At 65.9% G+C, this 57,671-nt stretch carries 47 protein-coding genes, 1 tRNA gene and 1 riboswitch (2 of these 49 only partly in view); of the genes, 25 read left to right on the forward strand and 23 right to left on the reverse strand.

Features of this window, described 5'->3' with window-relative positions; translation table 11 throughout:
* From gcvP to gltX, 4 genes are all read right to left on the reverse strand, one after another.
* On the reverse strand, positions 1 to 1,031 hold the 5' end (the start) of the coding sequence (gcvP, locus tag LZA78_RS13065; RefSeq protein WP_233677485.1) for an aminomethyl-transferring glycine dehydrogenase. It extends 1,804 nt beyond the left edge of the window; only the first 1,031 of its 2,835 coding nucleotides appear in the window; its start codon is at positions 1,029 to 1,031; its stop codon lies beyond the left edge, outside the window.
* A gap of 1 nt (position 1,032) precedes the next feature.
* Positions 1,033 to 1,392 carry a glycine cleavage system protein GcvH gene (gene gcvH, locus LZA78_RS13070; protein ID WP_233677376.1) on the reverse strand — a complete coding sequence of 120 codons (360 nt, stop codon included), beginning with the start codon at positions 1,390 to 1,392 and terminating at the stop codon, positions 1,033 to 1,035.
* Positions 1,393 to 1,403: 11 nt separating this feature from the next.
* Positions 1,404 to 2,501, reverse strand: a complete 1,098-nt coding sequence (gene gcvT / locus LZA78_RS13075; protein ID WP_233677377.1) for a glycine cleavage system aminomethyltransferase GcvT — start codon at positions 2,499 to 2,501, stop codon at positions 1,404 to 1,406.
* 142 nt (positions 2,502 to 2,643) lie between these two features.
* Positions 2,644 to 2,733: riboswitch (glycine riboswitch) on the reverse strand.
* A gap of 172 nt (positions 2,734 to 2,905) precedes the next feature.
* Positions 2,906 to 4,234 (reverse strand): glutamate--tRNA ligase, encoded by a 1,329-nt coding sequence (gene gltX, locus LZA78_RS13080; RefSeq protein ID WP_233677378.1) that lies wholly within the window; start codon positions 4,232 to 4,234, stop codon positions 2,906 to 2,908.
* An 87-nt stretch (positions 4,235 to 4,321) separates the two neighbouring features.
* On the opposite strand from gltX, the gene LZA78_RS13085 reads away from it, so the two are divergent.
* The 3 genes from LZA78_RS13085 to LZA78_RS13095 all read left to right on the forward strand — a co-directional run bounded on the left by LZA78_RS13085 (position 4,322) and on the right by LZA78_RS13095 (position 6,747).
* On the forward strand, positions 4,322 to 4,726 hold the full coding sequence (locus tag LZA78_RS13085) for a metallopeptidase family protein (RefSeq protein ID WP_233677379.1): 405 nt from the start codon (positions 4,322 to 4,324) through the stop codon (positions 4,724 to 4,726).
* Positions 4,727 to 4,786: 60 nt separating this feature from the next.
* Positions 4,787 to 5,716: an MBL fold metallo-hydrolase gene (locus LZA78_RS13090; protein WP_233677380.1), complete on the forward strand. Its 930-nt coding sequence runs from the start codon at positions 4,787 to 4,789 to the stop codon at positions 5,714 to 5,716.
* Positions 5,717 to 5,799: 83 nt separating this feature from the next.
* Complete coding sequence (locus tag LZA78_RS13095) at positions 5,800 to 6,747, forward strand: 1-phosphofructokinase family hexose kinase (protein WP_233677381.1); 948 nt, start codon at positions 5,800 to 5,802, stop codon at positions 6,745 to 6,747.
* Positions 6,748 to 6,751: 4 nt separating this feature from the next.
* On the opposite strand, the gene LZA78_RS13100 is transcribed toward LZA78_RS13095, so the two are convergent.
* Positions 6,752 to 8,410, reverse strand: a complete 1,659-nt coding sequence (locus LZA78_RS13100) for an NAD+ synthase (protein ID WP_233677382.1) — start codon at positions 8,408 to 8,410, stop codon at positions 6,752 to 6,754.
* A 200-nt stretch (positions 8,411 to 8,610) separates the two neighbouring features.
* On the opposite strand from LZA78_RS13100, the gene LZA78_RS13105 reads away from it, so the two are divergent.
* From LZA78_RS13105 to LZA78_RS13140, 8 genes are all read left to right on the forward strand, one after another.
* Positions 8,611 to 10,068: an MORN repeat-containing protein gene (locus tag LZA78_RS13105; protein WP_233677383.1), complete on the forward strand. Its 1,458-nt coding sequence runs from the start codon at positions 8,611 to 8,613 to the stop codon at positions 10,066 to 10,068.
* Between the two features lie 316 nt (positions 10,069 to 10,384).
* Entirely contained in the window at positions 10,385 to 11,944 is a 1,560-nt protein-coding gene (locus LZA78_RS13110) for a 2-isopropylmalate synthase (RefSeq protein ID WP_233677486.1), read from the forward strand.
* Between the two features lie 343 nt (positions 11,945 to 12,287).
* Positions 12,288 to 13,325, forward strand: coding sequence for a rod shape-determining protein (locus LZA78_RS13115; RefSeq protein ID WP_218630805.1), 1,038 nt, complete (start codon positions 12,288 to 12,290; stop codon positions 13,323 to 13,325).
* Between the two features lie 45 nt (positions 13,326 to 13,370).
* Entirely contained in the window at positions 13,371 to 14,264 is an 894-nt protein-coding gene (mreC, locus tag LZA78_RS13120; RefSeq protein ID WP_233677384.1) for a rod shape-determining protein MreC, read from the forward strand.
* Entirely contained in the window at positions 14,257 to 14,796 is a 540-nt protein-coding gene (locus LZA78_RS13125; protein ID WP_233677385.1) for a rod shape-determining protein MreD, read from the forward strand. Before mreC ends, LZA78_RS13125 begins: the two co-directional genes overlap by 8 nt.
* A 10-nt stretch (positions 14,797 to 14,806) precedes the next feature.
* Positions 14,807 to 16,729, forward strand: coding sequence for a penicillin-binding protein 2 (gene mrdA, locus LZA78_RS13130; protein WP_233677386.1), 1,923 nt, complete (start codon positions 14,807 to 14,809; stop codon positions 16,727 to 16,729).
* Between the two features lie 11 nt (positions 16,730 to 16,740).
* Positions 16,741 to 17,880, forward strand: coding sequence for a rod shape-determining protein RodA (gene rodA, locus LZA78_RS13135; RefSeq protein WP_233677387.1), 1,140 nt, complete (start codon positions 16,741 to 16,743; stop codon positions 17,878 to 17,880).
* A 1-nt stretch (position 17,881) separates the two neighbouring features.
* Positions 17,882 to 18,817: a 2-hydroxyacid dehydrogenase gene (locus LZA78_RS13140; protein ID WP_233677388.1), complete on the forward strand. Its 936-nt coding sequence runs from the start codon at positions 17,882 to 17,884 to the stop codon at positions 18,815 to 18,817.
* Here the strand turns inward: LZA78_RS13140 and LZA78_RS13145 are convergent.
* From LZA78_RS13145 to hisS, 12 genes are all read right to left on the reverse strand, one after another.
* Positions 18,814 to 19,740, reverse strand: a complete 927-nt coding sequence (locus LZA78_RS13145; protein ID WP_233677389.1) for a carbohydrate kinase family protein — start codon at positions 19,738 to 19,740, stop codon at positions 18,814 to 18,816. The genes LZA78_RS13140 and LZA78_RS13145 overlap by 4 nt on opposite strands.
* Before the next feature lie 4 nt (positions 19,741 to 19,744).
* On the reverse strand, positions 19,745 to 21,211 hold the full coding sequence (locus LZA78_RS13150; protein WP_233677390.1) for a mannitol dehydrogenase family protein: 1,467 nt from the start codon (positions 21,209 to 21,211) through the stop codon (positions 19,745 to 19,747).
* Between the two features lies 1 nt (position 21,212).
* Positions 21,213 to 21,989, reverse strand: a complete 777-nt coding sequence (locus LZA78_RS13155) for an L-iditol 2-dehydrogenase (RefSeq protein WP_233677391.1) — start codon at positions 21,987 to 21,989, stop codon at positions 21,213 to 21,215.
* Positions 21,986 to 22,987, reverse strand: a complete 1,002-nt coding sequence (locus LZA78_RS13160) for an ABC transporter ATP-binding protein (RefSeq protein WP_233677392.1) — start codon at positions 22,985 to 22,987, stop codon at positions 21,986 to 21,988. The genes LZA78_RS13155 and LZA78_RS13160 overlap by 4 nt, the downstream gene beginning before the upstream one ends.
* A gap of 9 nt (positions 22,988 to 22,996) precedes the next feature.
* Positions 22,997 to 23,827, reverse strand: a complete 831-nt coding sequence (locus tag LZA78_RS13165) for a carbohydrate ABC transporter permease (RefSeq protein WP_233677393.1) — start codon at positions 23,825 to 23,827, stop codon at positions 22,997 to 22,999.
* 3 nt (positions 23,828 to 23,830) lie between these two features.
* On the reverse strand, positions 23,831 to 24,703 hold the full coding sequence (locus LZA78_RS13170; RefSeq protein ID WP_233677394.1) for a carbohydrate ABC transporter permease: 873 nt from the start codon (positions 24,701 to 24,703) through the stop codon (positions 23,831 to 23,833).
* Positions 24,704 to 24,774: 71 nt separating this feature from the next.
* The gene (locus LZA78_RS13175; protein WP_233677395.1) at positions 24,775 to 26,088 is read right to left on the reverse strand and encodes an ABC transporter substrate-binding protein; all 1,314 of its coding nucleotides are present in this window, start codon (positions 26,086 to 26,088) and stop codon (positions 24,775 to 24,777) included.
* Positions 26,089 to 26,183: 95 nt separating this feature from the next.
* Positions 26,184 to 27,140, reverse strand: a complete 957-nt coding sequence (locus LZA78_RS13180; protein ID WP_233677396.1) for a sugar-binding transcriptional regulator — start codon at positions 27,138 to 27,140, stop codon at positions 26,184 to 26,186.
* Entirely contained in the window at positions 27,127 to 27,816 is a 690-nt protein-coding gene (locus tag LZA78_RS13185; RefSeq protein WP_233677397.1) for an HAD family hydrolase, read from the reverse strand. Before LZA78_RS13185 ends, LZA78_RS13180 begins: the two co-directional genes overlap by 14 nt.
* Before the next feature lie 7 nt (positions 27,817 to 27,823).
* Entirely contained in the window at positions 27,824 to 28,528 is a 705-nt protein-coding gene (hisG, locus tag LZA78_RS13190; protein WP_233677398.1) for an ATP phosphoribosyltransferase, read from the reverse strand.
* Positions 28,525 to 29,595, reverse strand: coding sequence for an ATP phosphoribosyltransferase regulatory subunit (locus tag LZA78_RS13195; RefSeq protein WP_233677399.1), 1,071 nt, complete (start codon positions 29,593 to 29,595; stop codon positions 28,525 to 28,527). Before LZA78_RS13195 ends, hisG begins: the two co-directional genes overlap by 4 nt.
* A complete protein-coding gene (gene hisS / locus LZA78_RS13200; protein WP_233677400.1) occupies positions 29,595 to 31,082 on the reverse strand; it encodes a histidine--tRNA ligase in 1,488 nt (495 codons plus the stop codon). Before hisS ends, LZA78_RS13195 begins: the two co-directional genes overlap by 1 nt.
* 96 nt (positions 31,083 to 31,178) lie before the next feature.
* Here hisS and LZA78_RS13205 point away from each other — a divergent pair, with 96 nt between their 5' ends.
* Entirely contained in the window at positions 31,179 to 31,385 is a 207-nt protein-coding gene (locus LZA78_RS13205) for a SlyX family protein (protein ID WP_233677401.1), read from the forward strand.
* 61 nt (positions 31,386 to 31,446) lie between these two features.
* On the forward strand, positions 31,447 to 32,511 hold the full coding sequence (locus LZA78_RS13210) for an AbrB family transcriptional regulator (protein WP_233677402.1): 1,065 nt from the start codon (positions 31,447 to 31,449) through the stop codon (positions 32,509 to 32,511).
* Positions 32,512 to 32,572: 61 nt separating this feature from the next.
* Here the strand turns inward: LZA78_RS13210 and dnaE are convergent, their stop codons facing one another.
* On the reverse strand, positions 32,573 to 36,076 hold the full coding sequence (gene dnaE / locus LZA78_RS13215; protein ID WP_233677403.1) for a DNA polymerase III subunit alpha: 3,504 nt from the start codon (positions 36,074 to 36,076) through the stop codon (positions 32,573 to 32,575).
* 210 nt (positions 36,077 to 36,286) lie between these two features.
* Between dnaE and xdhA the strand changes: the two genes are divergently transcribed.
* The 9 genes from xdhA to LZA78_RS13260 all read left to right on the forward strand — a co-directional run bounded on the left by xdhA (position 36,287) and on the right by LZA78_RS13260 (position 48,736).
* Complete coding sequence (xdhA, locus tag LZA78_RS13220) at positions 36,287 to 37,654, forward strand: xanthine dehydrogenase small subunit (RefSeq protein ID WP_233677404.1); 1,368 nt, start codon at positions 36,287 to 36,289, stop codon at positions 37,652 to 37,654.
* Complete coding sequence (xdhB, locus tag LZA78_RS13225) at positions 37,651 to 39,927, forward strand: xanthine dehydrogenase molybdopterin binding subunit (RefSeq protein WP_233677405.1); 2,277 nt, start codon at positions 37,651 to 37,653, stop codon at positions 39,925 to 39,927. Before xdhA ends, xdhB begins: the two co-directional genes overlap by 4 nt.
* Entirely contained in the window at positions 39,924 to 40,865 is a 942-nt protein-coding gene (xdhC, locus tag LZA78_RS13230) for a xanthine dehydrogenase accessory protein XdhC (RefSeq protein ID WP_233677406.1), read from the forward strand. The genes xdhB and xdhC overlap by 4 nt, the downstream gene beginning before the upstream one ends.
* The gene (locus LZA78_RS13235) at positions 40,862 to 42,382 is read left to right on the forward strand and encodes an ABC transporter ATP-binding protein (RefSeq protein ID WP_233677407.1); all 1,521 of its coding nucleotides are present in this window, start codon (positions 40,862 to 40,864) and stop codon (positions 42,380 to 42,382) included. Before xdhC ends, LZA78_RS13235 begins: the two co-directional genes overlap by 4 nt.
* Positions 42,379 to 43,458 carry an ABC transporter permease gene (locus LZA78_RS13240; RefSeq protein WP_233677408.1) on the forward strand — a complete coding sequence of 360 codons (1,080 nt, stop codon included), beginning with the start codon at positions 42,379 to 42,381 and terminating at the stop codon, positions 43,456 to 43,458. The genes LZA78_RS13235 and LZA78_RS13240 overlap by 4 nt, the downstream gene beginning before the upstream one ends.
* On the forward strand, positions 43,455 to 44,387 hold the full coding sequence (locus LZA78_RS13245; protein ID WP_233677409.1) for an ABC transporter permease: 933 nt from the start codon (positions 43,455 to 43,457) through the stop codon (positions 44,385 to 44,387). Before LZA78_RS13240 ends, LZA78_RS13245 begins: the two co-directional genes overlap by 4 nt.
* Before the next feature lie 46 nt (positions 44,388 to 44,433).
* Positions 44,434 to 45,513 carry a BMP family ABC transporter substrate-binding protein gene (locus LZA78_RS13250; RefSeq protein ID WP_233677410.1) on the forward strand — a complete coding sequence of 360 codons (1,080 nt, stop codon included), beginning with the start codon at positions 44,434 to 44,436 and terminating at the stop codon, positions 45,511 to 45,513.
* 150 nt (positions 45,514 to 45,663) lie between these two features.
* A complete protein-coding gene (locus tag LZA78_RS13255; RefSeq protein WP_233677411.1) occupies positions 45,664 to 47,280 on the forward strand; it encodes an OmpA family protein in 1,617 nt (538 codons plus the stop codon).
* A gap of 172 nt (positions 47,281 to 47,452) precedes the next feature.
* Entirely contained in the window at positions 47,453 to 48,736 is a 1,284-nt protein-coding gene (locus LZA78_RS13260; protein ID WP_233677412.1) for an NAD(P)/FAD-dependent oxidoreductase, read from the forward strand.
* Between the two features lie 275 nt (positions 48,737 to 49,011).
* Here LZA78_RS13260 and LZA78_RS13265 read toward each other — a convergent pair.
* A tRNA-Met gene (locus LZA78_RS13265) sits at positions 49,012 to 49,088 on the reverse strand.
* Between the two features lie 136 nt (positions 49,089 to 49,224).
* Here LZA78_RS13265 and selD point away from each other — a divergent pair.
* Positions 49,225 to 51,390, forward strand: coding sequence for a selenide, water dikinase SelD (gene selD / locus LZA78_RS13270; RefSeq protein WP_233677413.1), 2,166 nt, complete (start codon positions 49,225 to 49,227; stop codon positions 51,388 to 51,390).
* On the opposite strand, the gene mnmH is transcribed toward selD, so the two are convergent.
* The 3 genes from mnmH to LZA78_RS13285 form a co-directional block, all read right to left on the reverse strand.
* Positions 51,380 to 52,426, reverse strand: a complete 1,047-nt coding sequence (mnmH, locus tag LZA78_RS13275; protein ID WP_233677414.1) for a tRNA 2-selenouridine(34) synthase MnmH — start codon at positions 52,424 to 52,426, stop codon at positions 51,380 to 51,382. The two genes, selD and mnmH, sit on opposite strands and share 11 nt — an antisense overlap.
* Positions 52,426 to 53,013, reverse strand: coding sequence for a L,D-transpeptidase (locus LZA78_RS13280; protein ID WP_233677415.1), 588 nt, complete (start codon positions 53,011 to 53,013; stop codon positions 52,426 to 52,428). The genes mnmH and LZA78_RS13280 overlap by 1 nt, the downstream gene beginning before the upstream one ends.
* 101 nt (positions 53,014 to 53,114) lie before the next feature.
* Complete coding sequence (locus tag LZA78_RS13285) at positions 53,115 to 53,324, reverse strand: YgaP family membrane protein (protein ID WP_233677416.1); 210 nt, start codon at positions 53,322 to 53,324, stop codon at positions 53,115 to 53,117.
* A gap of 139 nt (positions 53,325 to 53,463) precedes the next feature.
* Between LZA78_RS13285 and LZA78_RS13290 the strand changes: the two genes are divergently transcribed.
* Complete coding sequence (locus tag LZA78_RS13290) at positions 53,464 to 55,911, forward strand: heavy metal translocating P-type ATPase (protein WP_233677417.1); 2,448 nt, start codon at positions 53,464 to 53,466, stop codon at positions 55,909 to 55,911.
* Between the two features lie 8 nt (positions 55,912 to 55,919).
* Here the strand turns inward: LZA78_RS13290 and glpD are convergent, their stop codons facing one another.
* Positions 55,920 to 57,467, reverse strand: a complete 1,548-nt coding sequence (gene glpD / locus LZA78_RS13295; RefSeq protein ID WP_233677487.1) for a glycerol-3-phosphate dehydrogenase — start codon at positions 57,465 to 57,467, stop codon at positions 55,920 to 55,922.
* Positions 57,468 to 57,652: 185 nt separating this feature from the next.
* Between glpD and LZA78_RS13300 the strand changes: the two genes are divergently transcribed.
* On the forward strand, positions 57,653 to 57,671 hold the 5' end (the start) of the coding sequence (locus tag LZA78_RS13300; protein ID WP_233677418.1) for a lytic transglycosylase domain-containing protein. The gene runs 446 nt beyond the window's last position; 19 of the gene's 465 nt are visible here — the first part of the coding sequence; it begins with the start codon at positions 57,653 to 57,655; the stop codon falls past the right edge of the window.

Below are 57,671 nucleotides of genomic sequence, written 5' to 3' on the forward strand. Positions count from 1 at the left end.
AACGAGGCCATCACCGCCAGCAGCGCCTGCGCAGTGCAGACGTTCGAAGTCGCTTTCTCGCGGCGGATATGTTGCTCGCGCGTTTGCAGGCTGAGGCGGTAGGCCTTGTCGCCATGGCTGTCGATCGACACGCCAACGATGCGCCCCGGCATGGCGCGTTTGAACTCGTCACGACAGGACATGAAGGCAGCGTGCGGGCCGCCATAGCCCATCGGCACACCGAACCGCTGCGCCGAGCCCACGGCGATATCCGCGCCCATCGCGCCCGGCTCTTTCAGCAGGCACAGCGCCAGAAGATCGGTCGCCACCACGGCCAGCGCCTTGGCGGCGTGCAGTTTCTCGATCAGGTCGGAGAAGTCGCGTACATGGCCGTAGGTGCCGGGATACTGGAAGATCGCACCAAAGACCGTCTCGGGCACCAGATCGTCTGGCTGAGCCTTGATGATCTCGATCCCCAGCGGCAGGGCACGGGTCTCGATCACGGCGATGGTCTGGGGATGCAGGTTGAGATCGACAAAGAAGGCGCGCGCCTTCGATTTCGCGCTGCGCTCTGCCATGGCCATGGCCTCGGCCGCGGCGGTGGCCTCATCGAGCAGCGAGGCATTGGCGACCGGCAGGCCGGTCAGATCGGCCACCATGGTCTGGTAGTTCAGAAGCGCCTCAAGCCGACCCTGCGCGATCTCGGGCTGGTAGGGGGTATAGGCGGTGTACCAGGCCGGGTTTTCCAGGATGTTGCGCTGGATCGCGGGCGGGGTGACGGTGCCGTAATAGCCCTGCCCGATCAGCGAGGTCATCACCTTGTTCTTTTCGGCCACCTTGCGCATCCGGGCCAGCAGCGCATGCTCGGTCAGCGGCGCCCAACCAAGGGGGTCGGCCTGGCGGATGCTCTTGGGCACCGTTTCGTCGATCAGGGCGTCGAGGTTCGGCACCCCCACGGCTTTCAGCATCTCGGACATTTCCGCCGGGCTCGGCCCGATATGGCGGCGGTTCGCGAAATCGTAGGTGTTGTATGTCGTGGGGGTGAACATGATCTTACCCGATGAAATCCTTGTATTCGTCTTCCGACATGAAATCGTCGAGCTGGCTCATGTCCTCGACCTTCATCTTGAAGAACCAGGCGGCGCCAAGCGGGTCTTCGTTCACGAGGCCCGGATTGTCTGCCAGCGCCTCGTTGACCTCGACGATTTCGCCATCGACCGGTGCGAGGATGTCCGAGGCGGCCTTGACCGACTCGATCACGCAGATCTCGTCGCCCTTGGCGACCTGGGTTTCAAGCTCGGGCAGTTCCACGAACACCACGTCGCCCAGCTGTTCCGAGGCATGATCTGTGATGCCCACGACGACCAGATCGCCCTCGACACGCAGCCATTCGTGTTCTTCAGTGAATTTCATGGGGAAGCTCCTCAGCGTTTGTAGGAATGGGGATGGAAGGGCATGGGCACGATGCGCGCGGGCAGACGCTTGCCGCGCACCTCGCCGTAAACCACTGTGCCCTCGGAAAGGTCGGTCGGCAGGTAGGCCATGGCCATCGGCGCCTCGATCGAGGGGCCGAAGCCGCCCGAGGTGACCTGGCCGATGGGCGCGCCGCCCTCGGCCTCGGCATAGATCTCAACGCCCTCGCGCATCGGCGCGCGGCCCTCGGGGCGCAGGCCCATGCGCAGGCGCGCGGGCCCTTCAGCCAATTCGCGCAGGATACGCTCGGCGCCGTGGAAGCCGCCCTCGGTGCGGCGGCGCTTCTGGATGGCCCAGTTCAGCCCCGCCTCGATCGGCGTCGTCGAGGTGTCGATGTCATGACCGTAAAGGCACAGCCCGGCTTCCAGCCGCAGGCTATCGCGCGCCCCAAGACCGATGGGCGCAACCTCCTCCATCGCCAGCAGTTCGCGGGCGAATTCCTCGGCCCGGTCGGAGGGCAGCGAGATTTCATAGCCGTCCTCGCCGGTATAGCCCGAGCGCGATATCCACAGTTCGGCGCCGTTCCAGCCATGGGTCTGCACATCCATGAAGCGCATCCCGGCAACGGCGGGCATCAGACGCGCCAGCACGGTTTCGGCCGCCGGACCCTGCAAGGCCAGCAGCGCGCGGTTGCGGATCACACAAACGCCTTCGAGGTAATCCTCAAGGTGGCGAATGTCGGCCTCGGCGCAGGCGGCGTTGACGACAAGGAACAGGTGATCGCCGCGGTTGGACACCATCAGATCATCAAGGATACCGCCCTCGGCATTGGTGAACATCGCATAACGCTGACGCCCCTCGCCCAGCCCGGTCACGTCGACTGGAACCAGCTCCTCAAGCGCCTTGCCCGCGCTGGCGGGCAGGATCACCTGCCCCATGTGGCTGACGTCAAACAGACCTGCCTGCGCGCGGCAATGCAGGTGTTCCTTCAATACGCCCATCGGGTATTGCACGGGCATTTCCCAGCCCGCGAATGGCACCATCTTGGCGCCCAGTTCGATATGCAGATCGTATAGCCCCGTCCGCTTGAGGACCGCATCGTCGGCCATCTCGCCCCCTTGTCAGCCGGATGCCCGGCACCGAATCCCATGACCTTTCGGTCCGCTCGATGCCCCCTCTGTCCCTACCCCATCGGGGCGCCTGAGATCGTTATCCCTTCGGCGGGCGCGCTTGCGCCACTCTCCAGATTCCTGAGTCAGAACGGTCCTTTTGCCTGAGAGTTTACCGGGGCGGTTGCTCCTTCGGCACTGGTCCGGAACCAGATTCTCCCGATCCTGACTGTCCTCGGATAGCCGAGCGCCCGCGCGCCTGACAAGCACAAAATCCAGAATCGACGCTTTTCGGAAAAAAGCGACATTCCCCCGTCGCAAACACGCAAAAAAGGGTGGGACGGGCCCACCCTCTTCTTGGCAGAAATACCTCGGGGGTGCGGGGGCGGTGCCCCCACCCCTGTTCAGCCTTTCGCGCGCACCTTGTGCAGCAGCGGCATCAGGTCGGCCATTTCGGGGCCATGCGCCTGCCCGGTCAGGGCCTTGCGCAACGGCATGAACAGCCCTTTGCCCTTGCGGCCCGTCGCTTCCTTGACGGCGGCAGTCCACTCGCCCCAGGTCGCTTGCGTGTAGGGCGGCTCAGCCAGCAGCGCGAGGGCGGCAGCGATGAACTCGGCATCCTCGGGCTCGATCACCGGTTCGGCGCCGTTCAGGCACAGATCGGCCCAGTGTTCGAGATCCGACAGTTTGTCGATGTTCTTCGAGGCCACGGCCCAGAAGGCGTCGCCCTGCGCGGCGGGAATGCCAAGGCGCGCGATGTCGTCCTTGACCGCCGCGTAGGGCAGTTGCTGGTTGCGCGCGCGGGTCAGCGGGATCAGGTCATTGGCGTCGAACTTGGTGGGCGCCGCGCCGAACTGGCTCAGGTCGAACCCATCGGCGATCTCGTCGATGCTCATCTTCAGTTCGACAGGCTGGCTCGACCCCAGACGCGCCATCATGCTCAGCAGGGCCTCGGGGGCGATGCCCGAAGCGCGCAGATCGCGGATCGACAGCGCGCCGAGGCGCTTCGAGAGCTCCTCGCCCTGCGCGCCGGTCAGCAACGAATGGTGCGCGAAGGCCGGGGCCTTGCCGCCAAGCGCCTCGATGATCTGGATCTGGGTCGCGGTATTGGTGACGTGGTCGGCGCCGCGCACGATATGGGTTACGCCCATCTGGATGTCATCGACCGACGAGGCGAATGTATAAAGCACCTGCCCGCCCGCCTTGATCAGCACCGGGTCCGACACCGAGCCCGCGTCGATCGAGATAGGGCCGAGGATGCCGTCTTCCCACTCGGTCCGCACCTGGTCGAGCATGAAGCGCCAGTAGCCCTCGCGGCCCTCGTCGCGGAAGCGCTCCTTCTGATCCTCGGTCAGCGCCAGCGCGGCGCGGTCGTAGACCGGCGGCTTGTGCATGTTGAGCAGCTTCTTGCGCTTGAGGTCCAGCTCGGTCGGGCTTTCGAAACATTCGTACAGCTTGCCCATCCGGCGCAGGCTTTCCGCCGCCGCCTCGTAGCGGTCAAGGCGCAGCGACTGGCGCTCTTCGCGGTCCCACTGGATACCGAGCCATTCGAGGTCGGCTTTCAGCGCATCCACATATTCCTGCTTCGAGCGCTCCTGGTCGGTGTCGTCGATACGCAGGATGAACGTGCCGCCGGTCTTGCGGGCGATCAGATAGTTCATCAGCGCGGTGCGCAGGTTGCCGACGTGGATATAGCCCGTGGGCGAAGGGGCGAAGCGGGTAACGGTGGTCATGAAGGGTCTCCTGTTCCGCCTGCTCTTTCACAAAGGGCCTCTTTTGTCCATATCAAGCAGGGGCCGGGGGCTACGGAGGGCACTACGATGGACGGTTGGAACGGGCGGCTCGCGCCCACGCTTGCGGAATTCGAGGCGCTGGCCGAAGCTGCGCGCGCAACGCTCCCCGAGGCGTTCCGCGCCCCCGCCGCTGCCGTCGTGCTGCGCGTCGAGGATTTCGCCCCCGAGGATCTGCTCGACGAGATGGAGATCGAGGATGCCTTCGAGCTGACCGGCCTCTACGAGGGCATCCCGATGACCGAGAAATCGGTGATGGACCCCGGCGGGCCGGATGTGATCTGGCTCTTCCGCCGCCCGATCCTGGATGAATGGGCCGCGCGTGGCGACGTGCCGCTGGATGAACTGATCGCCCATGTCTTCATCCACGAACTTGCCCATCATTTCGGCTGGTCTGACGGTGATATCGCCACGATAGACCGCTGGTGGGAGTGATCCCTTGCCCCGCGCGGGCACGGCCCTACCCTCTTGCCCATCAAACAGGGAGGCCTTTTCATGACGATCCGACTGAACAGACGTGCTGCCCTCGCCACGGCCGGCCTGGCTTTTGCAGCCCCGGCCCTTTTGCGCGGGCGACCCGCCGCGGCACAGAGCACGACTGCCCCGCCCGCCGCGATCCCGCCCTACCGGCGGATGCAGCTTGGCAATTTCACCGTGACCACTCTGCTGGTCGGCACCCGCCCGATGGACGAACCCCAGGGCGTATTCGGGATGAACGCCAGCCCCGAGGATTTCGCCGCACTGTCCGAGGCGGCCTTCATCCCCTCCGACAAATCGGTCAATTTCTTCACCCCGACGCTGGTCGAGACCGGCTCGGAAAAGATCCTTTTCGACACCGGGCTTTCGGCCGATGGCATCCGCGCGGCGCTGACAGCGGCAGGGCATGACGCGGCCTCGATCACCACGGTGGTGCTGACCCATATGCATGGCGACCATATCGGCGGCCTCAGCGACGATGCGGGCGCGACCTTCGCCAATGCCGCCTATGTCACCGGCCAGGCCGAGTTCGACCACTGGGCCGCTGCCGGAAACGAGGGGTTCGAGGCCAAGGTGCGCCCGCTGGCCGAAAAGATGCGATTCCTTGGCGATGGCGAGGATGTGACGGGCGGTATTAGCTCGGTTCTGGCCGCGGGACACACGCCGGGCCACATGGCCTATTGGCTGCAAAGCGAGGGGCGGCAGCTGGTGCTGACTGCCGACACCGCCAACCACTACGTCTGGTCGCTGCAAAAGCCCGACTGGGAAGTGCGCTACGATGCCGATAAGGCCGCCGCCGCCGCGACCCGGCGCAGCCTTCTGGGGCGCATCGCGGGCGACAAGGTGCCATTCGTCGGCTACCACATGCCCTTCCCCGGCGTGGGCTACCTTGAGACCAAGGACGACGGCTTCCGCTTCGTGCCAGCCAGCTACCAGTTCGATCTTTAATCCTTCTGCGCTGCGGCGATCCCCTTGGATCGCCGCGCCCAACCTGTCATGATTGCGCTAAACCTACCCGCGCGGGGGCGCCCATGACCTCGATCCTGACCATCACCCTCAATCCCACGGTCGATCTGTCGATCACCGCCGAGCATGTCGAGCCTGACCGCAAGCTGCGCTGCTCGCGCCCCGACGAAGACCCCGGCGGCGGCGGCATCAACGTCAGCCGCGCGATCACTGTTCTGGGCGGGCATTCCACCGCCTTCGTGGCGCTTGGCGGCCCGACGGGCGACAAGGTCATGCACCTTCTGGCCGAGCAGGGCATCGGCCTTTACCCCTTCCCCGCCCCCGCCGAAACGCGCCAGAGCCTGACCGTCACTGATGCATCGACCGGCGAGCAGTATCGCTTTGTCATGCCCGGCCCCACATGGAGCACGGGCGATGTGAAGAAGGCGCTCGACCGGATCGCGCGGGCGGCGCCGGAAAACGGAATCGTGGTGCTTTCGGGCAGCCAGCCGCCGGGCGCACCCGACGATTTCCCCGCACGGCTGTCGTCGCGCATCGCCCGGACCAGGGCGCGCTTCTTTCTCGACACCTCGGGGCGGGCGCTGCACAACCTGCTTTATTCCGGCGCCAAGCCCGCCGACGTTTTGCGCATGGACGATATCGAGGCCGAGGAACTGGCCGGCCGCCAGCTTCCCCATCGCTCCGACAGCGCCGATTTCGCGCAAAGCCTCGTGCTACGCGGGATCGCCAAGGCGGTGATCGTGGCGCGCGGCGGCGATGGCAATGTGCTGGCCACCGCGACCGAGCGATGGGTGGCCGAGGCAGCCCCCGTCCCGGTCGTCTCCAAAGTGGGCGCGGGCGACAGTTTCGTCGGCGCCTTCACCCTTGCGCTGGCGCGAGGGTTGGCTCTGCCCGAGGCGCTGCAATGGGGTGCTGCGGCGGCCTCGGCGGCGGTGATGACCCCCGCAACCGACCTGTGCGAAATGCGCGAGGTGCGGCGCCTGCTGCCCGCCTGCCCCGTCTCGGCGCTCTGAGCGGTCAACTCGGGTCGCGCCAGCGGTTGACCATCGGGTAGCGGCGATCCAGCCAGAAGGCCCGCGTCGTCAGGCGCGGCCCCGGCGCCGACTGGAAACGCTTCCATTCCGAGATATAGAGCAGATGCTCGATGCGCTTGACCGTGGCACGGTCAAAGCCCGCCGCGACGATTTCCTCGACCGACTGATCCTCTTCCACCAGCCGCTCGAGGATCGCGTCGAGCACCTCGTAGGGCGGCAGGCTGTCCTGGTCCTTCTGGTTTTCGCGCAGCTCGGCCGAGGGCGGCTTGGTGATGATCTGCGGCGGCACGACCTCGCCCTCCGGGCCCTTCATCCAGGGGCGGTGATTGGCATTGCGCCAGCGGCAGGTCTCAAACACGCGGGTTTTATAAAGGTCTTTCAGCGGGTTATAGCCGCCAGCCATGTCGCCATAGATAGTGCAGTAGCCCACCGCGACCTCGGATTTATTGCCCGTGGTCAACAGCATTGCGCCGAATTTGTTCGAGATCGCCATCAGCATGACGCCGCGCAGGCGCGACTGGATGTTTTCCTCGGTCACGTCGGGCTTGGTGCCCTCCATCAGATGCGCAAGCGCGCCTTCGACCGAATGGCGGCTTTCCTCGATCGAGACGGTATCGAGCCGACAGCCCAACCGCCGCGCCGCATCCGCCGCATCGTCCAACGACCCCTGCGACGTGAAACGCGAGGGCAGCATGACGCAATGCACATTCTCGGGCCCCATCGCATCGGCCGCGATTGTCGCCACCAGCGCCGAGTCGATCCCGCCCGACAGGCCCAGCACAACCTTCTTGAAGCCCGACTTGGCCAGGTAGTCATGCAGGCCCATGACCATAGCGCGGTAATCCTGCTCCCAATCCTCGGGCTGCGCGTCCTTGCGGCCGGGCAGCGCGCGCCAGCCCTCGGGGCCGCGCTGAAAATCGACATGGTCGATGACCTCGTCGAACGGCGCGAAATGCGCGGCCATCTCGCCATGCGGGTTCAGAACGAAGCTTGATCCGTCGAAAAGCTGGTCATCCTGTCCGCCGACCATGTTGAGGTAAACCAGCGGCAGCCCCGTCTCGACCACCCGCGCCACAGCGACATTCATCCGCAGGTCAAGCTTGCGGCGGCGATAGGGAGAGCCGTTCGGCACCAGCAGGATCTCGGCCCCGGTCTCGGCCAGCGTCTCGGCCACGTCCGGGTGCCAGGCATCTTCGCACACCGGCGTGCCGATGCGCAGCGGCCCGATCCGGTACGGCCCCGAGATCGGCCCCGAATCGAACAGGCGCATCTCGTCGAAGACATCCTCATGCGGCAGGTGATGCTTGAGCAGCCGGGCCACGACCTTGCCCTCCTGCAAGATCCAGTAGGCGTTGTAATGCCCGCTCTCGTCCCAGTAGGGCCCGCCGATGCCAAGCGCGGGGCCATCGGTGATCTTCGCGGCCAAGGCCTCCATCGCCGCCATGGCATCGCGCACGAACACGGGTTTGAGCACCAGATCCTGCGTCTGATAGCCGGTCAGGAACATCTCGGGCAGGGCCACCATCTGCGCCCCGGCGCGCTTGCCCTCTTGCCAGACGGCCAGCGCCTTGTCGGCATTGGCCCCAAACGCGCCCACGGTGGCGTTCAACTGGGCAAGGGTCAGGCGAAATGTCTCGGCCATTGGCGGCTCCTCTTACACGTCTGGCTTGGTTTAGCGCCAAGGCTGACCGGTTGAAAGGCAGGCTGCGTCAAATTTGCCCCGTTCGGCAAGGCTTGGCACCCGCGACGCCCCGCGGAACGCTTGTCTCGGCCCAAAGCTGCCTTTAGGCTGTGCACGCCCGGGCAGAGCAGGCCACGGGCCAAGATTGATAGGGGGCACGTATGGCAGGCAACGGCAGCAGGGTCGGTCAATTCCGGGCATATGGTCTGGCACTGGCACTCTCGGGCCTTGCGGCATCGCTGCCGCTGAGCGTGGCGGCGCAGGACGTCGTTACCAAGCAATATGACGACGGCGGCGTCTATGAGGGCACCTTCAAGGACGGCAAGCAGCACGGCACCGGCAGCTACCGCCTGCCCTCGGGCTATGAATATGACGGCGACTGGGTCATGGGTGAGATCCTGGGCCAGGGCCGCGCGAAATTCCCCAACGGCTCGGTCTATGAGGGCCAGTTCGCCAAGGGCGAGCCGAACGGCAAGGGCAAGATCACCTTCGCCGATGGCGGCACCTATGAGGGCGACTGGGTCGCGGGCCAGATCACCGGCGAGGGCGTGGCGACCTATGCCAACGGCACCACCTACACCGGCACCTTCAAGAACGCGCTGCATGACGGCAAGGGCGTGCTGACCGGCCCTGACGGCTACCGCTACGAGGGCGACTGGGTCGCCGGCGTCAAGCAGGGCAAGGGCAAGATCACCTACCCCGATGGCGCGGTCTATGAGGGCGACATGCTGGCCGGGCTGCGCGCCGGTCAAGGTAAGCTGAGCATGGCCGACGGGCTGACCTATGAGGGCGGCTGGAAAGAGGGCCAGATGGACGGCGCCGGGCGCCTCGTGCAGGGCAATGGCGATGTCTTCGAGGGCTCGATGGCCAGAGGCAAGCGCGAGGGGCCGGGCAAGGTGACCTATGCGAACGGCGATGTTTACGAGGGCGGCTTCGTCGCCGACCGCCGTCAGGGCAAGGGTATCTTCCGCGGCACCGATGGCTATATCTATGACGGCGACTGGTTCGAGGGCCGGATCGAAGGCACTGGCACCGTGACCTACCCCGATGGCTCGGTCTATGCCGGGCAGTTCGTGAACGACCTGCCACAGGGCAAGGGTCTGATCACCTATCCCGATGGCTCGACCTATGAGGGCGACTGGCAGGCGGGCGTGATCGAGGGTACCGGCGTCGCGCGCTATGCCAACGGGCTGGTCTATGAGGGCCAGTTCCTCGCCGCGCGCAACCACGGCATGGGCAAGATGACCTATCCCGACGGCTACACTTACGAAGGCCAGTGGGCCGATGGCCAGCGCCACGGCCAGGGCCGCGCGACCTATTCCGACGGCACGGTTTACGAGGGCAATTTCGAGGCCGGCCAACGCTCGGGCCGAGGCAAGATCACCATGCCGGGCGGCTTCACCTATCAGGGCGGCTGGCGCAGCGGCGAGATCGACGGCGAAGGCGTGGCCACCTATGCCAATGGCGATGTCTATGAAGGCACCTTCGTCATGGGCAAGCGCCAGGGTAAGGGCGTGATGCGCTATGCCTCGGGCGAGGTCGCCTCGGGCACCTGGAACGAGAACGTTCTGACCGAGGAAGCCCCGGCACCGGCCGCTGCGGCGCCCGCAGGGAACTGAGTCCCGCGCATCGCCGCTAGTGCGGATCGCTCCGCGCCACACGATCGGCATTTTTCGCTTTTCAATCGCGCGCGACGCCCTATAGTCCGACCCCATGACACGGATGATGAACATTTCGACCGACCGCACCGGGGCCTTAGCCCCCGGCCTGTCCGTCCGTGGTCTCCTTCTTCTTAGCAGCCTCTGAGCGTGCCTTCGGGCGCGACCGCTCAGGGGTATCCAGCGCCCGAAGTTCCCGAAGCCCAAGCGAGTGCTGGCCTTCGGGGTTCCATGACGCTAAGGAAAATGACGAAGAGACAATCCCATGGCCCAGAATATGACTGACAATTCCCGAGTTCTGATTTTCGACACCACCCTGCGTGACGGCGAACAGTCGCCCGGCGCAACCATGACCCATGACGAGAAGCTGGAAATCGCACAGCTGCTCGACGAGATGGGCGTCGATATCATCGAGGCGGGCTTCCCGATCGCCTCCGAGGGCGACTTCGAGGCGGTCTCGGACATCGCGAAGAATGCCAAGAACTCGGTGATCTGCGGCCTGAGCCGCGCGAACTACAAGGATATCGACCGCTGCTGGGAGGCCGTGCGCCACGCCAAGCGCCCGCGCATCCACACCTTCATCGGCACCTCGCCGCTGCACCGGGGCATCACCAACCTCGGCCAGGACGAGATGATCACCCGCATCCATGAGACCGTCACCCACGCCCGCAACCTGTGCGAGGATGTGCAATGGTCGGCAATGGACGCGATCCGGACCGAGCGCGACTACCTCTGCCGCGTGGTGGAAACCGCGATCAAGGCCGGTGCGACCACGATCAACATCCCCGACACGGTGGGCTATACCCTGCCGCAGGAATCGGCCGACATCATCGCGATGCTGCTGGAGAAAGTGCCGGGCGCCGATCAGGTGATCTTCGCGACGCACTGCCACAACGACCTCGGCATGGCGACGGCGAACGCGCTGGCGGCAGTTTCCGCCGGGGCGCGCCAGATCGAATGCACGATCAACGGTCTGGGCGAGCGCGCGGGCAACACGGCGCTTGAAGAGGTCGTGATGGCGATCAAGGTGCGCAAGGACCTGATGCCCTTCACCACCAAGATCGACACCACGAAGATCATGAACATCTCGCGCCGCGTCAGCCAGGTTTCGGGTTTCCCGGTGCAGTTCAACAAGGCCATCGTCGGCAAGAACGCCTTCTTGCATGAATCGGGCATCCATCAGGACGGCGTGCTGAAGAACGTCGAGACCTTCGAGATCATGAAGCCCGCCGATATCGGCATCACCGAGACGAACATCGCCATGGGCAAGCACTCGGGCCGCGCGGCGCTGCGCTCGAAGTTGCAAGACCTGGGTTTCGAGATGGCCGATAACCAGCTCAACGATGTGTTCGTGCGCTTCAAGGCGCTGGCCGACCGCAAGAAGGAAATCTACGACGACGACCTGATCGCGCTGATGTCGGACTCGGCCGCCAATACCGACACCGACTACCTGCAAGTCAAGTGGCTGCGTGTGGTCTGCGGCTCGGACGGTCAGGAGGCCGAGCTGAAGATGCTGGTCGATGGCGTCGAGAAGTCTGCCAAGTGCCAGGGCGACGGCCCGGTCGATGCGGTCTTCAACTGCGTCAAGGAGATCTACCCGACCACCGCGCGGCTCAAGCTCTATCAGGTCCATGCCGTGACCGAGGGCACCGATGCGCAGGCCACCGTCTCGGTGCGTCTGGAAGAGGAAGGCCGTATCGTGACCGGCTCGGCCGCCGATACCGACACGATCCTGGCTTCGGTCAAGGCCTATGTCGGCGCACTGAACCGCCTGCGCGTGCGCAGCCAGAAGACCGCACCGGATGCCGATGTGAAATCGATCAGCTACAAGCTCTGATCGGGGTTTCGACCCATGGGCGCCGCGCGGAACCCCGCGCGGCGCCTTTTTCATGCGCAAGGGCAGGTTCGAAAATGGAAACTTCCGCCGCGCGACCCGGAAATCGGCCGTCTGGCGCACGATTTCGTGAGATGTTGGAAATAGTCAATTCCCAGGTCCAACGAGACGACCATTTCAGCAGGAAAATTGCAAAACGGAAAACACCCGGCAGCCGATACGCGGAATGCCGCGTGCCCGCCCCGGTGCGACAGGGATTCGGCTTCCGCATTTGCGGCGCTTTGCCTATACGGACTGAAACCCGCTCGGACACGAGTCGGGGCATGATTCTATTGGGATGGATAACATGATGGGTCTGGGCGGGATCTTCTCCTCTGACATGGCAATCGACCTCGGGACGGCGAACACGCTGGTCTATGTGAAGGGCAAGGGGATCATCCTCAACGAGCCCTCGGTGGTGGCCTACCACGTCAAGGACGGCAAGAAGCAGGTTCTGGCCGTGGGCGAAGATGCCAAGCTGATGCTCGGCCGCACCCCCGGTTCGATCGAAGCGATCCGCCCGATGCGCGACGGGGTCATCGCCGACTTCGACAGCGCCGAAGAGATGATCAAGCACTTCATCCGCAAGGTCCACAAACGCTCGACCCTCTCGAAACCCAAGGTCATCGTCTGCGTGCCGCATGGCGCGACCCCGGTCGAAAAGCGCGCGATCCGTCAGTCGGTCCTGTCGGCGGGCGCCCGCCGCGCCGGCCTGATCGCGGAACCGATCGCTGCGGCTATCGGCGCGGGCATGCCGATCACCGATCCCACCGGCTCGATGGTCGTCGATATCGGCGGCGGCACCACCGAAGTTGCGGTGCTCTCGCTGGGTGACATCGTTTACGCGCGCTCGGTCCGCGTTGGTGGCGACCGCATGGACGAGGCGATCATTTCCTACCTGCGCCGCAACCAGAACCTTCTGGTCGGCGAATCCACTGCCGAGCGGATCAAGACCACCATCGGCACCGCACGGATGCCCGATGACGGCCGCGGCGCCAGCCTGATGGTGCGCGGGCGCGACCTGCTCAACGGTGTGCCGAAGGAAGTCGAAATCACCCAGGCGCAGGTCGCCGAGGCCCTTTCGGAACCCGTTCAGCAGATCTGCGACGCGGTGATGCAGGCGCTTGAGACCACCCCCCCGGATCTGGCCGCCGACATCGTCGACCGTGGCGTGATGCTGACCGGCGGCGGCGCGCTTCTTGGCGAGCTGGACCTGAGCCTGCGCGAGCAGACCGGCCTGTCGATCTCGATCGCGGACCAATCGCTGAATTGTGTTGCGCTCGGCACCGGGAAGGCACTGGAATACGAAAAGCAACTTCGGCATGTGATCGACTACGACAGCTGACACCGTCAGCGGACGGGGGGCTTGCCCCCCTAGGCGGAGGCGCGATTGGCACGCAATCGGGACGATCAGGATTACGCAGGCCCCCTGCGCCGCATCGGCATTGCGGCGCTGATCCTTGTGCTGGCCGCGACCTTCCTTGTCTGGCGCATCGACAGTCCGCGGGTTGAACGCTTCCGCGCCAATTTCATCGACCGTTTCGTGCCGACCTTCGACTGGGCCATGGTGCCAGTGACGAATGTACTTGGCATGGTCGAGGGCTTCCGCTCCTACGCGCGCATCTACGAGCAAAACCAGGAGCTGCGCCGCGAGTTGCAGCAGATGAAGTCCTGGAAAGAGGCCGCCGTTCAGCTGGAGCAGCAAAACGCCAAGCTCTTGGCGCAGAACCAGGTGCGGCTCGACCCCAAGCTGACCTCGGTTTCCGGCGTCGTGCTGGCGGATTCGGGCAGCCCGTTCCGGCAATCGGTTCTGCTCAACGTAGGCTCGCGCGACGGGATCGTGGATGGCTGGGCGACGATGGACGGGCTGGGGCTGGTGGGCCGCATCTCGGGCGTCGGGCGCACGACAAGCCGCGTCGTGCTGCTGACCGATTCCTCGTCGCGCATCCCGGTCACGATCCAGCCCTCGGGGCAGCGCTCGATCCTGACGGGTGACAACTCGCCCTTCCCGCCGCTCGACTTCCTTGAGAACCCCGATCAGATCCGCCCCGGCGACCGGGTGATCTCGTCCGGCGATGGGGGCGTTTTCCCGGCCGGCCTTCTGGTTGGGCAGGTGATGCAGGGCCAGGACCGGCGCCTGCGCGTGCGCCTTTCGGCCGATTACGAGCGGCTGGATTTCCTGCGCGTGCTGCGCTCGCACCCGGCCGAGCAGTTGCAGGATGCAGGCCCCCTGATCCCGCCACCGCCCGCGACGATCGAGATGTCGGAGGGCGGCAATGGTTGATCCGCTGACCAGACGCCGGATTGCGCATCGCGCACTCTATATCGGGCTGGTGGCGGCGATCCTGTTCCTGCGTCTGCTGCCGGTCAACCCGATGGCCCACGGCATCCCCGGCCCCGACCTGACGCTCGCACTGACGCTGGCCTGGGTGCTGCGCCGCCCCGATTACGTGCCCGCGCTGCTGATCGTCGCGGCCTTCCTGCTCGAAGACCTGATGTTCTGGCGCCCGGTGGGCCTTTGGGCGCTGATCGTCCTTGTCGGGACCGAATTTCTGCGCGCCCGCGAAGGCGCCACCCGCGACCTGCCTTTCTTGCTGGAAATGGCGCTGGTTGCGGGCGTGATGGTGGCCATGCTGCTTCTCAACCGTATGATCCTTGGTCTGGCGATGGTCGATCAACCCGCCCTTGGCCTTGAACTGCTGCGACTGGTGATGACCCTGATCGCCTATCCTTTCGTCGTCGCGCTGTCGCGGCTTGCCTTCGGGCTGCGACGCGCAGCCCCGGGCGAGATCGACCCGCTCGGGCATCGACTGTGAGGGCGCAGGCATGAGACGCTCGGAAAAACAGACGCAGGAAAGCCGCTCGACGATCACCCGTCGCGGGCTGATGCTGGGTGCCGCGCAGGCGGCGATCGTCGCCACGCTCGGGCTTAGGATGCGCAAGATGCAGCTGGAGCAGGCCGACGAATACCGCCTGCTGGCCGAGGGCAACTCGGTCAAGATTCGCCTTATCCCGCCCGCGCGCGGTCTGATCCATGACCGCAACGGCACCATTATTGCCGGGAACGAGCAGAATTACCGCGTGACGATCACCCGTGAGGATGCGGGCGATGTCGCGCAGCTTCTGGCCGATCTGCGCCGCCTGATCGCGATCACCGACGAAGAGGCCGCCGAGGTTCTGGCCGAGATCAAGCGTCGCCCGCCGCACGCGCCCGTCACCGTCGCCGACCGGCTCAGCTGGGAGGAATTCTCGCGCGTGGCCGTCAATGCCCCCGCCCTGCCCGGCGTGACGCCGGATGTGGGCCTGTCGCGGCTTTATCCGCAGCGGGGCGATTTTGCCCATGTCATCGGCTATGTCGGCCCGGTCTCGGATTATGACCTCAGCCAGATCGCCGACCCGGACCCGCTCTTGCGTATTCCCAAGTTCCAGCTTGGCAAGCTAGGCGTCGAGGCCAAGCTTGAGGACGATCTGCGCGGCCATGCCGGCCAGCGCCGGGTCGAGGTAAACAGCGCCGGCCGCGAGATGCGCGAATTGGACCGCCGCGAGGGCGACCCCGGCGTGAACCTGCAACTGACGCTCGATTACCGGCTGCAAAACTTCGCCCATCAGCGCCTTGGCGAGGAATCCGCCGCCGCCGTGGTGATGGATGTGACCAATGGCGATATCCTGGCGATCACCTCGGCGCCGTCCTTCGACCCCAACCTCTTCGTGCGCGGGATCTCGTCCGCCGATTACCGCACGCTGACCAATGACGATCACCGCCCGCTGGCCGACAAGACGGTACAGGGCCTCTACCCGCCTGGCTCGACCTTCAAGATGGTGACCGCGCTGGCGGCGCTTGAGGGTGGCGTGATCGGCCCCGAGGAAACCGTCTATTGCCCCGGCCATATCGAGATGGGCGGGCGGCGCTTTCACTGCTGGAAGCGCGCGGGCCATGGCCGCGTGAACGTGGTGCAAAGCCTCGAGCAGTCCTGCGACGTCTTCTACTACGAGGTCGCGCAAAAGATCGGTATCGACAAGATCGCCGAGATGGCGCGCAAGCTGGGCCTTGGCACGCGCCACGATCTACCGATGTCGGCGGTGGCCGAGGGGATCGCCCCCACCAAGGCCTGGAAGCAGGAGCGTTACGGCAAGGAATGGCGGATCGGCGACACGATCAACTCGTCGATCGGCCAGGGCTATGTGCTGGCCTCGCCGCTGCAACTGGCGGTGATGACCTGCCGCATCGCGACAGGGCGCGCGGTCAAGCCGCGGCTGATCCTGTCGCGCGACGGGGTCGAGGAACCTCTGGCCGAGGCCCCGCAGCTGGAGGTCAGCCCGGGCTGGCTTGACCAGGTGCGACGCGGCATGAACGCGGTGATCAACGGCTCGCACGGCACGGCGCGGGGCTCGCGCATCGTCGCCGCGGAATGGAAGATGGCGGGCAAGACCGGCACCAGCCAGGTGCGCTCGACCGTGGTAGATAACAAGGAAGTCCCGTGGGAGCAGCGCGACCACGCGCTGTTTGTCTGCTATGCGCCGGTGGACAATCCCAAATACGCAGTCGCGCTGATCGTCGAGCACGGCGGCGGCGGTTCAGCCGCGGCCGCCCCGATCGCGCGCGATATCATGCTGTTTGCCCTGAATAACGGGCTGCCCCCGCTGGCCGCCTACCCGGCCGAGCAGCGCGGCACGATCAAGACCCGGCAGGACGAGATGCAGCTGATCGACCCCGAGACGGTCACCACCAGCGGCAAGAGCCGAGCCTGAGGGGGGATGGGATGAGCTATCTTGAAAGCAATCTCAAGACGGTGCCGACCGGCCTGCGCAAGGTGCTTTACCTGAACTGGCCGTTGATCATCCTGCTCTCGGCTGTGGCTAGCTTCGGGTTCCTGATGCTCTACTCGGTCGCGGGCGGCAATGCCGAGACCTGGGCCGAGCCGCAGATGAAGCGCTTCGCGGCGGGCATGCTCGCGATGCTGATCGTCGGTTTCACCCCGATCTGGTTCTGGCGCAACATCTCGGCGCTGGCTTATCTGTTCGCGCTGCTGTTGCTGGTGGCGGTGGAGTTCTTCGGCGACATCGGCATGGGGGCACAGCGCTGGCTGGTGCTTGGCCCGATCCGCATCCAGCCCTCTGAACTGATGAAAATTGCCCTCGTGATGTTCCTGGCAGCCTATTACGACTGGCTCGACGTCAAGAAGACCTCGCGCCCGCTGTGGGTGCTGATCCCGGTGGCGATCATCCTCGTGCCCACCTTCCTCGTGCTGACCCAGCCCGACCTTGGCACGGCAGTCATGCTGGTTCTGGGCGGCGGGTTTGTCATGTTCGCGGCCGGGGTCAGCCTTTGGTACTTCGGCACGGTCATTGCGCTGGTCGTGGCGCTGATCTTCGGCGTTCTGGAAAGCCGTGGCACCGACTGGCAATTGCTGCACGACTACCAGTTCAAGCGGATCGACACCTTCCTCGATCCTGGCGCCGACCCGCTTGGCGCTGGCTACAACATCACCCAGGCGCAGATCGCGCTTGGCTCAGGCGGCTGGTCGGGGCGCGGCTACATGCAGGGCACCCAGTCACGGCTGAACTTCCTGCCCGAGAAACACACCGACTTTATCTTTACCACGCTGGCGGAAGAGTTCGGCTTCATCGGGGCTTTCTCGCTCTTGATGCTTTACGCGGGGATCATCGCCTTTTGCATCTATGCCGCGCTGATCAACAAGGACCGCTTTTCAAGCCTGCTGACATTGGGCATAGCCGGGACGTTCTTTTTCTTCTTCGCGATCAACATGGGCATGGTGATGGGGCTGATGCCGGTGGTGGGCGTGCCATTACCCCTTGTGTCCTACGGCGGGACGGCGATGATGATCCTTCTGGCGGCCTTCGGGCTGGTGCAGAGCGCGCATATCCATCGCCCGAGGTAAGATGCTGACGATCCTTTACGATGGCGCGGCCAAGATGTGGCCCGTCTATCAACCCGCCCTGAGCGCCGCGCTGGCAGAGGCAGGCATTGCCGCGCGCCTCGTGCTGCCCGGTGAGGCCGCGCCCGAGGCCGTGGATTACATCGTCTATGCGCCAACCGGTCCGGTGCAGGATTTCACGCCCTTCACCCGCACCAAGGCGGTCCTGAGCCTCTGGGCCGGGGTCGAGCGCGTCGTGGGCAACGCCACCCTGACCCAACCGCTTTGCCGCATGGTCGATGAGGGGCTGGAGCGCGGCATGATCGAATGGGTCACCGGCCATGTGCTGCGCGCCCATCTTGGGATGGATAAGCACATCCTCGACCAAAGCGGCACGTGGGTGCAGGTCGCCCCGCCGCTCGCCCCCGAACGTTCCGTCGTAATCCTAGGCCTTGGGGCGCTTGGCGCGGCCTGCGCGCGCACGCTGGCTAGCCTTGGCTTTCGTGTCAGCGGCTGGAGCCGGACGCCGAAAGAACTCGCCGGAGTCGATAGCCTGTCGGGCGCGGAAGGCCTGCGCGCGGCGCTTGCCCGCGCCGAGATCCTTGTCACGATCCTGCCCAACACGCCCGAGACGACCAACCTTCTGAACGCCGAGACGCTGGCGCAGATGCCGCGCGGCGCGGTGATCCTGAACCCAGGCCGGGGCAATGTGATCGACGATGACGCGCTTCTGGCCGCGCTCGACTCCGGGCAGATCGGGCAGGCGACGCTGGACGTGTTCCGCATCGAACCCCTGCCGCCCGAGCACCCCTATTGGGCGCATCCGCGCGTGACCGTCACGCCCCATATTGCCGCAGAAACGCGGCCCTCGTCGGCCGCGCGGGTCATTGTCGAGAATATCCGGCGCGGTGAGGCGGGCGAGCCCTTCCTAAACCGCGTCGATCGCGACCGGGGTTACTAAAGTTCCTCGCGCCAGGGCGGGTTCGCGCCCGCGCGGCTGACGGTGATCCCCGCCACCCGCGCACCAAAGGCCAGCGCGGTGCGCAGCGCCTCGGGTCCAATCCCGCGCACCCCCGCCTTGGTCAGCAGACCGAAGCTTGCGAACCGGTCGAGCACACCGGCGTTGAACGTATCGCCCGCGCCGACCGTATCGACGACGGTGACCTTGTTCGCCGCGATGCTGACCTCGGTCCCATCCGCCGTCCAGGCCGTAGCCCCTTCGCCCCCGCGCGTCACCAGCACCAGCGCCGGGCCACGTGCCTGCAACAGCGCCGCCTTCTCGGCCAGCCCGCCGGGGCCGGGGATCAGCCAGTGCAGATCCTCATCCGAGACCTTCACGATGTCCGCCTTTGCAAACATCCGATCGAGCCGCGCACGGAACGCCCCCTCATCACGAATGAAACCGGGGCGGATGTTCGGGTCGATCATCACCGCGCGGGTCGCTCCCTCGCGTTCAAGCAAGGCCGCATAGGCCTCGGCGCCCGGCTCGCAGGCAAGGCTGATGCCGCCAAAGAAAAGCGCGTCCACCGAGTCCGGCAGGCTTGGCAGATCTTCGGGTGCAATCATACGGCCGGCCGAGTTCTCGTCATAGAACGTATAGCTTGCATGGCCATCGCGCAGCTGCACGAAGGCCAGTGTCGTCAGCCGGTCCGAGGAGATCACCTGCGAGGTATCGACCCCGCTGGCCGCCAGCGCGCCCGCCAGTTGCGCACCGAAAAGATCGGTCGAGAGGCCGGTCAACATGCCGACATCAGCACCCAGACGGCCTAACGCGATGGCGGTGTTGAACACAGCGCCGCCCGAATGGGGTGCAAACGCACTGCCGCCCTCGACGGTCGGCACCGGAATCATGTCGATCAGGGCCTCACCACAGCACAGGATCATCGTCTCACCTTTCCAGATAGGTTCTCAGCGCGGCCTCGAGCCCCTCGGCATGGATCTGTCGCAACCATTTACCGAAAGCCTCCGCAAAACGCGGCTCATCCGCAAGATCGCCGTAAAGCGCGCGGTTCTCCAGCCAAATCTGCGGATTGGTGCGTGCGGCCTCGGCGCGCGGTTGCAGCGTCTCCCAGAACGGGTCATTCGGCGCGACGGCCGAGCCATCCTCGCGCACGCCGGTGCAATAGCGCGCCCAGGCGGCGGAAACCAGCGCCAGCCCCTCGACCGGAATGCCCTTGGCCAGCCCGTCACGCACCGAGGGCAGGATGAAGCCGGGGTGGCGACTTGAGCCGTCGAAAGCCACGCGCCGGGTGGTATCGACGATGGCCGGGTTCGAGAAGCGCCGCGCGATCAACTCGACATAAGCCTCGGGCACCATGCCCGGCACCGGGGCGACATGCGGCACGATTTCCTCGACCTCGACCTTTCGGAACAGCCCCGCGATCAGCGGATGTTCCATGCAGCCCGAGATGGTCTCAACCCCCAGCACCTCGCCCGCGTCCGAGATCACCTGATGTCCGCCGTTCAGAATGCGGATCTTCATCGTCTCAAAATCATGCACCCGGTCCGAGAAGGTCGCGCCGACGCGGTCCCAGTCGGGGCGGCCCGCGCAGAAATCATCCTCGATCACCCATTGGCGGAAGTTCTCATGGGTCACAGGCACCGCGTCCTCGATGCCAAGCTCGCGCACGAGGGCGAGTTCGTTCGGGCCGGTGGCGGGCACGATGCAATCGACCATCGAATTCGGGAAGGTGCAATTGGTGTCGATCCACTCGGCCAGGTCGGGGTCCGACAGGCGGGCCAGCGACACGACCGTCTGGCGCAAGATCTTGCCGTTGCCTTGCAGGTTATCGCAGCTTTGCCCGGTGAAGGGGCCAATGCCACGATCGCGGCGGAGCCGCAGGGCCGCGACCATTGCGCCGAAGGCGGTGCGCGGTGCGGACGGATTGGTCGCGTCGTGCTGAATATCCGGATGCGCCGCGTCGAACCCCTTGGTGACGGGGTCGATGTAATAGCCGCCCTCGGTCACCGTCAGCGCCACGATACGGATCTCGGGATCGGCCATCTGCGCGATCAGCGGGCCGTTGCCCTCCTCGATCGGCAAGTAGTCGATCATCGCGCCCGTCACCTCGGCTGAGCGGCTGTCGGGTGCCAGTTCGATCAGCGTTGTCAGGAAGTCCTGCGCCGCCATCTTCTCGCGCATCTGCGCATCATAGGGGCGCACGCCCGCGCCGACGATCGCCCAGTCATGGTTCAGCCCCATCTCGAACAGGCGGTGCAGATACCAGGCCTGATGCGCGCGGTGAAAATTCCCCAGCCCGATATGGACGATGCCCGGCGTCAATCGGCTGCGGTCGTAGGTCGGGCGGCGGATGCTGGCCGGAAGGGTGTCGAGGGTCGCGTTCGAGAGTTTCATCTCAGCTCATCCAGTTCCCGCCGTCGACATTGTAAGTCTGGGCGACGATGTAATCGGCCTCGGGCGAGGCCAAGAAGATTGCCATGCCGGTGAGATCCTCGGCTGTGCCCATGCGCCCAAAGGGGACGGCATCGCCCACCTCGCGCTTTTTCTGGCCGGGGGCCTTGCCCTCGTATTTGGCGAAGAAGGCATCGACGCCGTCCCAATGCTCGCCATCGACGACACCAGGGGCGATGGCGTTGACGTTGATCCCGTGCTGGATCAGGTTCAGCCCCGCGGATTGCGTGAGGCTGATGACCGCGGCTTTCGAGGCGCAATAGACCGCCACCAGCGCCTCGCCGCGCCGTCCGGCCTGGCTGGCCATGTTGATGATTTTGCCGCCCTGCCCGCGCGCGATCATGTGGCGCGCCACGGCCTGCAGGGTGAAGAGCGTCCCCGCCACGTTGATCGCAAAGACCCGGTCGTAATCGGCGCGGGTGATCTCGTCGATGGGCGCCGCGGTGAAGATCGCGGCGTTGTTGATCAGGATGTCGATCTGGCCAAGCGCCGCGACGGTTGCCGCAATTGCGGCCTCGATACTGTCCTGTCGGCTCACATCCATCTGCACCGCGACCGCCCTCGATCCAAGGCCCGCCGCTGCCGCCTCGGCCCGCGCAAGGTCGATGTCGGCGATGGCCACGCGCGCGCCCTCGGCCAGATAGGCGCGGGCAAAGGCTAACCCAATGCCGCGTGCCGCCCCGGTGATCAGGGCGCATTTGCCCTCCAGCCGCCCGGTCATCGGATCGCCAGCCCCTCTTTGTCAAAGCGGTGGATATTGGCGGCAGTGGGCGTCAGCCAGACGGTATCGCCATGGCGCACGTCCACCTCGCCCGAGGTGCGCACGTTGATCGTGCCGATCCCATCCACATGGACATGCGAGAAGGTGTCCGAGCCAAGATGCTCGCTGACGCCCACGCGCCCCTGCCAGACGCCCGACTCGCGCGACATATCGACATGCTCTGGGCGGATGCCGATGGAATGGGCGTCGTATTTGGCGGCCTCCGCCCCCTCGACGAAGTTCATCTTGGGGCTGCCGATGAAGCCCGCGACAAAGCGGTTGCGCGGCGTGCGATAAAGCTCAAGCGGGCTGCCCACCTGCTCGATGCGTCCGGCATGCAGCACCACGATCTTGTCGGCCATGGTCATGGCCTCGACCTGATCGTGGGTCACGTAGATCATCGTGGTCTTCAGCGTCTGGTGCAGCTCCGAGATCTCAAGGCGCATGTTCACCCGCAGCGCCGCGTCGAGGTTCGACAGCGGCTCGTCGAACAGGAACGCCTTCGGCTCGCGCACAATGGCGCGCCCGATGGCCACCCGCTGACGCTGCCCACCCGAAAGCTGGCCGGGGCGGCGGTCGAGGTATTGCGCTAGGTTCAGCACCGAGGCGGCCTCGTTCACGCGCTTGTCGATCTCGGTCGGGTCCATCCCCGCCATTTTCAGCGGAAAGGCGATGTTCTTGCGCACCGACATATGCGGGTAAAGCGCGTAGGACTGGAACACCATGGCCAGCCCGCGCTTGGCGGGGGGCACATCGGTCGCGTCCTCGCGGTCGATGCGGATCTGCCCAGAGGTGATGTCTTCAAGCCCCGCGATCAGGCGCAGCAGGGTGGATTTCCCGCAGCCCGAAGGGCCAACGAAGACCACGAATTCACCATCGTCGATGGTCAGATCAAGCGGCGGAATGACTTCGACTTCGCCGAATGCCTTCCGAACCTTGTCGAGCGTGATACGTCCCATGTCGGCTCCTTATTTCACCGCGCCAAAAGTCAGGCCGCGGACGAGTTGTTTCTGGCTGAACCAGCCCATGATCAGGATCGGCGCGATCGCCATGGTCGAGGCAGCCGAGAGTTTTGCGTAGAAAAGGCCCTCGGGGCTGGAATAGGAGGCGATGAAGGCGGTGAGCGGTGCGGCCTTTGCAGCCGTGAGGTTCAGCGTCCAGAAAGCCTCGTTCCAGGCGAGAATGATGTTGAGAAGCAGGGTCGAGGCGATCCCCGGAACCGCCATGGGCGTCAGCACATAAAGGATCTCGGCGCGCAGCGTGGCCCCGTCCATCCGCGCGGCTTCCAGGATCTCGCCTGGGATCTCGCGGAAATAGGTGTAGAGCATCCACACGATGATCGGCAGATTGATCAGCGTCAGCACGATGACCAGGCCGATGCGCGTGTCGAGCAGTCCAAAATCGCGGAAGATCAGGTAAAGCGGCACCAGCACGCCCACCGGCGGCAGCATCTTGGTGGACAGCATCCACATCAACACGTCCTTGGTGCGCTTGCCCGGCACGAAGGCCATGGCCCAGGCGGCGGGCACCGCGATCAGCAGGCCAAGCAGCGTGGAGCCGACCGACAGCACGACCGAGTTCCAGAAGTGCCGCAGGTAGTTCGAGCGCTCCTGCACGGTGGAATAGCTCTCCAGCGTCCAGTTCGCGCTGAGTACCTCGAACGGCGTCTTGATCGCGTCGCCCTCGGATTTGAAGCTGAGGATGACGGTCCAGAGGATCGGGAAGAAGATCGCGATCCCCACGGCCCAGGCCGCCACGGTCACAAGCGCCTTGCGGTTTTGAGAAACTTTGCGTGCCATGGCTCAGGACTCCAGGTTCTTGCCGATCATCCGCATCAGGAAGATCGCAACGATATTGGCCAGAATGATCGCAACAACGCCCCCGGCCGAGCCCCCGCCCACGTCAAATTGCAGGAGCGACTGGACATAGATGAGGTAGGTCAGGTTGGTCGAGGCCGTGCCCGGGCCACCGTTCGTGGTCACGAGGATCTCGGCGAAGACCGACAGCAGGAAGATGGTCTGGATCAGGATCACCACGGTGATCGCCCGCGCCAGATGCGGCAGCATGATATAGGTGAAGCGCGACATCGGCCCGGCGCCGTCCATCTCGGCGGCTTCCAGTTGCTCTTGGTCAAGCGATTGCAGCGCGGTCAGCAGGATCAGCGTGGCAAAGGGCAGCCACTGCCAACTGACAATGCCGATGATCGAGGCAAGCGGCGCCTGCGCAAGGAAATCATAGGGTTGCAGTCCAAAGAACTTGGCGATGTGGGCAAACAGGCCGTTCACCGGGTTGAGGAACATGTTCTTCCACACCAGCGCCGAAACCGTGGGCATCACGAAGAAGGGCGCGATCACCAGGATGCGCACGATCCCCTGCCCCCAGAAGGGCTGATCCAGCAGCAGCGCCAGAAGCACGCCGCCCACGATGGTGATGACCAGCACTCCAAGCACCAGTTGCAGCGTGTGCAGAAGCGCCGCGAAGAACGCAGGATCGGTCAGGAAAAAGCGGTAATTGGTGAAGCCCGTGAACTCTTCCATGCCGGGCATCAGCAGGTTGTAGCGCTGGAACGAGAAATACAGCGTCATCGCCAGAGGCACGATCATCCAGCCCAGAAGCAGCAAAACTGCGGGCGAAATCATGAGCCTTGCGGCGGCACGGGAATGTTTCGTGGCCATCTGAGAGGTCTCTGACTGCTAGAATTGAGGGATTGGGCCGGGGCCGAAGCCCCGACCCGTCCGGGAGCGGATTACTTGATGTAACCGGCCTTTTGCATTTCGCGCGTGGTGAAGGCCTGCGCGTTCTCCAGCGCCTGCTCGGCCGTGATCTGCCCGGCGAGGGCGGCCGAGAACTGCTGACCGACGGCGGTGCCGAGGCCCTGGAACTCGGGGATCGCCACGAACTGCACGCCGACATAGGGCACTTCGTCCACGGTCGGATGCGTCGGGTCGGCCGAGTTGATCGACTCGAGCGTCATCTTGGCGAAGGACACCTTCTGATACTCTGGGTTCTCATAGAGCGAGGTGCGGGTGCCCGGGGGAACGTTCGCCCAACCCTCTTTCTCGGCCACAAGCGCCAGATACTCTTTCGAGGTCGCCCATTGCACGAAGGTCTTCGCGGCGTCGGCCTTCTGTGTGCCCGCCGGGATACCCAGCGACCAGGCCCAGAGCCAGTTGCCGCGCTTGCCGAGCCCGTTGTCGGGCGCGAGCGCGAAGCCAACCTGATCGGCCACGGTCGAGTCGGTCGGGTTGGTCACGAAGGAGGCCGCGACGGTCGCGTCGATCCACATGCCGCACTTGCCCGACTGGAACAGCGCGAGGTTCTCGTTGAAGCCGTTCGACGAGGCGCCGGGCGGGCCGTAGCTGTTCATCAGATCGAGGTAGTCGGTCAGCGTGGCCTTCCAGGCGTCGCTGTCGAACTGGGGTTTCCAGTCCATGTCGAACCACTTGGCGCCATAGCTGTTGGACATGGCGGTCAGGAAGGCCATGTTCTCGCCCCAGCCGGCCTTGCCGCGCAGACAGACGCCATAAATCTCGGCATTCTTGTCGGTCATGGCGGCGGCGGCGGCCTTGATGTCGGCCCAGGTGGGGGCGTCGGGCATGCTCAGACCCGCCTTCTCCATCAGGTCCTTGCGATACATCACCATTGAGCTTTCGCCGTAGAAGGGCGCGGCATAGAGCGTGCCATCGACCGTCAGACCGCCCCGGATCGCGGGAAGCAGGTCATCGACGTCATATTCTGCGGGCAGATCGTTCAGGCCCACAAGCCAGCCCTTCGAGCCCCAGATCGGAACCTCGTAGGTGCCGATGGTCATCACGTCGAACTGGCCGCCCTTGGCGGCGACATCCTGCGTCACGCGCTGGCGCAGAACGTTTTCCTCCAGCGTCACCCACTCGACCTTGATGTCGGGATGCGCGGCATAAAAGGCGTCCATCAGACCCTGCATGCGGATCATGTCGCCGTTGTTCACGGTCGCGACGGTAATGGTCGTCTCGGCGAGCGCACCCGACGCGAGGGCGCCAAGCGCACAGGCGCCCATCAGGGCGCGGATCGTCATGTTCATTGTATTCCTCCCATAGGTGTGAGCATTTGCCCACAACACGAACAAATACTCACGTTAGCGCATGACTCTGTCAAGTTGGTTTTTTCGACCGCCTGTTATTTGGTCAAAAGCGCCCGGGCTGTAGGCTCATCGGTGATCAGCGCCGAGAGCATCCCGCCGTTCAGCGCGGCGCGGATCGCGGGTAATTTGGCGCGCCCCGCCGCAACGCAGTGCAGCGGCATATCGCGCACCGGAACGCGCACCCCGACCATGCGCTGGTTGATCGGGTGATCGAGGAATTTCCCTTCGGCGTCAAAGATGTGCCCGCAGATCTCGCCAGCGGCGCCAGCGGCGCTCAACTCGGCATGTTCGGCAGGCGTGAGGAAGCCGTCCACCAGCAGCGGCGCGGTCGCATCCATCTGGCCAATGCCGACGATGGCCATATCCGCAGCCTCCGCCAGCGCGCGCGAGGCCTTCACATGCGGAAGCGAACGATAGAGCGCCAGTTCCTCGGGCGTACGGGCAACGACGGGAATCGCCATCGGGTAATGCGGCGCGTTGGTCTTTTCCGCGAGTCGCATGATCACCTCGTAGAACGAGGCCGAGCCATCCGGCGCCACGTTCCCGATCAACGAGACCAGCCGATGCCGTGCACCATCGATGGCCTGCATATGCTCGACCACCATGCGCAGCGTGCGCCCCGTGCCAAGCGCGATGGTGCGCGGTTCCTCGGCCATGAAGATCCGCTCGAACACTGGCGCTGCGAAGGGGGCAAGGCCGCGCAGCGCGTCGCCCTCGCCCGCGCCGGGCGACACCCAGGCAGCCGACAGCCCGAAACGCGACCGGAGTTGCCGTTCGAGCTCCAGGCATTCGGCGATGGGATGGTCGATGCGCACCCGGATCAGCCCCTCGGCCGAGGCCCGCGCGACAAGCCGCTGCGCGCGCTGGCGCGAGATACCCAATTCCGCCGCGATCTGATCCTGCGTGAGGCCGCCGACGAACGACAGCCAGGCCGCGCGCGCCGCCAGATCCCGTGGCGAGTAATCGCTCTCTGCCCCGTTATTCTGTGCCATCCGCGCGCGCTCCTCCAAACTCCTGATCAGGATGGAAGAAATCCGCAAAGGATGCAAACGTGCGATGCGGCTGCGCCTCGGGGTCGGGGGTCAGGTCAAGGCCGCGCAGATGGCTGCCGCCGGTAAAGCGCCAGACCTGCATCCCGGCGGCAAGGCCCGCGCGCACGCCCACCAGCGAATCCTCGATCACCAGGCAGCGGGCCGGGTCGGCCCCGAATTTCGCCGCCGCGTGCAGGAAGATATCCGGCGCGGGCTTGCCGTTGCGCACCTCGGAGGCGGTCACGCTGCGCCCCGCGAACAGCTCGGCGAAGCCAACGATATCAAGCGATTGCGCAAGGCGCGGCGGGCTGGAGCTGGTGGCGAGGCAATAAGGCATGTTCAGCGCCTCGATCACCTGCCGCACGCCGGGCATCGGTTGAAGGCCCGCGCGGAACCCCGCGATCAGGCGGGCGCGGTAATCGGCCTCGAAGCCCTCGGGCAGGGCCACGCCGAAATCCTTGCGGATCGTGGCCAGCACGACCGGGTAGCTGCGCCCCAGAAAATGCCGTGCGACATAGGGCATGTCGACGCAGATGCCATAGCCTTGCAGCTCGGCGATCAGCATCCGGGCCGAGATGACCTCGCTGTCGATCAGCACGCCGTCGCAGTCGAAGATGACCAGATCGAAGCGGCGCATGGCGGGGTCAGAGCTTTGGCGGCGCAACGCCAAGCTGCGTGGCCAGCGCGGCCAGCGCCGCCTCTTGCCCCTGCCAGTCGGCGGCCCGCGCGGCGAACAGCGTCGCTTGGCTCTGGTGGATCAGCCCGTCCGACAGGATCTTAAGATGGTTGGCGCGCAGCGTCTCACCCGACGAGGTGATGTCGGCGATCGCCTCGGCGGTGAGGTTCTTCACCGTCCCCTCGGTCGCGCCCTGACTATCGACCAGCTGGTAGTCGGCCACGCCCTCGCGGGTCAGAAACTCGCGCACAAGGCGGTGGTATTTCGTGGCGATCCGCAGGCGGAATCCATGCGCGGCGCGGAAGGCGTGTGCGGCGGCGTCTAGATCTTCCAGCGTATCCACATCCGCCCAGCAGGTCGGCACGGCGATGATCAGATCGGCATGGCCGAAGCCCATCGGCGCAAGTTCGGCCACCTGGGTTTCCCAGTCGGCCAGCTTGTCGCGCACAAGGTCGGACCCGGTGACGCCCATATGGATGCGCCCGGCGGCCAGTTCACGCGGGATCTCGCCCGCCGAGAGCAGCACCAGTTCGACCCCCTCGGCGCCGTCCACGGCACCGGCATATTCGCGCTCGGACCCGGTACGGCGCAGCGTGATGCCGCGCTCGGCAAACCACTCGAAAGTCTTTTCCATCAACCGGCCCTTGGAGGGCACGCCCAGCTTGATTGTCATGCGAGCCCCTCCAGATCGGCGACCAGTCCGGGGCGGATCACGCCGCCCACGGCGGGGATCTCGCGCCCCTGCCCCAGCACGCGGGTCAGCGCGTCATAGCGCCCGCCCGAGGCCACCGGGGGCAGCGCGGGATCGGCGGCCGACAGCGTAAAGACGAAGCCGTCATAATATTCCATCGTGGTGCGGCCGTGGCTGGCGTCGAAGGTCAGCGCCGACAGATCCACCCCGCGCTTGTCGAGCGCAGACAGGCGACGTTCGAGCCGCTCGGTCGCCGCCTTAATGGCGGGAAGGTCCAGCGCACGCAGCCGCGCGGGCGCCTCGATGGCCGGGCAACGTAGGGCAAACAGCGCATCGAGCCGCGCCACATCCGCCGTGGCAATTGGTGCGGCCTCGGCATCGCGGGTCAGCCGCGCGATGCGCTCTTCCATCTCGGCAGGTGCGCGCATCCCGATCCAGGGCGCGTCGGCCCGGCCACCGGCCAGAACGGCCGCACGGGTCTCGGGCGCGGACACGAGGCCCGCATAGCGCGCCATCAGCTTGTGAAAGCGCTGCGGGCGCCAGATGTGCCGCGCCAGCGCCGCCTTGCGCTCTGGAATCGTGTCGAGCCCTTCGACCGCCGCGCTGAGGATACCAATGTCGCCAATGGTCGCGTTCAGCCCCAGTGGCGCCAAAGCGCCCGCGATCAGGGCGAAGACCTCGGCATCAGCCGCCTCGGGATCTGCGCGGTCAAAGACCTCGTAGCCGACCTGATTATACTCGGAAACGCGGGAGGCGCCGCGGTGGTCTTGCTTGCGGAACACCTCGCCCAGATAGCAATAGCGCGCGGGTTCGGCGCCATTGGCCATGTGTTCCTGCACGACAGGAACGGTGAAGTCCGGGCGCAGCATGATCTCGCCACGCAGCGGGTCGGCTGTGACGTAGGCGCGCGCGCGAATATCCTCGCCATAAAGGTCCAGAAGCGCATCGGCGGGTTGCAGGATATCGGGCGCGATCTCGACGGCACCTGCCGCGCGGAAGGCGGCCAGGTAGCGCTCGCCGGTGGCGCGGGCTGCGGCTTTGCTGGCCATTACGCCCCCAACATCTTCTTGACGGTGGCGACCATGTCGGCGCGGGCCACCTCGACCTGCGCGGGCTGCTCTTTCCATTCCTCAAGGCTGGCCGAGGCCGCGATCTTGGCCCCGAGCACAAGATCCTTGATCTGCACGACGCCGCGCGTGGCCTCGTCGGTGCCCTGGATGATGGCCACCGGGCTTTCGCGCTTGTCGGCGTATTTGAGTTGGTTGCCGAAGTTCTTCGGGTTGCCCAGATAAACCTCGGCGCGGATACCCGCACGGCGCAACTCGGACGCCATGCCGAGGTAATCGCCCATCCGGTCACGGTCCATCACCGTCACGACAACCGGCCCCTTGGCAACGCCACCAATGCGGCCCTTGGCCCGCAGCGCCGACAGAAGACGGTCAACACCGATCGACACACCCGTCGCCGGCACCGCCTGCCCGGTGAAGCGCTTGACCAGATCGTCATAGCGCCCGCCGCCCGCGACCGAGCCGAACTGCCGCTTGCGGCCCTTCTCATCGAGGATTTCAAAGGTCAGCTCTGCCTCGAAAACCGGGCCGGTGTAATAGCCCAGACCCCGCACGACCGAGGGGTCGATCACGATACGGTCGGGGCCGTAGCCCTGGCTGTCGAGAAGCGAGGCGATCAGTTCCAGCTCATCGACGCCCTCGGCGCCAAGCGCCGATCCTGCCACCAGCTCGCGCAGGCGCGCGACGGTCGCGGCGCCGGTATCGCGCTTGGCCTCCATGAAGCCCATCACAACATCGGCCTGTGCGTCCGACAGGCCCGCGCCCTTGGTGAAGTCGCCCGACTCGTCCATCCGGCCCTTGCCCATCAGCAGGCGCACGCCCGCCTCACCGAACTTGTCGAACTTGTCGATGGCGCGCAGCACGATGCCGCGCTCATGGGCGAATTTCTCGGGGTCGGACGGGTCCAGAACGCCCGCGACCTCCATCACGCCGTTCAGAACCTTGCGGTTGTTGACGCGCACGATGTAGTCGCCGCGCGGAATTCCCACGGCCTCCAGCGCATCGGCAAGCATACCGCAGATCTCGGCATCCGCCGCGACCGAGGGCGCGCCCACCGTATCCGCATCGCATTGGTAGAACTGGCGGAACCGGCCCGGACCGGGCTTTTCGTTGCGCCACACCGGCCCCATCGTATAGCGGCGATAGGGCGCGGGCAGATCGTTGCGGAACTGCGCGGCCACGCGCGCCAGCGGCGCCGTCATGTCGTAGCGCAGTGCCAGCCAGTCGCCGCCCTCGTCCTGCCAGGCAAAGACACCCTCGTTCGGGCGGTCCACATCGGGCAGGAACTTGCCAAGCGCCTCGACCGTCTCGACGGCACTCGTCTCGAGCGGATCGAAGCCATGGGCCCGGTAGACCTCGGCAATCGTGGCGAGCATTTCTGCGCGCTCGGTCACCTCCGCCCCGAAATAATCGCGGAAACCCTTGGGGGTTTCGGCGCGGGGACGGCGGGGGGCTTTGTCCTTGGCCATGGGTCCACTCCGGCTTGCACCTTGTTGCATCTCGCGCGAGGGTGTAGCGGAAGGGCCGCGGCGCGGCAAGCCAAGGATGGCAGGGGGAACAGGGCGATGCAGGACAGGATGGATCGCGCAGAGGAAGAACTCGCGCATCTGGTGCGCACGGTCGAGGAACTCTCGGATATCGTCGCCCGACAGACGCTCGAGATCGAGCGTCTGGGCCGCAAGGTGGGCCTCCTGATGGAGCGCGAGGCCGAGCGCGAATATAGTTCGGGCGGGCAGATCCCGCTGGCCGACCAGAAACCGCCACATTGGTAAGTGCCCTTGTCCTTTCGCGCCCGTGCTGTATGTGTTGGCGCGAACAGGACGCCCGGCGGACATGCGTTTCATCTCTGAACAGATACATCTGCCCACGCTCGGGCTGACGCTGGTCCTCGCGCTGACGGGCGGGCTGATTGGCCAGGCGATCCACCTGCCGCTGCCGATGCTGCTTGGCCCGCTTTTGGCGGTGGCGGCCGCGGCACTTGGGCGCTGGAAGCCGCTCGGCCACCCGGTGCAGTTCCCGATGAAGCTGCGCATGATTTTCATCCCGATCATCGGCGTGGCCATCGGCGGCACCTTCACCCCTGCGATTCTTGAGGAAGCGCGCGGTTGGTGGCCTTCGCTCCTGGCCATAGCGGTGTTCATCCCGGTGGCGCATTTGGTCAGCTTCCGCGCCGTCCGTGCAACCGGAATGGTTGACCCGATCACCGCCTTCTTCGGCACCGCGCCGGGCGGGCTGATCGAGACGGTGCAGATGGGCGAGGAAATGGGCGGCGACGCTGCGATGCTGACCATGCTGCAATTCCTGCGGCTGATCGTGACCATCGTCTGCGTGCCGATCTTCTTCACGGTGATGACCGGCCATGCCGTCGGCTCGGCGGGCGGCGCCACACTGACCCGCACCGCGATGACGCTGGTCGACCTGCCCTGGCTGATCGGCGCGGGGGTCGTGGGCGGGCTGCTTGGCTGGCGCCTCAAACTGCCCGGCGGGATGGTCACCGGCCCGATCCTCGTCTCGGCAATCGTCCACCTGACGGGGCTGGCACAGGGCAGCCCGCCGAACTGGCTGGTGAATGCCACGCAACTCGTGATCGGCGCCTCGCTCGGGGTGCGCTTTGCAGGCATGCCACTTGGCCGCTTCTGGCTTGCGATCCGGCTTGCGGGGCTTTCCACGGCGCTGTCGATCGCGCTGGCAGTCGTCTGCGCCTTTAGCCTCGCGCGCTTCGTCGGCGAACCCCCGGCCGCGGTCTTCCTCGCCTTTGCCCCCGGCGGGCTCACCGAGATGTCACTCATCGCGCTCTCGCTGCAAATGAGCATCGTCTATGTCACCGCCCACCACGCCGCACGCATCCTGCTCGCGGTCGCCGTCGCGCGGCTTCTGGCAGGCAAACTCGCCCGCTGACCCTTCAATGTGGAAAAATATCCCGGGGGGCCGAGGCAAAGCCTCGGCGGGGCAGAGCCCCTTACACCTCTTCGACCATCGCCACGCCGCGAAGCGCGCGGATCGCCCCCTTCACCTGCGGATTGACCGGGAAATCGCGCCCGGCGCTCAGCATGTAGCGGCAGCCACGCTCGGGGTCGAATACGGTGAAACTGATCGGGCCGCGCCCGCGCACCTTGCCCTCGGCCTCGACCCGTTCGAGCAGCGATGCGATCGAGGTCACCGCCTCGGCCGTGTCGAGATGGATCATCAGCCCCGCCCCGCCCGCGTCCGCCGTCACCGTATCAACGGCGCTCGCGGTCTGCGCCAGCATCCGCACGCTTTCGCCCTCGACCTCAACCTTGACGCTCAGCACGACCAGACGTCCGGGCTCAAGCACCCCGCGCGCGGCCTCCAGCGCGTCCGAAAAGAACGTGGCCTCGTAGGGTCCCGACACATCTGACAGCGCGACAAAGGCGAACCGGTTGCCTTTGGCCGATTTCTTTTCGCGGACCGAGGCGACCTCGCCCGCGATCTTGGCAAAGAACGGCCCGTTCAGCGCCTTGGCCTGCACCTCTTCCAGCGTCATGATCTTCTTGCGCTTGAGCGCGGGCATGTAATCCTCAAGCGGATGGCCCGAGAGGTAGAAGCCGATGGCCTTATGCTCCTCGGCCAGACGCTCGCCCGGCAGCCAGTCGTCGGTATCGGCCAGACGCGGCGGCGGCAGATCATCCCCGGCCTCGCCAAACAGCGACACCTGCGCCGAGCCCTTGGCCTCGGCCACCGCCGCAGACCATTGCACGAGGCTGTCGAGACTGCTGAAGACCCGCTTGCGGTTCGGATCGAGCTGATCGAAGGCCCCGGCCCGCGCCAGCATCTCCAAGGGGCGCTTGCCCACCCGCTTCATATCCACCCGGCGGGCGAAATCGCTCAGGTCGCGGAAGGGGCGCTCGCCCCGCGCCTCGACGATCAGCTGCATCGCTTCGACGCCCACGTTCTTGAGCGCACCGAGCGCATAGACCAACTTTTGATCCACCACATCGAAGGTCGCGAGCGAGCGGTTCACGCAGGGCGGCACGATCTCGGCGCCCAACTCCTTCTTCACCTCCTGCGCGTAGATCGCAAGCTTGTCGGTCAGGTGAATATCGCAGTTCATCACCCCGCCCATGAACTCGACGGGGTGGTTCGCCTTCAGCCAGGCGGTGTAATAGGACACCACCGCATAGGCCGCCGCGTGCGATTTGTTGAAGCCATAGTTGGCGAATTTTTCGAGCAGGTCGAAAACTTCGCCGGCCTTCTTCTCATCGACGTTATGGGTCTTCTTGGCGCCCTCGACGAACTTGGGGCGCTCTTTCGCCATTTCCTCAGCGATTTTCTTACCCATCGCGCGGCGCAGCAGGTCGGCGCCGCCCAGCGTATAGCCCGCCATGACCTGCGCGATCTGCATCACCTGTTCCTGATAGACGATGATGCCCTGTGTCTCTGCCAGGATCGGGTCGATGGTGGGGTGCAGTGAGGCCAGCGGCTTCAGCCCGTGCTTGACCTCGCAATAGGTCGGGATGTTCTCCATCGGGCCGGGACGATAGAGCGCCACAAGCGCCACGATATCCTCGATACAGGTGGGCTTCATCTGCCGCAGGGCCGATTTCATGCCCTCGGATTCCACCTGGAACACGGCGACCGTGCGCGCATCGGCATAAAGCCGGTAGGTCTTTTCGTCATCCAGCGGGATGGCGTTGATCAGGTTCTCGGCCCCCTCGGCAGGCTCGTAAAGCCGGTTGCCCGCCGGATCGACATGCAACGGGCGGCCCGATTTGAAGATCAGGTTCATCGCCGACTGAACCACCGTCAGCGTCTTGAGACCGAGGAAGTCGAACTTTACCAGACCCGCCTGCTCGACCCATTTCATGTTGAACTGCGTCGCGGGCATGTCCGAGCGAGGATCTTGATAAAGCGGCACCAGCGCATCAAGCGGCCTGTCCCCGATCACCACGCCCGCCGCGTGGGTCGAAGCGTTGCGCAACAGCCCCTCGACCTGCTGCGCGTAATCCAGAAGCCGTTTCACCACCTCTTCGTTGCGCGCGGCCTCGCGCAGGCGTGGCTCGTCGGCCAGCGCCTTCTCGATGCTGACGGGCTTGACCCCCTCGACCGGGATCATCTTCGAGAGCTTGTCCACCTGCCCGTAGGACATCTGCAAGACGCGCCCCACGTCGCGCACCGCAGCCTTGGAGAGAAGTGCGCCGAAGGTGATGATCTGCCCGACCTTGTCGCGGCCATACCGGTCCTGCACATAGCGGATCACCTCTTCGCGGCGATCCATGCAGAAGTCGATGTCGAAGTCCGGCATCGAGACGCGCTCGGGGTTCAGGAAGCGTTCGAACAGCAGCGAATAGCGCAGTGGGTCAAGGTCGGTGATGGTCAGCGCGTAGGCCACCAGCGAACCCGCGCCCGAACCACGCCCCGGCCCGACCGGAATGTCGTGATCCTTGGCCCATTTGATGAAGTCGGCAACGATCAGGAAGTAGCCGGGAAAACCCATCCCCTCGATGATACCCAGCTCGAACTCCAGCCGCGCCTCGTATTCCGCAACCGGGACGGCATGGGGGATCACCTCAAGACGCGCGCGGAGCCCGTCCCAGGCCTGGCGGCGCAGTTCCTCGACCTCGTCATCGGCGAAACGCGGCAGGATCGGCTTGCGCTTGTAAGCGGCAAAGGCGCAGCGGCGGGCGATTTCTACGGTGTTTTCCAGTGCCTCGGGCAGATCCGCGAAAAGCGCGCACATCTCGGCTTCGGATTTGAAATAGTGCTGCGGGGTCAGGCGGCGGCGCGGCTCGATCTGATCGACATAGGCGCCCTCTGCGATACAGATCAGCGCATCATGTGCCTCGAACATGTCGGCCTTGGGGAAATAGACATCGTTCGTCGCCACCAGCGGCAGCCCGAGATCATAGGCCATCTCGACAAAGGGACGCTCAGTCGCGCGCTCGCCCTCGGTCAGGCGGCCGCCCTCGCCGGGATGGCGCTGCAATTCGACGTAAAGGCGGTTGGGATAGGTTGCGGCAAGCCGCTCCATCAGAAGGCGGGCCTTGCCCGCCTGCCCGGCCTGGATAAGTTTGCCAACCGGCCCCTCGGCCCCGCCCGTCAGGCAGATCAGCCCCTCGGAATGCGCGGCCAGTTCATCGAGCGTCACCTGCGGCAGCTGCCCACCCTTGTCCACGTAAAGGCACGAACTCAGCTTCATCAGGTTCTCGTAGCCCGCCTCGGACTGCGCCAGCAGCACAAGCGGCGCGGGCATACGCGGCTTTTCACCAGGTTGCGCGGGGTCGTATGCGATCGAGACCTGACAGCCCACGATCGGCTGCAAGCCCGCCCCCTGCGCCAGCACCGAAAACTCAAGCGCCGCGAACATCGCATTCGTGTCGGTAACGGCGACCGCGGGCATCTTGGCCGCATCGCACATCTTGATCAGCTTCTTGACGGGCACGGCCCCCTCAAGCAGCGAATATTCGGTGTGAACGCGCAGGTGGATGAATCGAGGAGCGGACATGCCAAACTCATAGCGCGGCAAAAGGTGGTCACGCCAGCCCCATGCGCCCCGCGCCACTGCCCATTAATTGATCATCGGATCAAAATGCGCGCAGCAAGTTGCGCCAAAACACTTGCCAGCACGATTGCCATCGGTTTTGCTGATCCACGCCCTGCTCTACGCCGCATCGAGCGGGGGAACGCGCAATCTGGTAACGCGGCGGATAAACGCATGGATATCTCGTTTCTTCTGAACGGAGAAACCCGGACCGCGCGGATCACGGACCCGACGCAAAGCGTTCTGGACTGGCTGCGGGCGCAAGGCCTGACCGGCACCAAGGAGGGCTGCAACGAGGGTGACTGCGGCGCCTGCACCGTGATCGTGACCGACGATAGCGGTGTGCGCGCGCTCAACGCCTGCCTGATGATGATGCCCCAGCTTGCCGGCAAGGCGCTGCGCACGGTTGAGGGCATTGCCTCGCCCGAAGGCGTTCTGCACCCGGTGCAGAGCGCGATGATCGAACATCACGGCTCGCAATGCGGTTTCTGCACGCCGGGCATCGTGGCCTCACTGGCGGCGGCGCATTGCAACGGGCGCACCGATCATGACGATATTCTGGCGGGCAACCTGTGCCGCTGCACGGGCTATGCGCCGATCATTCGGGCTGCCGTTGCCGCGCAAGACGCGCCCGTCCCCGACTGGATGCACGACACGCCGCCCACTGGCCTGCTGGCCGATCTGCCCGGCGGCTTTCTGCCGCAAAGCGCCGATGACCTCGCCGCGTGGTATCCGGCCAATCCCGATGCCACGCTGATCGCCGGGGCGACCGATGTCGGGCTCTGGGTGACCAAACAGTTGCGCAGCCTGCCCAAGGTCGCCTTCCTCGGCCATTGCACCGATCTGCAAACGATCACCGAGACTGAAACGGGCTACCGCATCGGTGCTGGCGTGACCATCGCCGCCCTGCGGGCTTGGGCTGAGGGGCCGCACCCCGCGCTGGCCTCGCTGCTGCGCCGTTTCGCGTCCGAGCAGGTGCGTCAGGCCGCCACAATCGGCGGCAATATCGCCAACGGCTCGCCCATCGGCGATGGCCCACCCGCGCTGATCGCCATGGGCGCGACGCTGACCCTGCGGCGCGGCGATACGCAGCGCGAGATCGCGCTGGAGGATTTCTTCCTCGACTACCGCAAGCAAGATCGCCTGCCGGGCGAGTTCGTCGAGTCCGTTACCGTGCCCAAGAGCGCCCCGGATCTGGCCTGCTACAAACTCTCGAAACGGTTCGATCAGGATATTTCGGCGGTCTGCGGCTGCTTTAATATCACGCGAAGTGGTTCGACAATTGAAAGCGCGCGCCTGGCCTTCGGTGGCATGGCGGGTATCCCGAAACGCGCGACGGAGTTTGAGGCCGCGCTGCTCGGCCAGCCCTTCACCGAAGAAACGATTCTTGCCGCCCTGCCCGCGCTCGATGCGGATTTCGCACCGCTCAGCGACATGCGCGCCTCCGCCACCTATCGGCGCGAGACCGCCCGCGCCATGGCCCTGCGCTATCTGCGCGACGCCTCGGGCGAGGCAACCTCGGTTCTGGAGGTCTCGGCATGAGCGCCTCGCTGCCCCACGATTCCGCCCGCCTGCATGTCACCGGCCAGGCGCGCTACCTCGATGACATCCCGACGCCCGAGGGCACGCTGCATCTGGCCTTTGGCCTTTCGACCGAGGCCAGCGCCACGATCGACGCGATAGATCTGGACGCGGTGCGGCAAAGCCCCGGCGTGCTGCATGTGCTTCTCGCCGCCGATCTGCCCTTCGCCAACGATGCCTCGCCCGCGCCGCTGCCAGAACCCGTGCTGGCCGAGGGTGAGGTGCATTACATCGGCCAGCCGATCTTTCTGGTCGTCGCCACCTCGCATCGCGCGGCCCGGATCGCGGCGCGCAAGGCGCGCATCAGATATACCCCGCGCCCCGCGATCCTGACCCTCGACGAGGCCCTCGCCGCCGGCAGCCGATTTGAGAATGGCCCCGTCATCTGGGCGCGTGGCGATGCCAAAGCGGCGCTCGCCCAAGCCACCCATATCGCCGAAGGCACCCTTGAGGTCGGCGGGCAGGAGCATTTCTACCTCGAAGGTCAGGCCGCCCTCGCCCTGCCCCTGGATGAGGGCATGGTCATCCATTGCTCGACCCAGCACCCGACCGAGATCCAGCACAAGGTCGCCGAGGCGCTTGGCCTGCACATGCACGATGTCCGCGTCGAGATGCGGCGCATGGGCGGCGGCTTTGGCGGCAAGGAGAGCCAGGGCAACCACCTCGCTATCGCCTGTGCCGTGGCCGCGCGGCTGACCGGGCGTGCCTGCAAGATGCGCTATGACCGCGACGACGACATGGTCATCACCGGCAAACGCCACGACTTCCGCATCCGCTACCGGATCGGCGCCGATGCCGAGGGCCGCGTTCTCGTCGCCGATTTCGTGCAACTGGCGCGCTGCGGCTGGTCGCCCGATCTCAGCCTGCCGGTCTGCGACCGCGCCATGCTGCATTCGGACAACGCCTATTTCATCCCCGCGCTGCGGGTCGAAAGCCACCGGCTGCGCACGAACACGCAATCGAACACCGCCTTTCGCGGCTTCGGCGGCCCGCAGGGGATGCTGGGGATCGAACGCGCAATGGAACATCTGGCGCAGGTCTGCGGCCTTGACCCGCTTGAGCTGCGCCAACGCAACCTCTACCGCGCCGAGGCGCCCTTCCAAAGCACGCATTACGGCCAGCCGGTCGAAGATTGCATCCTGCCCGATCTGATGGCCGATTTGGAGAAATCAGCCGATTATGCCGCGCGGCGCGCGGAAATCGACGCCTGGAACAGTAACAATCGAACCATCAAGCGCGGGCTCGCGCTCAGCCCGGTCAAGTTCGGGATCTCGTTCACGCTGACCCACCTGAACCAGGCGGGGGCGCTGGTCCACCTCTATTCGGACGGCTCGATCAGCATCAATCACGGCGGCACCGAGATGGGCCAGGGCCTGCATCAGAAATGCTGTCAGGTTGCCGCACGGGTCTTTGGCGTGGAGGCCGAGCGGGTCCGCATCACCGCGACCGACACCTCGAAAGTGCCCAACACCTCGGCTACGGCGGCCTCGTCGGGCGCGGATATGAACGGTATGGCGGTGAAAGCCGCCTGTGAAACGATCCGGGCGCGTCTGGCCGATTTCCTCGCCGCGCGCGAGGGTTGCACCGCCTCCGAGATCACCTTTGAAGCGGGCGAGGTGCGCACAGGCACCCGTAGCTTTGCCTTTGACCAGATCGCCAAAGAGGCCTATCTGGCCCGCGTCAGCCTGTCCTCGACCGGGTTCTACGCGACGCCCAAGATCAGTTGGGATCGCGTGAAGGGACAGGGGCGGCCGTTCTTCTACTTCGCCTATGGCGCGGCGGTGACAGAGGTCGCCATCGACACGCTGACCGGCGAGAACCGCATTCTGCGCTGTGACATCCTGCATGACGCGGGAGCCTCGCTGAACCCCGCGCTCGACATCGGCCAGATCGAGGGTGCGTTCGTGCAGGGCGCGGGCTGGCTGACGACCGAGGAACTGGTCTGGAACGATCGCGGCGCGCTGACGACCCATGCGCCCTCGACCTACAAGATCCCCGCCTGCTCGGACCGCCCGCGCATCTTCAACGTGCGCCTGTGGGACGCGCCGAACCGCGAAGAGACGATCTTCCGCTCGAAAGCCGTGGGTGAACCGCCCTTCATGCACGGGATCTCGGCCTTCCTGGCGCTGAACGATGCCTGCGCCGCCTGCGGCCCGCATTGGCCCGACCTGCGCGCCCCCGCCACGCCCGAGGCGGTTCTGGCCGCCGTTCACCGCGCGCGGGGCGATGCATGAGCCTTGACCCCGCATATCTGGCGCGCGCCGCCGCGCAGGGCCCCTTCGTGCGGGTTCTGGTGGCCGCCGTCCAGGGCTCGACCCCGCGTGAGGCCGGGGCCGAGATGCTGGTCTGGCCCGACCGGACCGAGGGCACGATCGGCGGCGGGCAGCTCGAATTCGAGGCGATCACCCGCGCCCGCGCCAACCCGGCGGCGCGGCTTGAGCGCATCCCGCTTGGCCCCGCGATGGGGCAGTGCTGCGGCGGCGCGGTCACCCTGGCCTATGAGGCGATGGACACCGGCAGCATCGCGCGGATCGACGGCGCCCACCATGCGCGTTCGTTGGGCGACGCCTCCGAGATGCCGCTAGCTGTGCGCCGCGCCCTTGCGCGCGCCCGCGACCGGGGCGAGACCCCGCCGCTGTTGATCGAGAACTGGTTGATCGAACCCGTCGCCCCGGCGCGCCAGACGCTCTGGGTGTGGGGGGCCGGGCATGTCGGGCGCGCGGTCGTCAGCACGCTCGCCCCGCTGCCGGATCTGGCGCTAAGCTGGCTTGATACCGGGGCCGGCCGCTTTCCTGCTCTGCCGGACGGCATCACCCAGATGATCGCGGAAAACCCTGCGCATCTGGTCGCTCTGGCGCCGCGCGATGCCCATCACCTGATCCTGACCTATTCGCACGCGCTCGACCTTGAGCTGTGCCACCGCCTGCTGGACCACGGCTTTGCCAGCTGCGGGCTGATCGGTTCGGCCACGAAATGGGCGCGGTTTCGCAAACGTCTGAGCTTGCTAGGACATTCGGACGCACAGATTTCGCGCATTGCCTGTCCAATAGGCGATCCGACTTTGGGTAAACACCCGCAAGCCATTGCGATTGGGGTCGGGGCCGCGCTACTCAGAGAGCTGAGCGCCACCAGAGCCCAAGGGGCCAACCACAAGAAGGATCGCGCCGGGTGACAGGGGACAAACTGCTTCAGATCGAGGGGCTGACCAAGGCCTATCCCGGTGTTGTCGCCAATGATGGCGTCGGCTTTTCCGTCGCGCCGGGCGAGGTGCACGCGCTTTTGGGCGAGAATGGCGCGGGCAAATCGACGCTGGTCAAGATGATCTACGGCCTCGTGAAACCCGACGCGGGCACGATGCACCTGATGGGCAAGCCCTACACCCCGGCCGAGCCGCGTGCCGCGCGGGCCTCGGGCGTGGCGATGGTCTTCCAGCATTTCTCGCTCTTCGAGGCGCTGAACGTGGCCGAGAACGTCGCGTTAGGCATGGAGAACCCGCCGCCGATGGGCGATTTGGCCAAGCGCATCCGCGAGATTTCCAACGCCTATGGCCTGCCGCTCGACCCCGAGCGCCTCGTGGGCGATCTATCCGCGGGCGAGCGTCAGCGGGTCGAGATCATCCGCTGCCTGCTGCAGGACCCCAAGCTTTTGATCATGGACGAGCCGACCTCGGTCCTGACCCCGCAGGAGGTCGAGATCCTGTTCCACACGCTGCGCAAGCTGTCCTCGGAAGGGACCGCGATCCTTTATATCAGCCACAAGCTCGAAGAGATCCGCAGCCTTTGCGACGGCGCGACCATCCTGCGCGGCGGCAAGGTTGTGGCCACCTGCACCCCGCGCGAAAAGACCGCGCGCGAGCTGGCAGAGATGATGGTGGGCGGAGAGTTCAAGGCCACCGACCGCACGCAACGCACCCTTGGCCACACCATTTTCGAGGTGAAAGATCTCGACCTCGCGCCGATGTCGCAATTCGGCCCCGCGCTGAAGAAAGTAACGCTGAGCCTGCGCGCGGGCGAGGTTCTGGGCGTGGGCGGTGTGGCCGGTAACGGGCAGGAGGAACTGCTGGCAACCCTGTCGGGCGAGCGTGTCTCGGCCCCCGGTACGGTCTTGTTGCACGGGCAGGACATCTCAGACCTCGGGCCGAACGATCGCCGCCGCCTTGGCCTGCAAGGCGCCCCCGAAGAACGCCTCGGCCATGCCGCGGTCCCGGCCATGAGCCTGACCGACAACGCCCTTCTGACCGGCACTGTGCGCCGCCCGCTGACCAACAGAGGCTTTCTTGACATGAAGGCCGCGCGGCTTTTCGCCGAAGAGATCATCAAGAATTTCGATGTGCGCACCCCCGGCCCGCATGTGGCCGCGCGCGCGCTTTCGGGCGGGAACCTGCAAAAATTCGTCATTGGCCGCGAGGTGCTGCAATACCCCGAGGTGCTGATCGTGAACCAGCCGACCTGGGGCGTGGATGCCGCCGCCGCGGCCTCGATCCGGCAGGCGCTGCTGGATCTGGCCAGCAAGGGCGCGGCGGTCATCGTAATCAGCCAGGATCTTGATGAGCTGATGGAAATCGCCGACCGGTTCTGCGCGCTGAATGAGGGCCGCCTGAGCGCGCCGCGCGACACCGAGGGGCTGACGCTGGACGAGATCGGACTGATGCTGGGCGGCGCCCACGGGATGCAGGAGGCCGCACTGTGATCACCCTTATCAAACGGCCCACGCCCTCGCGCGGCTGGTCCTACACCACGCCGATCATTGCCGTTCTGGCCACGATGATCGCGGGCGGGCTGATGTTTGCTGCCCTTGGCAAGGACCCCGCGCAGGCGATCCGGATGATCTTCTGGGATCCGCTGTTCGGCCCCAATGCCGCCTATTTCCGGGGCCAGTTGCTGGTGAAGGCGGGGCCGCTGATCCTGATCGCCTCGGGTCTCGCCGTGGGCTTTCGCGCGGGTATCTGGAACATCGGCGCCGAGGGGCAGTATATCATCGGCGCGATCTGCGGCGCCTCGGTCGCGCTGGCGGCTTACCCTGCGGAATCTCACCTGCTGTTCCCCGCGATGATCGTGGCAGGCGCGCTTGGCGGCTGGCTTTGGGGGATGATCCCGGCGGTGCTGAAGGTTCTGTTCAACACCTCCGAGATCCTTGTGTCGCTGATGCTGGTCTATGTGGCGCAGAACCTTCTGGCCTATGCCGCCTTCGGGCCGCTCAAGAACCCGCAGGGCTTCGGCTTTCCCGGCTCGCGCAACCTTCAGCAATACCCCTCGGCGCATAACCCCGAGCTGATCGCGGGCACCGGTGCGCATTGGGGCGTGCTGGCGGCGCTGGTCGCGGTGATCGGCGCCTATATCCTGATGCACCGCCACATCGCGGGCTTCCGCATCCGCGTCGCGGGCGAGGCCCCGCGCGCCGCGCGCTTTGCCGGTGTCGTGCCCGCGCGGCTGGTGATGTTCTGCCTTGGCCTGTCGGGGGCGCTTGCGGGCCTTGCGGGCCTGTTTGAAGTGTCCGGGCCGAGCGGCCAGATCACCGACGGCTTCAATGCGGGCTATGGCTTTACCGCGATCATCGTGGCCTTCCTTGGGCGCCTGCACCCGCTCGGCATCCTGCTTGCGGGCCTCTTGATGGCGCTGACCTATATCGGCGGCGACATGGCGCAGATGATGCTTGGCCTGCCCGGCGCGGCGATCCAGGTCTTCCAGGGGATGCTTCTGTTTTTCCTCTTGGGCTTCGACGTGCTCACCAACTACCGTATCCGCATCGGGAGGGCCCGCGCATGACCCTGGGTGGTATCGATATCATCGTTCTGACCGCCACGTTGATGGCGGCCTCGACCCCGGTCCTGTTGGCCGCGACGGGTGAGCTGATCGCCGAGAAGGCGGGGGTTCTCAACCTCGGCGTCGAAGGGATGATGATAATGGGCGCGATGGCGGGTTTCGCCGTCGCGGTCACCACCGGCAGCCCGGTCGCGGGTTTTCTGGCCGGGGCGGTGGCGGGGGCGTTGATGGCGCTTCTGTTTGCCGTGCTCACGCAGGTGCTGCTGTCGAACCAGACGGCAACGGGCCTTGCGCTGACGCTTTTTGGGTTGGGCCTCTCGGCGCTGTTCGGCAAGGGGTATGAGGGCGTGCGCCCCCCCTCGACCGGCAAGGTGCCCTTCGGCCCGCTTAGCGAGATCCCGGTGATCGGGCCGGTTCTCTTCTCGCATGACTGGGTGGTCTATGCCTCGTTGATCCTTGTCGCCGTGACCTGGGCCTTCCTGCGCTTTACCCGTGCCGGGTTGATCCTGCGCGCCGTGGGCGAAAGCCACGATGCCGCCCATGCGCTTGGCTACCGCGTCATCGCGGTGCGGATTGCCGCGCTGGCCTTTGGCGGTGCGCTTGCGGGCCTTGGCGGCGCTTATCTCAGCCTCGTGCGCGTGCCGCAATGGACCGAGGGCATGACCGCCGGCGCCGGCTGGATCGCGCTGGCCATCGTCGTCTTCGCCAGCTGGCGGGCCGAGCGCGTGCTGATCGGCGCCTATCTTTTCGGTGGCATCACCGCCTTGCAGTTGCAACTGCAAGCCGCCGGTTACGCCATCCCGGTGCACCTGCTGTCGATGGCGCCCTATGTCATCACCATCGTCGTGCTGGTCATCCTGTCTGCCATTCACCGCCACGGGGCGCAGGCCGCGCCTGCCGACCTCGGGCGGTCGTTCCATGCCTCGGCCTGAGGCGTCAATCAGGGGCCGCAAGGCCCGCAACCAACGGGGAGTTCCCATGAACCGCAGATCCTTTCTGACCACCACCGCTGCCCTCGCTCTGGCCGCGACCAGCCTTCCGGCTTTCGCCGAGGAGCCGCTGAAGGTGGGCTTCATCTATGTCGGCCCGGTGGGCGACATGGGCTGGTCTTACCAGCACGATCAGGGCCGTCAGGCGATCGAGGCGGAATACGGCGACAAGGTTGCCACCACCTTCATCGAGTCGGTCCCCGAAGGCCCGGACGCCGAGCGCGTGCTGACCCAGCTGGCGCTGGAAGGTAACAAGCTGATCTTCGCAACCTCGTTCGGTTACATGGACGCGGTGATGAACGTCGCCGCCAAGTTCCCCGACGTGAAGTTCGAGCACGCGACCGGCTACAAGACCGCCGACAACGTCGCCGTCTATGACGCCAAGTTCTTCCAGGGCCGCGCCATCCAGGGCACCATCGCGGGCCGCATGACCAAGTCGAACAAGATCGGCTACATCGCCTCCTTCCCGATCCCGGAAGTCATCCAGGGCATCAACTCGGCCTATCTGCACGCCAAGAAGGTCAACCCGGATGTCGAGATGAAGGTCGTCTGGGCCTACACCTGGTTCGACCCGGCCAAGGAAGCAGACGCGGCCGCAGCCCTGATCGCCGAGGGCGTGGACGTCGTGATGCAGCACACCGACTCGACCGCGCCGCAAGCCAAGGCGCAAGAGGCCGGCAACGTCATCACCTTCGGTCAGGCCTCGGACATGTCGGCCTTCGCGCCGATGCCGCGCGTCTCCTCGACGATCGACAACTGGGCGCCCTATTACGTGCAGCGCGTCGGCGCGATGCTTGATGGCACCTGGGGGTCGGGCGCGACCTGGGGCGGCATCGACACCGGCATGGTCGAGATCGGCGAGATCTCGAGCGCGGTTCCCGAAGAGGTGAAGGCCGAGGCGCTGGCGCTCAAGGATGCGATCGCGGCGGGCACCTATCACCCCTTCACCGGCCCGCTGAACAAGCAGGACGGCTCGGCCTGGCTGGCCGAGGGCGAGACGCCGGATGACGGCGCGCTGGCCGGGATGAACTTCTACGTCGAGGGCATCACCGCCGAACTGCCGAAGTAATCGCGGCGCGGTTCGACCTTGGAGGGCGGGCCTGCGGGTCCGCCCTTCACGTTTGGAAACGAAGATTTGACCCGGTCACCTGGGCCGCTTCCGCGAAGGTCATGCTACTGTGCCCCGAAGCGCGGCCATTGCCGCCGGAAGGGAGAACCGATGAAACGCCTCAGAACCACCACGGCCCTGGTTGCCGGACTGGCCACCCTGATCCCCACGCTCGCCCCGGCGCAAAGCGCGCCCGAGCTGGACGCTGCCGTCTGCATCGCCGAGAAGATCGGCGCGGGCGCAAGCGAGGAAGAGGCCCGCGCGGCCTGCCTGCCCTCAGCCCCTGCCCCCGAGACCGTCGTCGAGGAAGCCGCTCCGGTCGAAGAACCGGCAGCCGAACCCGCCCCTGCCGAGGAACCCGTGGCCGCCGAGCCGGCGCCAGAAGCCGAGGAACCTGCCGCCGAGGCCGCCCCCGAGCCCGCGCCGGAACCCGAGGCGGCGCAGGCCCCGGTCGAAGAACCCGCGCCCGCTGAAACCGCCGCCGAACCCGCTCCGGCGGAAGTGGCCGCGGAACCGGCCCCCGAACCAGCTCCGGCCGAAACCGCAGTTGCGCCCGAAGCCGAGCCGAGCAGCGCTGATGCCTTGAAGAAGGCACTGGCCGCACAGATCGAGGCCCTGCCCCCCGAAGAGGCGCAGGCCGTGCAGCAGCTTGAGGCCGCAATCGAATCCACCGAAAGCGCCGATACCGGTGCGCCGGTCAGCAATGCCGCGCTTGCTGCCGAGGGCACGGCCCCCGCCACAGCCGAGGTGACCGAAGAGGTCATCACCGAGCAAAGCGCCCGCTCCTCGACCGAGGATTTCACCTCGAAGATCGACACCAAGCCGCAGGCCAAGAAAAAGAAGGATGACGGCCTCTCCGATATCGAAAAACTGGCGATCGTCGGCATCGGGGCACTGGCCGTGGGTGCCATCCTGAACAATGGCAGCGAGGTTGCCGTGAACTCTGGCGACCGCGTCGTCGTGCAGAACCCCGATGGCAGCTATCAGGTGATCAAGGACGACAACGCCCTGCTGCGCCAGCCCGGCTCGACCATGCGCACGCAAAGCTTTGCCGATGGCTCGACCCGCACCGTCACCACCAAGGCCGACGGCACGCAGATCATCACGGTCTATGACGCGCAGCGCCGCATCGTGCAGCGCACCCGGATCGACCCGGACGGCAGCCGCTACATTCTGGTCGATGACTCGGTCGGCGCCGATCCGGTCGAAATCACGACCCTGCCGCGCTACAACCTGACCGAGGAGGCCAGCGGCGACGACGCCCTGCGCGCCGCCATCGCGCGCGAGACCGCAACCAACCGCCGCTTTACCCTGGCGCAGGTGCGCCAGATCCCGGCGGTGCGTGCCCTCGCCCCGGCCATCGCGGTGCGCAACATCACCTTCGCGAGCGGCTCGGCCGCGATCCGCCCCGAACAGGCGCGCGACCTCGTGGCCCTTGGCGATGCGATCCGCGCCCAGATCGACGAGAACCCCTATGAGGTCTTCCTGATCGAGGGGCATACCGACGCGGTCGGCAACGCGGCCTATAACCTTGCCCTGTCGGACCGCCGCGCCGAGTCGCTGGCGCTTGCGCTGACCGAGTATTTCGACGTGCCCGCCGAGAACCTCGTGGTGCAGGGCTATGGCGAGCAGTTCCTGAAGGTCGACACCCAGGACGCCGAGGAGGCCAACCGCCGCACCGCCGTGCGCCGCATCACCGACTTGCTGCGAATATCCGCCGCGAACTGAGCGAAAGCCGGGAAAAGGGCGCCTCCGGGCGCCCTTTTCCTAATTCCCCCTAATTTTTCTTGGCGTTTCGCAAGATTGACCTGAATCATGGTGCTTGACAGAAAGTTCACTCATATTCAGGAATGTGAATGCAATCCGGAAGCGGAGTCCGGGCAAACAGGGGGAGTGAAACATGGCACATATCGTGGTGCTCGGCGCGGGTCTTGGCGGCGCCATCATGGCGTATGAACTGCGCGACACGGTGCGCAAGGAAGACAAGATTACCGTCATCACCAAGGACCCGAAGTATCACTTCGTGCCCTCGAACCCTTGGGTCGCTGTCGGCTGGCGCGACCGCAAGGACATCACCGTGGACCTCGCGCCAACGATGGCCAAGAAGGGGATCGAATTCATCCCCGTCGCCGCGCAAAAGCTCCACCCCGAGGAAAACCGCGTCGAGCTGGCCGATGGCCAGTCGGTCTCTTACGATTACATCGTGATCGCGACCGGCCCCGAGCTTGCCTTTGACGAGATCGAGGGTTTCGGCCCCGAGGGTCACACCCAGTCGATCTGCCACATCGACCATGCCGAGGCCGCCCGCGTCGCCTTCGACCGGTTCTGCGAGAACCCCGGCCCGATCATCATCGGCGCCGTGCAGGGCGCGTCCTGCTACGGCCCGGCCTATGAGTTCACCTTCATCCTCGACACCGCGCTGCGCCGCCTGAAGATCCGCGACAAGGTGCCGATGACCTTCATCACCTCCGAGCCCTATGTCGGGCACCTCGGCCTTGATGGCGTGGGCGACACCAAGGGCCTGCTCGAATCGAACATGCGCGACAAGCACATCAAGTACATGACCTCGTGCCGGGTGAAGAAGGTCGAGGAAGGCAAGATGATCGTCGAGGAAATTGCCGACGACGGCTCGGTCAAGGGCGAGAAGGAAATGCCCTTCGGCTTCGCGATGATGCTGCCCGCCTTCCGCGGTATCCCGGCGGTCTCGGGTATCGAAGGCCTGTCGAACCCGCGCGGCTTCACCATCGTGGACAAGTATCAGCGCAACCCGAAATACCAGAACATCTTTGCCGTGGGCGTCTGCGTCGCCATCCCGCCGATGGGTCCGACCCCGGTGCCGGTGGGAGTGCCCAAGACCGGCTTCATGATCGAATCGATGGTCACCGCCACCGCCCATAACATCGGCAATATCGTGCGCGGGATGGAGCCCGACAGCGTCGGCACCTGGAACGCCGTCTGCCTCGCCGATTTCGGCGATCAGGGCATCGCCTTCGTCGCGCAGCCGCAGATCCCGCCGCGCAACGTGAACTGGTCGAGCCAGGGCAAATGGGTGCACTGGGCGAAAGAGGGCTTCGAACGCTACTTCATGCACAAGCTGCGCAAGGGCACGTCCGAGACTTTCTACGAGAAGTTCGCGATGAAGATGCTGGGAATCGACAAGCTCAAGGAAGTCAAGAAGGGCTGAGACCCCAGAGGAGACGGACCCTCGGGTCCGGCCGGGGTCAGTCTGCTGCGGCAGACAAGAGGCGGGCTTTGGCCCGCCTCTGTGCGTTTTGTCGCAGGCGGCTCATGGCGTTTCATAAGCGCCGGGGTTCCCGTTTGGATCGGGTCTTTCAGCATCGAAGCCGAGGAGGACCCAGACAGATCAGGCAACCCGAACCGGCGCAGATTGAACCGTTTAGCCGTTCAAAGCCTGACCGGTCCCGTGGACCTATCTACATGAACGCGAGGGGGGAGAGTTGGTGGCGAGGGGGGGACTCGAACCCCCGACCCCGTGATTATGAGTCACGTGCTCTAACCTGCTGAGCTACCTAGCCACGTTGGCGCGTAGCTAAGCGAAGGCGCGCGGGGCGTCAAGGGCAGAATCAGAGAAAGTCTGCGCGCCGCATGACGAATTGCACATTGGCCTTCGGGCGGCGGCGCGATAGCTCTGGGGCGACGAAGGAGAGACCGATGCAGCCTGCCACCCTGCCCCTGACACGCGATATCGTCCTGATTGGCGGCGGACATACCCATGCGCTTGTGCTGCGCATGTGGGGGATGAAACCTCTGCCCGGCGCGCGGCTGACGCTGATCAATCCGCTGCCTACGGCGGCCTATTCGGGGATGCTGCCCGGCCATATCGCGGGGCATTACCCGCGCGAGGCGCTGCAGCTTGATCTGGTGCGGCTCGCGCGCCATGCCGGGGCGCGGCTGATCCTTGGATACGCCGAGGGGATCGACCGCGAGAACCGGCTGATCCATGTGCCAGGGCGCGCGCCGATCGCCTATGACATCGCCTCGATCGACACGGGCATTACCGCCGAAATGCCCGATATCCCGGGCTTTGGCGCGCATGTAACACCCGCCAAGCCGCTTGATGCCTTTGCCGACCGGTGGGAGGCCTTCGCGACCTCCGCCCCGCCCGGGCCGCGCATCGCCGTGGTGGGTGGGGGCGTTGCGGGCGTGGAACTGGCGCTGGCCTTCGCGCATCGCCGCCCCGATGCGCATGTCAGCGTCTATGAGGCTGCGCCCGAGACACTCACCGCGCTTGGGCGCGGTGCGCGGCAACGGCTGCGCGGCCATTGCGCGCGCCATGGTGTCCGGCTGGTCGAGAACGCGCGCCTGACAGAGGCCCGCGCGGATGGGCTGCGGCTGAGCAACGGCACTTTCGAACCCGCCGAGTTCATCCTTGGAACCGGTGCGACCAAACCGGCTGACTGGCTGCCTGGGACCGGGCTTGATCTGCACGAGGGCTTCGTGAGCGTCGGCCCGACGCTGCAAAGCTCGGACCCCGCGATCTTTGCTGCCGGGGATATCGCGCATCTCGCTTGGGCGCCGCGCCCCAAGGCCGGGGTCTACGCGGTGCGCGAGGCGCCGGTGCTGTTTGACAACCTGCGCGCGGCGGTGAGCGGGCGCGCGATGCGCAGCTACCGGCCGCAGCGCGATTACCTCAAGCTGATCTCGACGGGCGACCAGCGCGCGGTGGCCGACAAATGGGGCCTGCCGCTTGATGGCGCGTGGCTTTGGCGTTGGAAGGACCGGATCGACCGGCGCTTCATGGCGATGGTGGCCGATCTGCCGAACATGCCCCCGCCTGCCCTGCCGCCCGAGCGCGCGCAGGGGATCGAGGAGGTTCTGGGCGCCAAGCCGCTTTGTGGTGGTTGTGGTGGCAAGCTGGGGGCTGCCGCGCTGCGCGAGGTGCTGGCCGATCTACCGCCGCCGCAGCGGGGCGATGTGCGCCTTGGCGCGGGCGGCGACGCGGCGGTGCTGGCGCATGGCTCGGGCGTGCAGATGTTTACCACCGATCACGTGCGCGCCTTCTGCGAAGACCCGTGGCTGCTTGGCCGCGCGGTCGCCATTCATGCGCTTGGCGATATCTGGGCGGCGGGCGGGCAGCCGCAGGCGGCGCTGGCCCAAGTCACCCTGCCGCGCATGGCCGAGGGGATGGCCGCGCGCAGCCTAGCTGAAATTCTGGCTGCCGCGGGCGAAGTGCTGCGCGACGCGGGCGCCGATCTGGTCGGCGGCCACACCAGCCTTGGCGCCGAGGTCATGCTGGGTTTCTCGATCACCGGCCTCGCCGAGCGCCCCGTGGGGCAGGACGGGGCCGAGCCCGGCGATGCGCTGATCCTGACCAAGCCGCTCGGGACGGGTGTCATCCTTGCCGCAGAGATGCTCAAGGCCGCGCCGGGCGAGATCGTGGCCGGGGCTTGGGCGTCGATGGCCACATCCTCGGCCCGTGCGGCGGCAATTCTGGCGCCTGTGGCCCATGCGATGACCGATGTGACGGGCTTCGGGCTTGCGGGTCACCTGCTCGGGCTGTGCCGCGCCTCGGGCGTGGGGGCCGAGCTTGCACTGGCCGATATTCCCCTGCTGCCGGGGGCCGAGGCGCTCTCGGTGGCGGGGCATGGCTCCAGCCTGCTTGCGCAGAATATCGCGGCCTGCGCGGGGGCGATCATCGCGCCCCCCGGTCCACGCACCGAGCTGCTCTATGATCCGCAAACGGCGGGCGGGCTGTTGGCCACCGTGCCGCAGGCGCGCGCGCCAGAGGTGATCGCAGCGCTGCGTGAGGCAGGTTACGGCGCGGCAGCCATCGGGCGGATCGTGGCAGGGGCGCCCCTGTTGCGGATCAGCGGCTGATCGAAGCGGCCGCCGCGATCACGCGCGCGGCCACGCCCTCCAGCGCCTCGGGGGCGAGACTTTCGACGGGTAGCATCGCTTCGGCCTGCGCATGGCGGGCGCGGTGCTTTTCATAGCGCGGATCATAGTGCAGCGCCATCAGCCCCTCGGCCAGTTCGCGATGCGCGCCCTGCCGGGCCAGCGCCTGCCATTGCTCGATCACCTCGGCGGACTGGAACGGGCGAAGCTTGTCGATCAGCGCCAAGAGGCCAGTGTGATCATCCGTGATATCGGCATAGGCCCGCGCCAGATAGCCCGCGCGCTCGGGCAGCGAGGCCGCGATCCGCAGGCGCGGCGCGGCGCAGAGCGCCGACCACACGCCCTTGGGCAGCATGATATTCCCGATGCGAGAGCTTTCCGCCTCGACCAGCACGGGTCGCTCCGGGTCCAGCGCCGCGAGCTCCATCGCCAGCCGCCCTTCGAAACCCTTTTGCGCGGGCTGACCGCCGGGCATCGCCCCGAAGATCGAGCCGCGATGGTTCGCCAGCCCTTCAAGGTCGAGCACCTGCGCACCCTGCCGACGCGCCTCCAGCAAAATCTCGGTCTTGGCCGAGCCGGTATTGCCGTCGAGCACGACGAAGGGCGAGGCCGGGGTCTGCGCCAGGGCTTCGACCACCAGCCCGCGCCAGGTCTTGTAGCCGCCCTCGACCAGTTCGGCCCGCCAGCCAACCTGCCGCAAGATCGTCGCGAAAGACCCCGAGCGCTGCCCGCCTCGCCAGCAATAGACCAAGGGCCGCCAGCCCCCCGACATGCCCGAAAGCGGGCCTTGCAGGTGCCGCGCGGCATTCTGCGCCACCAGCGCCGCGCCGATCTTGCGCGCATCAAAAGGCGAGACCTGCTTGTAGATCGTGCCGACGCGGGCACGCTCTTCATCGTCCAGCACCGGCAGATTGATCGCGCCGGGGATGTGATCCTCGGCGAATTCGGAAGGCGAGCGGACGTCGATGACGGTGTCGAAATCGAGCGCCGCCACCTGCGCCAAAGAGGCAAGTTGCATCAGTAGACCGTCACAGGGGTTCCCACCGCGACCTGATCGAACAGGGCGATGACATGATCGTTGACCATGCGCAGACAGCCGTTCGAAACCGCGTGCCCGATCGACGAGGGCTCGGTCGTGCCATGGATGCGGATCGCCGTATCATGGCCGTTCTGGTAAAGATAGAGCGCCCGCGCGCCGAGCGGGTTCTGCGGGCCGCCCGGCATCCCGTCGGCATATTTTGCGTATTTATCGGGGCTGCGCTGGATCATCTCGGGGGTGGGTTTCCAGCTCGGCCACTCGACCTTGCGGCCCACCACGGCCTGACCGCGGAATTTCAGCTCATCGCGGCCCACGGCCACGCCGTAGCGCATCGCCTTGCCGGGCGCGGTGATGTGATACAGGAAAAACTTGTCCGACACGATGATGATCGAGCCCACGGCCAGATCCGGCTTCACACGCACCTGCGTCGGGTAAAATTGTGAAGCAATCGGCCATTTGGGCGGCGCGGCCGTCTCGATCTGCGCGGTGGATTTGACGGTCTCGGCGCCTGCAACAGCAGGCAGGGTCAGCGCGGCAAGGGTGCTCAGAAAGGTACGGCGATACATCGCGTTCTCCGGTTGCTTGGGGAAAGGCTAGCAAAGGCGCCTTTGGCCCTCAACCGGGAAAGGGCCGGGCGGGTTCCCCCGCCCGATCAATTCCGTGGGGCTTACTTGGCCTCGAAGGCGCAGCCGGTCTTGAAGCCGAGCTTACCGAAGATCATCGCCGCCGGGCAGAAGCCGGTGAAGGCCGATTGGAACAGGTTCGCGCCGATGAAAACGGTGAACCACATAAAATGGGGCGAGACGAACTGGGTCAGCAGAACGCTGAGCAGAACCATCGCGCCGGCGAAGGCGAACATGATGCGGTCGAGAGACATGGGAGGACTCCGTTCAAGGGTTGATATGTCTTGCCCATCACGTAACACCTCCTGAAAACAAATTCAATATCTCGAATATTTAAGCTGTGCTTGACCCCGCCGTCGCACCGCGCCAAGTGAACGCCAAAAGGGGTGCAAGATGAACCAGGCTGTCTCCCACACGACTTTCATCATCGACGGAATGCATTGCGGTGCCTGCACCGGGCGGGTCGAGCGTGCATTGGCCGCCGAGGATGGCGTGACCTCCGCCTCCGCCAATCTGATGGCGCGCTCGGCGCGGGTCGAGTTCGAGGCACCTGCCACGCCCGCCAGCCTGGCCGAGGCTTTGGCCAAGGCGGGATACCCGGTCAACCAGGCCGAGGCGCGGCTGGAGATCGAGGGCATGACTTGCGCCACCTGCACCGGGCGGGTCGAGCGCGCGCTGACCGCAACCCCGGGCGTGATCGCGGCCTCGGTCAACCTGGCCACGCAAAGTGCCGCCGTCACCTATGCGCAGGGTGCGGTGGCGCCCTCGGAACTGGTGCGCGCGGTTGAAGGCGCGGGTTATCACGCGCGGGTGCATTCGCAAGGCGAGGCCGCTGCCCCGGTGGCCGACCGTCAGGCCGCCGAGGCAGAGCGGATCAAGCGCAACGTCCTGATCTCGGGCGCGCTGACGCTGCCGGTCTTCGTGCTGGCCATGGGCGTTCACATGATCCCGGCTTTCCACCACTGGGTCGCCGGCACGATCGGCGAGCGCACAAGCTGGTGGATCCAGTTCGTGCTGACCGCGCTGGTGCTGGCCTTCCCGGGCCGCGTCTTCCTGCGCATCGGCATCCCCGCCCTGCTGCGCGGCGCGCCCGAGATGAACTCGCTCGTGGCGCTCGGCTCGCTGGCGGCATTCCTGTATTCGGCGGTCGTGACTATCGCGCCGACGCTGCTGCCCGCCTCGGCGCGCGAGGTCTATTTCGAGGCCGCCGCCGTCATCGTGACCCTGATCCTTCTGGGCCGCTGGCTTGAGGCCCGCGCCAAGGGCCGCGCGGGTCAGGCAATCTCGCGCCTTGTGGGCCTGCGCCCGACCACGGCCAAGGTCGAGCGCGCCTCGGGCGTGATCGAATTGCCGGTCGAGGAACTCGCGCCGGGCGACATCATCCAGCTGGCGCCGGGCGAGCGTGTCGCCGTCGATGGCGAGGTGATCGAGGGGCACGGCTGGATCGACGAATCGATGCTGACGGGCGAGCCTGCCCCGGTCGAGAAAACCCCAGGCGCCAAGGTCACCGGCGGCACCGTCAACGGCCCCTCGGCGCTCAGCTTCCGCGTGACGGCAACGGGTGGCGACACGGTGCTGTCGCGCATCATCGCGCTGGTCGAAGAGGCGCAGGGCGGCAAGCTGCCGGTGCAGGCGCTGGTGGACAAGGTCACGCGGGTATTCGTGCCGGTGGTCATGGCGCTCTCGGTGCTGACCTTCGCGATCTGGATGCTCGCCGGTCAGGGCTTCACCCATGCACTGGTCGCCGCGATCTCTGTGATGATCATCGCCTGCCCCTGCGCGATGGGTCTGGCCACGCCGGTCTCGATCCTTGTCGGCACCGGGCGCGGGGCGGAACTGGGGCTGCTCTTCCGTCGCGGTGACGCGTTGCAACGCCTCTCCGAGGTCGAAATCGTCGCCTTCGACAAGACCGGCACCCTGACCGAGGGCCACCCGGCCCTGACTGACTTTCTGCCCGCCAGCCCGCAATTCACCCCTGACGAAATCCTCGCTATTGCTGCCGGGGCCGAGGCGCGCTCGGAGCACCCGCTGGCGCAGGCGATCCTGACCGAGGCAGAGGCCCGCGGCGTCACCCCCGCAAAATCGCGCGGCGCCAAGGCGCTGCCGGGCCGGGGGCTTTCCGCCAAGGTGGACGGGCGCGAGGTGCTTCTGGGCAATGCCCGCGCGATGGAAGAGGCGGGCATCGATTGCGCCATGCTGAGCCCCGCCGCACAGGCGCTGGCAAGCGAGGGCAAGACCCCGGTCTGGCTGGCCGTGGATGGCACACTGGCCGCGCTGATGGCGGTCTCGGACCCGCTCAAGAAATACGCCCATGATGCGGTGGCCGCGCTGCAATATGACGGGGCCGAGGTCGCGCTGATCTCGGGCGACACAAAGGCCACGGTCGAGGCCGTGGGGCGTCAGCTCGGCATTCTGCGCGTGATCGCAGGCGTGCTGCCCGAGGGCAAGGTCGAGGCGGTCAACTCGCTGCGCGAGCGCGGGCCGACGGCCTTCGTGGGCGACGGGATCAACGACGCCCCTGCACTGGCGGCGGCGGATGTGGGCATCGCCATCGGCACCGGCACCGATGTAGCCATCGAGGCCGCCGAAGTCGTGCTGATGCATGGCGACCCGCAAGGTGTGGCGCGCGCCTTCGCCCTGTCGCGTGCAACCATGCGTAATATCAAGCAAAACCTGTTCTGGGCCTTTGCCTACAACACCGCGCTGATCCCGGTGGCCATGGGCATTCTGGTGCCCTTCGGCGGTCCCGGCCTCTCGCCGATGCTAGCGGCGGGCGCGATGGCGTTTTCCTCGGTCTTCGTGGTTACGAACGCGCTACGCCTGCGCCGCGCGGGTGCCTGAGGGAGAACTTACCCTTCCCGCGCCTCAGCCATGAAGGCAGCAACCGCCGCGACCTGATCGGGGCTCAACCGCAGACCCAGCTTGGTGCGCCGCCACAGCACGTCCTCGGCGGTGCGCGCCCATTCCCTCTCGATCTGCCAGCGGATCTCGGCCTCGGTCAGCGTCGCTCCGAAATCGCACCCCAGATCGGCGGCCGAAGTCGCCTGCCCGAGGATCGTGCGCGCCTCGCTGCCATAGGTGCGCAGCAGACGCGCGGCCCATGGCATGCTCAGGAAAGGATAATCGCCGCATAGTGCCTCGCGCAGGTCGGCAACCTCGGCCACGGCGAACTCACCCCCCGGCAAGGGCACGCCCGCCGTCCAGTCTCCCGCCATATGCGGAAAGCGCGACGCCAGTTTCGCCAATGCCGCCTGCGCCAGACGCCGATACGTCGTGATCTTGCCGCCGAAAATGTTCAAAAGCGGCGCGCCATCATCATCGAGCCGCAAGACATAATCGCGCGTGGCCGCCGTGGCCGAACTTGCCCCGTCATCAAAAAGCGGCCGCACCCCCGAGAACGTCCAGACGATATCGGCGCGCGTCACCGGGCGGGCGAAATATTCCGAAGCGAAGGCGCAAAGATAGTCCTGCTCGGCCTCGGTGCAGATCGGGGCATCGGGTGCGCCTTGGTGATCCTGATCGGTGGTGCCGATCAGCGTGAAGTCGCATTCATAGGGAATGGCGAAGCAGATGCGCCCGTCGCGGCCCTGAAAGAAATAGGCATGGTCATGATCGAAGAGCTTGCGCGTGACGATATGCGAGCCGCGCACCAGCCGGACCCCATCGCGCGAGGGGATGTGGATCGTGTCGCGGATTACCCCGCCTACCCAGGGCCCTGCGGCATTGATCAGGGCGCGCGCGAAATACGCGCCCGCCTCGGTCTCGATGCGCCAAAGATCGCCCTCGCGATGGGCCTCAAGCACCTTGCAGCGGGTCAGGATCGTCGCGCCACGCGCCTGCGCATCGCGCGCGTTCAGCAGCACAAGCCGTGCGTCATCGACCCAGCAATCGGAATACTCATAGGCACGCGCAAAATCGGCCTTCAACTCGCGCCCGGCCGGATCGCAGCGCAGATCCAGCGCCCGCGTCCCCGGCAACAGCCGCCGCCCGCCGAGATGGTCATAGAGGAAAAGCCCCGCCCGGATCATCCAGCCGGGCCTGCGCCCGCGCAGCCACGGCATCGCCAGACCTGCCAGACGGCTGACGGGCGAGGTGGGCTCGAACCGCATCTGAGGATGCAAGGGCAGCACGAAGCGCATGGGCCGCGCGATATGGGGCATCGCCTGCAGCAGCACCTCGCGCTCGGCCAGAGCCTCATGCACGAGCCGAAGCTCGAGATATTCGAGGTAGCGCAGCCCGCCGTGGAAGAGCTTGGTCGAGGCCGAGGACGTCCCCTGCGCAAGGTCGCCCTGCTCGGCCAATGTGACGGACAGACCCCGCCCCGCCGCGTCACGGGCGATCCCGCAGCCATTGACGCCGCCGCCGATGATGAACAGATCCACTGGGTTCCCGGCCATATCTGACAAGGAAAACCTCCTTTGACATCATGCCATTGAACCTAGTGGGCGCCTTTGACGCGCGCTTGTCAAAACGAATTTTCGCGAGGCGATCGGCAAAGCTCCGCTTACGTTCGGGCAACAGGCTATGCGCATTGCGCAGCGAAGGGTATCACTTTCAGGACCCGAATTGCTCCGAGGTAGTGATGCATCTGACCCGCCGTT

The sequence above is a fragment of the Rhodobacter flavimaris genome (assembly GCF_021378075.1).
Lineage (GTDB): Bacteria > Pseudomonadota > Alphaproteobacteria > Rhodobacterales > Rhodobacteraceae > Rhodobacter > Rhodobacter flavimaris.

What these genes read in the sequence shown, in the direction of transcription:
- gcvH (WP_233677376.1), bottom strand. Translation starts at nt 1,392, where the DNA reads ATGAAATTCACTGAAGAACACGAATGGCTGCGTGTCGAGGGCGATCTG.
- gcvT (WP_233677377.1), bottom strand. Translation starts at nt 2,501, where the DNA reads ATGGCCGACGATGCGGTCCTCAAGCGGACGGGGCTATACGATCTGCAT.
- gltX (WP_233677378.1), bottom strand. Translation starts at nt 4,234, where the DNA reads ATGACCACCGTTACCCGCTTCGCCCCTTCGCCCACGGGCTATATCCAC.
- LZA78_RS13085 (WP_233677379.1), top strand. Translation starts at nt 4,322, where the DNA reads ATGGACGGTTGGAACGGGCGGCTCGCGCCCACGCTTGCGGAATTCGAG.
- LZA78_RS13090 (WP_233677380.1), top strand. Translation starts at nt 4,787, where the DNA reads ATGACGATCCGACTGAACAGACGTGCTGCCCTCGCCACGGCCGGCCTG.
- LZA78_RS13095 (WP_233677381.1), top strand. Translation starts at nt 5,800, where the DNA reads ATGACCTCGATCCTGACCATCACCCTCAATCCCACGGTCGATCTGTCG.
- LZA78_RS13100 (WP_233677382.1), bottom strand. Translation starts at nt 8,410, where the DNA reads ATGGCCGAGACATTTCGCCTGACCCTTGCCCAGTTGAACGCCACCGTG.
- LZA78_RS13105 (WP_233677383.1), top strand. Translation starts at nt 8,611, where the DNA reads ATGGCAGGCAACGGCAGCAGGGTCGGTCAATTCCGGGCATATGGTCTG.
- LZA78_RS13110 (WP_233677486.1), top strand. Translation starts at nt 10,385, where the DNA reads ATGACTGACAATTCCCGAGTTCTGATTTTCGACACCACCCTGCGTGAC.
- LZA78_RS13115 (WP_218630805.1), top strand. Translation starts at nt 12,288, where the DNA reads ATGATGGGTCTGGGCGGGATCTTCTCCTCTGACATGGCAATCGACCTC.
- LZA78_RS13125 (WP_233677385.1), top strand. Translation starts at nt 14,257, where the DNA reads ATGGTTGATCCGCTGACCAGACGCCGGATTGCGCATCGCGCACTCTAT.
- mrdA (WP_233677386.1), top strand. Translation starts at nt 14,807, where the DNA reads ATGAGACGCTCGGAAAAACAGACGCAGGAAAGCCGCTCGACGATCACC.
- rodA (WP_233677387.1), top strand. Translation starts at nt 16,741, where the DNA reads ATGAGCTATCTTGAAAGCAATCTCAAGACGGTGCCGACCGGCCTGCGC.
- LZA78_RS13140 (WP_233677388.1), top strand. Translation starts at nt 17,882, where the DNA reads ATGCTGACGATCCTTTACGATGGCGCGGCCAAGATGTGGCCCGTCTAT.
- LZA78_RS13145 (WP_233677389.1), bottom strand. Translation starts at nt 19,740, where the DNA reads ATGATCCTGTGCTGTGGTGAGGCCCTGATCGACATGATTCCGGTGCCG.
- LZA78_RS13150 (WP_233677390.1), bottom strand. Translation starts at nt 21,211, where the DNA reads ATGAAACTCTCGAACGCGACCCTCGACACCCTTCCGGCCAGCATCCGC.
- LZA78_RS13155 (WP_233677391.1), bottom strand. Translation starts at nt 21,989, where the DNA reads ATGACCGGGCGGCTGGAGGGCAAATGCGCCCTGATCACCGGGGCGGCA.
- LZA78_RS13160 (WP_233677392.1), bottom strand. Translation starts at nt 22,987, where the DNA reads ATGGGACGTATCACGCTCGACAAGGTTCGGAAGGCATTCGGCGAAGTC.
- LZA78_RS13165 (WP_233677393.1), bottom strand. Translation starts at nt 23,827, where the DNA reads ATGGCACGCAAAGTTTCTCAAAACCGCAAGGCGCTTGTGACCGTGGCG.
- LZA78_RS13170 (WP_233677394.1), bottom strand. Translation starts at nt 24,703, where the DNA reads ATGGCCACGAAACATTCCCGTGCCGCCGCAAGGCTCATGATTTCGCCC.
- LZA78_RS13175 (WP_233677395.1), bottom strand. Translation starts at nt 26,088, where the DNA reads ATGAACATGACGATCCGCGCCCTGATGGGCGCCTGTGCGCTTGGCGCC.
- LZA78_RS13180 (WP_233677396.1), bottom strand. Translation starts at nt 27,140, where the DNA reads ATGGCACAGAATAACGGGGCAGAGAGCGATTACTCGCCACGGGATCTG.
- LZA78_RS13185 (WP_233677397.1), bottom strand. Translation starts at nt 27,816, where the DNA reads ATGCGCCGCTTCGATCTGGTCATCTTCGACTGCGACGGCGTGCTGATC.
- hisG (WP_233677398.1), bottom strand. Translation starts at nt 28,528, where the DNA reads ATGACAATCAAGCTGGGCGTGCCCTCCAAGGGCCGGTTGATGGAAAAG.
- LZA78_RS13195 (WP_233677399.1), bottom strand. Translation starts at nt 29,595, where the DNA reads ATGGCCAGCAAAGCCGCAGCCCGCGCCACCGGCGAGCGCTACCTGGCC.
- hisS (WP_233677400.1), bottom strand. Translation starts at nt 31,082, where the DNA reads ATGGCCAAGGACAAAGCCCCCCGCCGTCCCCGCGCCGAAACCCCCAAG.
- LZA78_RS13205 (WP_233677401.1), top strand. Translation starts at nt 31,179, where the DNA reads ATGCAGGACAGGATGGATCGCGCAGAGGAAGAACTCGCGCATCTGGTG.
- LZA78_RS13210 (WP_233677402.1), top strand. Translation starts at nt 31,447, where the DNA reads ATGCGTTTCATCTCTGAACAGATACATCTGCCCACGCTCGGGCTGACG.
- dnaE (WP_233677403.1), bottom strand. Translation starts at nt 36,076, where the DNA reads ATGTCCGCTCCTCGATTCATCCACCTGCGCGTTCACACCGAATATTCG.
- xdhA (WP_233677404.1), top strand. Translation starts at nt 36,287, where the DNA reads ATGGATATCTCGTTTCTTCTGAACGGAGAAACCCGGACCGCGCGGATC.
- xdhB (WP_233677405.1), top strand. Translation starts at nt 37,651, where the DNA reads ATGAGCGCCTCGCTGCCCCACGATTCCGCCCGCCTGCATGTCACCGGC.
- xdhC (WP_233677406.1), top strand. Translation starts at nt 39,924, where the DNA reads ATGAGCCTTGACCCCGCATATCTGGCGCGCGCCGCCGCGCAGGGCCCC.
- LZA78_RS13245 (WP_233677409.1), top strand. Translation starts at nt 43,455, where the DNA reads ATGACCCTGGGTGGTATCGATATCATCGTTCTGACCGCCACGTTGATG.
- LZA78_RS13250 (WP_233677410.1), top strand. Translation starts at nt 44,434, where the DNA reads ATGAACCGCAGATCCTTTCTGACCACCACCGCTGCCCTCGCTCTGGCC.
- LZA78_RS13255 (WP_233677411.1), top strand. Translation starts at nt 45,664, where the DNA reads ATGAAACGCCTCAGAACCACCACGGCCCTGGTTGCCGGACTGGCCACC.
- LZA78_RS13260 (WP_233677412.1), top strand. Translation starts at nt 47,453, where the DNA reads ATGGCACATATCGTGGTGCTCGGCGCGGGTCTTGGCGGCGCCATCATG.
- selD (WP_233677413.1), top strand. Translation starts at nt 49,225, where the DNA reads ATGCAGCCTGCCACCCTGCCCCTGACACGCGATATCGTCCTGATTGGC.
- mnmH (WP_233677414.1), bottom strand. Translation starts at nt 52,426, where the DNA reads ATGCAACTTGCCTCTTTGGCGCAGGTGGCGGCGCTCGATTTCGACACC.
- LZA78_RS13280 (WP_233677415.1), bottom strand. Translation starts at nt 53,013, where the DNA reads ATGTATCGCCGTACCTTTCTGAGCACCCTTGCCGCGCTGACCCTGCCT.
- LZA78_RS13285 (WP_233677416.1), bottom strand. Translation starts at nt 53,324, where the DNA reads ATGTCTCTCGACCGCATCATGTTCGCCTTCGCCGGCGCGATGGTTCTG.
- LZA78_RS13290 (WP_233677417.1), top strand. Translation starts at nt 53,464, where the DNA reads ATGAACCAGGCTGTCTCCCACACGACTTTCATCATCGACGGAATGCAT.
- glpD (WP_233677487.1), bottom strand. Translation starts at nt 57,467, where the DNA reads ATGGCCGGGAACCCAGTGGATCTGTTCATCATCGGCGGCGGCGTCAAT.